Here is a 51,775-nt window from a genome sequence, read left to right as displayed (position 1 = left end):
TTGCAGATACGGAAAATCAACTGCCAAGTATAACATATTGGCTTATGGGGTCTTTAGCTTCTGTAAAAATGATAGATTTTAAATTTATATTTTTTTTGAGGCCTGGTTAAAAATTTAATTTTTCAAAATCCAAGATATTTTTGGCATCAAATTTAAATCTGCTTATTTTTATATGCCTAGTTTTTACCTTGAGTGTGTTTTGATCTTTTGGGTCTATGTTTGGCAAATTTGATGAAAATGCGTCTAGTTGCAGGCCATCGTCTAAAATTTATAAAACCCAAGTATAAACTTTGTAAAAATAAAGCCTTATTGGGATTTGGCGGCTTCATCGCTTGCCTTCTGGGGCCAAACCATGCAAAATCGTATATCAAAAAGTAGTTTAAAATGCCTTTTTAAGATGAGATCAGGACAATAAAAATTTGAATTACGCAAATAGGTGACCGGACAAAGCCTTTTAGAGCCCCCCATCTTAAGCTCTTTTTATTGTCGTATTTTCGTGCCAAAGAATTAAGCGTAGATCCATTGCGTGGCGCTACTATATTCATTGCATCACTTTAAATTTGCAGATAAGTTTTTATTGGATTATTGCTTTATAGCAAAAGCCAAAAAAGCAAAGGCTAAGATTTTAAGACTCTAAAAACCCTACTTAGGTCGTCATTTTTACTTAAGCTAAGTCTTACTATGCTATTTTCCAAAGCAGTCAAAGCATGCAAGACGTTTGGCTCGAGCGTAATCATATCAAGCGCATTCAATATAACATTTTCGTCACCAACGCTAAATTCTATCTTACCGCTTAGAACCTGCACCATGATAGCGCCCGGCGCCTTATGTTCCTTCATTTGGGCGCCTTTTTCTAGATTTATGCGTATTTCTTTACTGTGCGGCCCATCAAAAAGCTTAGCTATAGTAACGCCGTTAAATACGTTATGTTGCCATACGATTTTTTCCATTTATAACCTTTATTATAAAATAATCACGGCATTGTAACTATAATTTTGAATAAAAGAATTGATTTTAATTAAGCGATTTTTGAAATTTAAGAAAAAGAGATAGGAGCAAAAGCCTAAACTAGACTTTTGCAAGGAGTAAAATTATTTTTTAAGCTCTTTAATGCGAGCAGCTTTACCGCGTCTATCGCGTAGATAAAATAGCTTAGCGCGGCGAACGCGGCCTTGTCTCAGAACGGTTATACTCTCTAGGCTTTCGCTATAGATAGGAAAAATTCTCTCTACGCCTACGCTATTTGCGCCGATTTTTCTGATGATAAATGTTTCGCCAGTTCCGCTTCCGCGTCTTGCTATGCAGATACCTTCAAAATTTTGGATTCTAGTTTTATCACCCTCTTTGATGCGGATAGCTATACGCAAAGTATCTCCAGCACGAAAATCAGGCACAGACTTTTGGGCTATTTGAGTTTGCTCAAATGCCTCGATATACTTGTTTCTCATATTTTTTCCTTAGTCGGCGGCTCAAATTTTCGGTATAAATCCGGACGAAAAAACCTAGTTTTTAAGAACGCCATATTATTTTTCAAAGCTCTGATTCTAGCATGGTCTCCCTTTAAAAACGCTGAAACCACACCAGAGCTTTTGTAATCACTGGGTTTTGTAAAAGACGGGGCCTCAAGTAAATTCCCTTCAAAACTCTCAACTTCAAGACTTTCATTGTTTCCTAAAACGCCGTCAATATTGCGAGAAATCGCATCAGCAATACAAAGCGCCCCCAGCTCTCCACCCGTCATCACAAAGTCGCCGATACAAAAAATTTCATCCGCGTATTTCTCTGCTATGCGCTCATCTATGCCTTCATATCTACCGCAAACTAAGCAAATATACTCTTTTTTTGCCAAACGTCTAGCGTCGTTTTGAGTAAATTTTTTCCCGGCAGGCGCAAGAAAAACAATGTGAGTTTCTGGCCTGCTTTTTATTAAAAAATTTAAAGTATCGTCAAGAGGCTGACACGTCATAAGTAGCCCTGCGCCGCCGCCAACCATATAATCATCTACTTTTTTATGCTTATCGGTGCTAAAATCGCGAGGATTTAAAAAATCAATCGAAATAAGCTTCTCTTTTGTAGCGCGACCTAAAATACTGTCATCAAAGTAAGGCCGTACAAGGCTTTCAAAAAGCGTAACAAAGGTAAATTTCATCAGGAATTTTCTAAAATTAAGATAGCGTTTTTGGTGTAAATTTTTTTATTTTCTACATCTACTTTTTCTATATAAACGTCGATATACGGAATATAAAAACTTTTTTCCAATCCCTTAGCAATCAAATTTTCATCGGTTTTTACCAAAAACAGATGATTTGCGCCGACCTCGTCTACATCCTCTACTTCACCCAACCTTTGATTATTTTCGTAAATTTCGCAACCGATGACATCAAAATAGAAAAACTCGCCTTTTTTTAGTTTGCAGTTTTTTCTAGTTTCATCTTTTGTAGTGTAGATTGTTTTATTTGTGAGAGTTTTTGCGCTATCTATGTCTTCAAAACCATAAAAAGAGATTGTATCGTTTGCGTGATTATAGGTTTTTACGACAAGTTCTTTGCCGTCTTTATCGTAAAATATAGAGTCTTTTTTAAATTGATTAGGAAAGTCGCCCCTATTATGAAGCTTAACAAAACCCTTTAGTCCCACAGTTTTGCCAAGCAGTGCGACTTCTATAAGTTGTTCATTCAAGAGGCTTTACCGTAACGCGGTATGATGTCGCATCTTTTGCTTTATAGCCAACGATTACAGTCTTTATCGCGTTTATCATCCTGCCGTCTTTGCCGATAAGCTTGCCTGTATCGACTTTATCGGCGTAAATTATCAGCTCGGCAAAATTTTCGCCAAGCTCGACTCGCTCGAGTTTCACTTTTTCAGGAAAATCGGCGATGAGCTTAGCATATTCAAGTAAAAAATTTTCTACCATTTTTAATTATTTGCTAGTTATTTTTGCAACCCTATCGCTAAGTTTCGCACCGACGCCCTTCCAATAAGCCAAGCGCTCAGCGTCAAATTTTACCACCTCAGGCTCAACCATGGGGTTGTAGTAACCGATCGACTCTATCCAGCCGCCGTCTCTTCTTTTTCTGCTATCTGTTACGACTATACGATAAAAAGGTTTTTTCTTGCGTCCCATTCTCGTTAGTCTTACTACTGTTGCCATTATATTTCTCCTTCTGTTTTTTAAATAGGCTTAAATTTAGCCACGCTCGTAGCGAAATTTAAGCCCTTTAATTAGGGCGAGTATTTTTAGCTTGGTTTAGTAAATTTCCTAGCCCCTTTAAGCCTTCTTTGCCTGAAAATCTTTTTGCTATTTTCGATGCGTTTTCAAACTGCTTTAAAAAGCGATTTACCTCTACTTGAGACAGTCCCGATCCAGCAGCTAAACGTCTTTTTCGGCTGTTGTTTAACAGGTCCGGATTCTCGCGCTCTTTTTGCGTCATAGAATTTATCATAGCCTTGATATGTAAAATTTCCTTGGAGTTATCAAGGTCGATATCTTTTATCTGATTTGCCACGCTTGAGAGACCCGGTATCATCCCGATAAGGCTTTTCATATTTCCGAGTTTCTTAACGCTTTCCATTTGCGACAAAAAGTCGTTAAAGTTAAACTGTCCTTTTTTGATCTTTTTATTTATTCTTTTTGCTTCTTGCTCATCTATCACGGCGCTAGTTTTCTCGACCAGCGTCGCCAAGTCGCCCTCGCCCATTATACGGCTCACGATTCGCTCAGGGATAAAGCTCTCCATATCGCCGACTTTTTCGCCGATACCAACGAATCTAAGCGGTATATTTAGCTGCTTTGCTATGCCTATAGCCACGCCGCCTTTGCTATCCGAGTCAAATTTACTTAGCACCACGCCGCTTATTTTTAGCGCATCATTAAACGTGCTTGCCGTTTTTACGCCGTCTTGTCCGCTCATGGCGTCTGCTACGTAGAAAATTTCATGCGGCTCGAGCGCTGATTTGATGTCTTTTATCTGCTTCATCAAAGCTTCATCTATCGCTAGGCGTCCCGCCGTATCAACCAAAAGCACGTCGTAAAGCCCACTTTTTGCCTTAGCTAGCGCTTGTTTGGCTACGTTTAGCGGATCGGTTTCGTTTTCTATGCTAAAAAGCTCTATCTCGTTTGCTTCGCAAAGCTGACGAAGCTGCTCGACGGCCGCCAAGCGCTGTAAATCGCACGCCGCAACCAAAACTTTTTTCTTTCTAAGCTTTAGATAATTTGCTAGCTTTATCGTCGTAGTGGTTTTTCCGCTACCTTGCAATCCCGCCATAAGGACAATCGTAGGAGCCACGGGCGCAAAGACAAAGCCCTGGTTGCCCGGCGCGGTTAAAACCTTCGTCAAATTTGACTTTATAGCGTCTAAAAATTGCTTTTGACCTATTCCGCTTTGCTTTAGATCAGCCTCGATGAGAGCTAGCAACTCTTTGGTAACTTTGTGATGAACATCGGCTTTTAGTAGTGCTTTTTTAAGCACGTCAAGCGCGTTATTTAGCGCTTTTTCATCGTCTACGAAACGAATTTTACTAACGGCTAAACGAAACGACTCGCTGATTTGTTCAAACACATTCTACCTTTTATTTACATTTATAGTTAAAGCGCGTATTTTATTAAATTTAAGCTTTATCGCTCTTTAAATCTCAAAATTTCTTGAAATTTCAAAACCGAGCCTATTAAAATCACTGCTCAAATTTGACTTAAATTTATATCCTAAAAGCTCGATTTTATAGGCATGCAGATACATTCTCGCGGATTTATTTTTAGCGTATTTTTCATCGCCGACGATCCCGTATCCAGAGTGATTTAGGTGCACTCTGATTTGGTGAGTTCTGCCGGTTTTTATCTCGACTTTTACGAGACTTTTTTTGCCTGCAACCATCACTGGAGTTACGTGCGAAAAGGCCTCTTTACCGTTTGGCGAGATTTTAGAAAACGCGCCGCCCCTGTTTTTTAGCGTGATTATAGGTTCATTTACGCTAAATTCCTCACTCACGATGCCTTTTACAGCTGCGACGTACTCTTTTTTTACGCGGCAGTTTTTAAACTCCTCGATCGCTTTTTTTTGAAATTCCTCGTTTTTCACTAGCAAAAGTACGCCGCTCGTTTCCTTATCAAGCCTGTGAAGCAGCGGAAATTTATACATTTCGCTCACTTTTTCCGATGTTAAAAATGCCGGTTTATCAACCGCGATCAGGTTTTCATCCTCAAAAATCACGCTTGGACGCGGCAGCTTTTGCACGTTAAATTTAGTCGCAGCGCTCATCATTGCGCGCGCCACGGCGATTCTTTGCCCTTTGGCGCTAACTAGCCCCGCGTCGATCAACTCCTTTGCCTCGTTGTTTGAGATGTCCTCCTGGATCGCCAGTAGTTTATAGGCTTTTTCTTCTTTCATAAATTTTCCTCAATATCTTTTAAAATCTCGCTTGCATCGCCTTTGGCGACGATTTTTGCCTTTGGTAAATCTTGCTTTAAAAGCAAATTTATCTCGTCCGATTTTGCAAATTTTATACCGTCCACCGCACTATACAAGGCCTTTTGATTAAATATAAACTTCCCGCTTATCACCGCGTTTTCAAACTGCGCCGCCTCGATCGGATTGTGTCCGCCGACGTTTGGCACGAAGCTACCGCCGAGCACGACGACGTCGCTAAATTTATAAATATTTACCAGCTCGCCCATAGTATCGACCAGCACGCATTGTGCGTCGAAATTTTTCATTTCGCTAAATTTAGCAAAACTTAGTCCGTTTTTTGCGGCAAAATTAGCCAAAATCTCGCCTGCCTCGCCGAACCTCTCCGGATGACGCGGCACGAGGATTAGCTTATCGTTTGCGTCCAAATTTATCTCGCGTAAAATCAGCTCCTCTTCCCCTGCATGAGTACTAGCCAGCACGATCACGCGCTCTTTTGGTTTGGCGTAAATTTTACTCGGGTTTGGCAAAAAAGCTGATTTTATATTGCCGCTAACGACGATATTTTTAGCTCCGAGCCGCTCTAGACGCTGTTTATCTAGATCGCTTTGGGCGTAAATTTTATCTATAAATTTAAACAAATACCTGTAAAAAAAGCCAAATTTGAGATAACTTTTGTAGCTCCTATCAGAAATCCTAGCGTTTATCAAAATGACGCGCGAGCCCTTAAATTTAGCCCAAAAAACAAGCCCTAGCCAAAGCTCGGCCTCAAAAATAATCGTGATTTTAGCAGGCTTTAGCCAAAACGGTAAAAATATCTCAAACGGCAAAAAGCGCGTATTTGACGTGATCTTTTTCGCCTCGTCAAAGCCGGTTTTAGTTACGACCGAGACTGCGGCCGCGTCTTTAAATTTGCTAACTAGCGGCGCGATAGAGCGCACTTCGCCAAAACTGCACGCGTGAAAATGCACGTGCGAGGCGTCAAATTTGGGATTTTTAAACAAAAAAAATCTAGCGGGGATAGAGACTCTGTACTTTTTCTTAAAAGCTAAAATCGCAAGCGGTAAAGCCCCCAAGGCAAATGCCGCGAGGACTAAAACGTAATAAATTATTATCAAATTTAAAGGCTAGTTCGCCGCTTCTTTGTATAAAATTCGGCCGCAGTGAGGGCATGTCACGATATCTTCGCCCTTTATAACAGCAGAATAAGTCTTGTCGTTTATCTGCATAAAGCAGCCGTAGCAGGCCTGCTTTTTGACCGGCACGACAGCGGTATTGTGCGCCCATTTGCGGATTTTCTCGTAAAAGGTCAAGATTTTTTGATTCATCTCGCCGACTAGTTTATTTTTCTTAGCGTATATTTCATCTCTTTGCTGTTCGATAGCGCTGACTTCGGCCGAAATTTCGCTCTCGATTTTGGCTAAATTTTCGCTAAGCTCCGCAGCCTTCGCCTCAAGCTCGCTTTTTAGCGCATTTTTGCTATCTATGATTTTTTCTAGTCTTTCGACCTCTTCGTTTGCGGCCTCTAGCTGTTCTTTAGCTAGTTCATCTTCTAGTTGAAGCGCTTTTATCTCTTTTTCGGTTTTTGCCGCGCCGCTTTTTTTAGCGACGTCTTTTATTTTCGCGCTAAATTCGGCTATGTGCGCGTTGGTTTGAGATTTTTGATTTTTTAGCTCGGTCACGCTCGTAGCCGCTTCCTCGATCTGCGCCAAAATCGCTACCTGCTCATCCTTGGTCGCTTTTAAAACGCTTTGAACCTTCTCAAGGCGCGGCGTGAAATCGTCGATATCTTTATCAATGGCTGAAAGCTCGACTAGCTGTTCTAAATATTTATTCATCTTTTTCCTTTAACTGTATGAAAACGGGTTTTTTGAGTTAGATATTATAGTAGGAATCGGCAAAATTTGCAAATATTTTGCAAGCGACTCCCCAAAATACCGCTCGCTCTCAAAGTGTCCGATGTCTAGTATAGTAAGATTATTTTGCACGGCGCTCATGGCTTGGTGGTATTTTAGATCCCCGGTTAAAAACACGTCCGCTTTAACGATATCTATCAAATCTCCGCCGCTTCCCGTGCAAAATGCAAGGCGTTTTATAGGCGCATTATGATCAAATTTTCGCCCCTTGCAAACTCTTAAATGGCTTAATTTTAGCTTTGTTTTTACTCTCTCGCAAAGCTTGTCAAAGCTCAAATTTACATCCGCATAAAGCACGAATCCATCGCGCTCTTTTGGCGTAAAGCCCAAAATTTCACTTAGCACGTACTCATTTAGATGACTTAGATCATAGTTCGTGTGCATCGCGATCAGGCTTAAATTTTTAGCCACCATCTTTGCGATTAAGCTGCTTGGATATGTGTCAAAATTTAACGACTTTAGCCCCTTAAAAATGAGCGGATGATGCGTGATGATGAGCGAGTTTGGCTGTGCTTCGTCCAAAAGCTCTTCATCGACGTCGAGGCTAAGATAAACGCGCTCCGCACTCGTCTCAAACGAGCCCACGAGCAGTCCGCTGTTATCCCACTCCTCTTGACTTACAAATGGACTAATCTCGTCTAAAATTTTATAAATTTCGCCGATTTTCATCAAATTTTATTCGCCCTTCGCGTCGTTTGCGGCATCGATGCTAGCCTTGTACGTTAGCGCGCACTCTTTGGCTAGTTCGCGGATTTTTAGGATGTAGTCTTGCCTTTGCGTTACACTGATAGCTCCGCGCGCATCAAGGACGTTAAACGTATGCGCCGCTAGCATGCAGTAGTCATACGCCGGTAGCGAAATTTTAGCCTCCAAGCAGCGTTTGCACTCGCCGAATGCATTTTCAAACTGGCGAAACAGCATATCAACATCTGCGATTTCAAAGTTATATTTGCTCCACTCAAATTCGCCCTGCTTATGCACGTCGGCGTAGGTCACGATATTGCCGCCCCTATCGTCCCAAACGATATCATAGACGCTATTTACGTCCTGTAGATACATCGCAAGGCGCTCAAGGCCGTAGGTGATCTCAGCAGAAACCAGCTCGCACGCGATGCCGCCAACTTGCTGGAAATACGTAAACTGCGTCACCTCCATACCGTCTAGCCAGACCTCCCAGCCTAGCCCCCAAGCGCCCAGCGTCGGGCTCTCCCAGTTATCCTCGACGAAGCGGATGTCGTGATTTTTCAAATTTAAACCGAGCTTTTCAAGACTTTTTAGATAAAGCTCCTGTATATTTTCCGGGCTTGGTTTAATGAGCACCTGAAACTGATAATAAGCACCCAGGCGGTTTGGGTTTTCTCCATATCTGCCATCAGTCGGACGGCGAGAGGGCGCTACGTATGCAGTCGCCCACGGCTTTGGCCCGAGGCTCCTTAAAAATGTCGCCTGATGATAGGTACCCGCACCCGCCGGCATATCGTAGGGCTGTAGTATCACGCAGCCCTGCTCGCGCCAGTAGTTTTGCAACGTCAAAATAATCTCTGAAAACGTCATTTCTCTTCCTTTTTAAAATTTTATTTTAGATAATGTATAACCGCGCCCGGCCCCAAAGGTAGGTCAAAAGCATACCAAACCGACATCAACGCCGCCCACGAGAGTAAAAATGCGACCGTATAAGGCAGCATGATCGAGACTACCGAGCCGATTTTCAGCCCCTTGTCGTAGCGCTGCATAAACGCCACTATCAGCACAAAAAACGGCATCAAAGGCGTGATGATATTTGTCGTCGAGTCGCCTATCCTAAACGCAGCCTGCGTTAGCTCGGGAGAGAGGCCTAGATTCATAAACATAGGCACAAAAATAGGCGCCATCATCGCCCATTTGGCCGAATCCACGGCGATAAATAAATTTATAAACGCGATCACGACTATAAAAACGATAATGAGGCTAAGTCCCGTTAGTCCAATATCTTTTAAGAAAACCGAGCCCTTTATCGACAGCACCAGCCCGATGTTTGAGGCGTTAAAGAGATAGGTAAACTGAGCTGCGAAAAATATCAAAACCAAAAATCCAGATAACTCGGCGACGGCTTGTTCCATAAATTTGACCGCGTCGCCGCTGTTTTTTATCGTCCCCGCTCCTGCGCCGTATGCTGCGCCCGCTACTATAAAAAATAGCATCATAAAAATGATGATAGAGTGCATGAAAACGGACTTCGTAAAGCTCTCGCCCTCTTTTGCGCCAAAGAGCGAATTTGACGGTAAAAGCGCTACCAGCAAAAGGATCGCGAAAACAACCGTCGCGATGAGTGCAAATTTTAGCCCGCGTTTTTGCTCCGCGCTGATCTGGTCGCGCTCGCTTAAATTTAACACACCATCAAAGCTAAATTTACCCAGCCTAGGCTCGACGATCCTATCGGTTACAAACGAGCCCACGATCACGATCAAAAAGGTAGAAGCGATCATAAAGTACCAATTTGCCGTAGCCAAAACGACATAGTCGGGATTTAGCACGCTAGCCGCCTGGGGTAGAAAACGCCGCAAACATCGGATCGTTCGTGCCGATTAGCAGATTTGCCGACCAGCCACCGCTAACGCCCGCAAAAGCCGCCGCTAGCCCAGCGATAGGATGGCGTCCAAAGCCCGCAAACAAAATAGCCCCGAGCGGTATCAGTACGACGTAGCCGACTGAGGAGGCGACGTTAGACATCACGCCCAAAAAGATCACGATAGGCGTTACCCATTTTTTGGACGAATTTAGGGCGATTTTTTTAACTAGCGCCGATAAAAGCCCGGCCTTGTCCGCCACGCCGATACCCAAAATGATCGCAAAAACCACGCCAAGCGGATAAAAACCGGTGAAGTTTTTAAGCACGGATGAAACAAAGGTTCTGATACTATCAGCTGAGAGCAAATTTACGACGTTTGCGCTTAGCTGCGAGATCTGGCCGTCCTTGATAGCCTGATAGCTGACGCCCACGCCAAGCCTCTCTAGCACAAACGACAGCAAAATCGTAATAACCGAAAGATAGACGAAAAGCATGGTGGGATTAGGCAGCTTGTTGCCGAATTTTTCGATAAAGCCTAAGATCGATCCGTTATTTTTATTGTCCATTTTTTCCTAATCTAAAACCGAGATATAAATTTTTATCCCGTCGCTACCGTAAAGCTCAAAGTCCGTTTCATGGGCTCTTTTTAGTTTCGAGTTTTCAAAATATTTCCAAATTTCTCCCCAAAATTTCGCTACGTTTTGCGGCTCGTTTGGAAAGCCAAAAACAGCGTATTTGCCGCTTTTTATCTCTAAAATTTCGCCGCCAGGGCAAAGCGACTTCGTACCGATAAATAAATCGTAAAGCCCGTTTACGCCGTTTTCGTAGCTACAATAAACGCCGTAAATTTCGCCTTTACCGTCATAAAATTCTTTTGTAAATTTAGCCCACAAGGCCGGGATTTTACCGTCGCCGTTTATCTCGTCGGCATTTTTGGTGCGAGTTTTTAATCCGCAAATTTTAAAACCATCTACCGCTAAAATTTCCACGACTACTCCTTGTCGCTCTTGAAATTTTCAACCGCCTTATTCCACATGAGTTTGTATTTTCGTTTTAAAAACTCGACTTCTTCTTGCGAATTTTTTAGTTGCTTTGTGAGCGTCTCGACCGTACGGCGATCCTCGTCGTAGAGCTCTTGCATCGAGATTAGCGCCTCTTTTAAAAACTTATTTTCGTTGCGCAGGGTCTCTAGCGTCTCGTCTTTGGCGTCTAGCACCTTTTCGTGCAAATTCAGTATCGTGCCGATCGTCTTTTCTACGAAGCTAAAGCCATCCGCGCCGATCTGGGGCGCAGGTACGGCCACGACGCTAGGCACGACGCTCATCGTGCCTTGACTAGCTTCTATGAGGGTTTCGCCGCCTTCTTCTTTCGTATTTAGAACACCGCGGTTTATCATCCCCTCGATCACCTCGCGCTCTAGGTGCACGAGCTTGCAAAATTCGTCTATGCTTAAGTATGTCTGCATATTTGCTCCTTTAGGCGAGTAAAACTTCCACCTTCGCCGAGTCCTCTTCTACCTGCTTGGCTTTCGTTGCTCGGTCGGCTTTTAGCATTTCGTCTAGATTTTGGTCGTTTAGAGCCAAAATTTGCAGTGCCAGATAGGCTGCATTTACCGCGCCGGCCTTACCGATAGCCACGGTGCCCACAGGCATGCCGCCGGGCATCTGCACGGTCGAATAAAGCGCGTCCACGCCGCTAAGCGCCGAGCCTGCCATCGGTATGCCGATCACTGGGCGAGTGGTGTTTGCTGCGATAGCGCCTGCTAGATGCGCCGCCATGCCGGCCGCCGCGATAAAGACCTGCGCGCCCTTTTCCTCGGCCGCGGCGACGTATTCGCTCGTTCGCTTCGGGCTTCTGTGCGCCGAGCTGATGATTAGCTCGTAAGGGACATTAAATTTTTCAAGCACCTTTGCCGCCTCGCTAACTACGTCGTAGTCGCTCTTGCTTCCCATTATAATTGAAACAAATTTCATTTTATTTCCTCTCTTAAAAAGCTAAATTTAGGCAACCTCGCGCCCAAATTTACTTCGTTTTCGTTGCCGCTGTGGATCTCGGCGATCTCTTTGCCTTTTTTTGTTACTAGTTTTTTAAATTTGATAAATTTCTTGCCGTCACGAGCGAAAATTTGAGATATTTCGCTCTCGCACTCATCTATCTGCGAGCCCAGAGGCGCTACGATCTCATACTCGTTGCCGGGGAAAATTTTATATTTGCATTTAAAAAACTCGCCGTCTAAAGTCATAGCGTTTACCTGATGAGTGCCCTCCTCTAGGCTGCTAGCATGATTTTGCGTATCAGACTTTTCAAACGGGCGATTTACTAGGTAGCCGTCGGTAAAACCGCGATTTTTTAGCGTATTTAGCTCGCTCGCGTAAATTTGCGCGTCAAATTTGTCGTCCACGGCGTCATCAACGGCCATGCGGTAGGCTCTAGTCGCACAGGCTGCATAGTATTCGCTTTTCGTACGGCCTTCGATCTTTAGGCTATCGACCGCGCCGCTTTCGATGATATCTTTGATGTGCGCGGATAAATTTAAATCCTTCGAGTTCATCACGTGCGTGCCGCCTTCTTCGTCCTCTTCCAGGCGAAACAGCGTCCCGCTCTCGGGGTTTTTGGCGTAGAGTTCGTATTTAAACCTGCAGTCGTTGGCGCAGCTACCGCGGTTTGATTGGCGGCCGCTTTGAACCGCGCTAACCAAACAGCGCCCCGAGTAAGCAAAGCACATCGAGCCGTGCACGAAAATTTCGATATCCAGCGTCGGGATTTGCTCTTTTATCTTCACGACGTCTTTTAAACTCATTTCGCGCGCTACGACGATGCGTTTTGCGCCCATTTCGTGATAAATTTTAGCGTCAAGCGTATTCATGACATTTGCCTGCGTCGAGAGGTGGATCTCAATCTCGGGGGCTATTTCTTTTGCCAGGCTCATGACGCCGGGAGTCGCGATGATAAAGGCATCCGGCTTCATCGCCGATATCGTTTGCAAGTGGCGTTTTAGCGGCTCGATTTGCGAATTAAAAGGAAACGCGTTTACCGTCGCGTAAAATTTTTTGCCCTTTGCGTGCGTGTATTCGATGGCTTCTTTAAAGGTTTCAAGGTTAAATTCGCGCGCCGAACGGGTGCGAAGCGAAAAGCTCGCCACCGATGCGTAAACTGCGTCTGCGCCGTATTCTAGAGCTATTTTTAACTTGGTTAAATTTCCTGCTGGGGATAAAAGCTCGGGCTTTTTCACTTTTTGCCCAAACTTTCTATCAGAGCTTCGATGTCGTCGTTGCTGACGAGATTTTCGGTGTGCGTATCGCCGGCGATATGTACGGCCGAGGCCACGCGCTTCTCGTCGTCGATCTTGCCCTCAAATAGGCTACTCATATACTTGCTAAGCGCGCGCATGACGTTGATAACGCGCTCGATCTTTTGACGGTGGATGTCTTGATACTGCATCATATCCATCGCCATCATTATCTCGTCCTCGGCCATTCTGACGTTATCTAGCGTCGTTTCTGCAGAGCTTTTTAGGGCGTTATTTTTCTCTAGCGCTTCGGCAAAAGTAGCGATATTTGGGAATTTTTCGTGCAGTTTGGTAAAAATTTCGATATTGGCCTCGATACCGCCGATAATCTCGCTAAGTCCGTTCTCCGCGTCCATAGAGAAGTTATTGATCGCATCGAGCTTGTCAAACATCTGCGTGGCTTTTTCCTCGCTATCCTTTGTAACGTCGTCTAGCTGATGAACCATCTTGTGATCATCCGTCGGTGGAGGCGGAGGCCACGATATGTTCGAGGATGCTCTATAGTCGCCGTCAAATTTAACGTCATCATCTTTGCGCTCCGCTACTTCTTTTTTGTCGGCAGCATTTAGGTCTAAATTTTCATCTCCGCTAGCTTGCGCGTCGCTCTCGTCTGCAGCGACGACGTCATCCAGATCGCCCGCCATCAAGGCGTCAAGTTCTTCTTGCGTCATAAAATCTCCTATTTAAATTTGGGCTGATTATATAGAAAATTAACGAAATATAAGTTTAAAAACCCAAACTTTATCCTTAAATTTATTAAATTTTAGGTAGCATTTGCAAAATATTTAAGGATAAAAATGAGAGTCGATCTACACAACCACACGCCGCTTTGTAAACACGCCGTAGATGAGCCTAAGCAGTACGTTTTAAGCGCGATAAATTCGGGCTGTGAGTATTTTGGTTTTAGCGATCACGCGCCGATGAAATTTGACGAAGCGTACCGCATGGAGTTTTCGCAAATGCCCTCTTACGAGAGCGAGATTTTGCGCCTCAGAGACGAATTTGACGGACAGATCAAAATCCTGCTCGGCTACGAAGTCGATTTTTTAGAAGGCTTTATGGACGAGCGGGTTTTAGCGCGCAAGGTTGATTACCTAATCGGTTCGGTGCATTTTTTGGGCGGCTGGGGCTTTGATAATCCCGAATTTATCGGCGAATATAAAAAGCGCGACATAGATCAAATTTGGCGGGATTATTTTTACTGCGTCGAAAAGATGGCAAAGTCTGGCAAATTTGACATAGTCGGGCATTTGGATTTGCTAAAAGTATTTAAATTTATGCCAAAAACCGACGTTAGACTCCTGGCCAAAGACGCAATCGAGGCTATAAAAAAGGCAAATTTGACGGTGGAGATAAATGCGGCCGGCTTTAGAAAACCGATCGGCGAGCAGTATCCGAGCGTAAATTTGCTAGAAATGATCGCCGAAAAAGACATACCTATCACGTTTGGCTCGGACGCGCACGCAAAAGACCAAGTCGGTCTAAACGGCGAAAAATGCGAGCAAATCGCCGGAAATTTGGGCTTTAGCAAGTGTGCGGTATTTCAAAACCGCGATAGAGAATTTGTAAAATTTTAGATCGGGTAGAAAAAATTATTTAAATTAATCTTAAAAGTAAAATTTTATGATAAAATTACGAAATCAATAAACACAGGAGCGAAAAATGGGAAAATTCGTAAAAAGCGTCGATCATTTTTTTGATTTTTGCAAAGAACACGAGGTCAAATTCGTGGATTTTAGATTTACCGATATGAACGGCGCTTGGCACAGCATATCTTATAACATAAAATTCGTCGAAAAAGATCATTTCGTAAACGGCATACCGATGGACGCGAGTTCGCTAGGAGGATGGCAACCGATCGAAAGAAGCGATATGCTGATGTGCCCTGAGGCGACCAGCGCCTTTTTAGATCCATTCACCGCCGACGTTACGGTCGTGGTTTTTGCCGATATTTACGACATTTACAAGGGTCAAATTTATGAAAAATGCCCGCGCTCGATAGCCAAAAAAGCTATGGCCTACGTCAAAGAAAGCGGCATGGGCGATGTGGCGTATTTTGGACCGGAGAACGAGTTTTTTATATTTGATAATGTAAAAATAGTAGACAGCCCAAACTGCGCGATGTTTGAAGTAGACAGCGAAGAAGGCGAGTGGAACGACGCTAGAGACTTTAAAGACAGCTACAACACAGGCCACCGCCCAAGAAGAAAAGGCGGCTACCTGATGACGCAACCGACCGATAGCATGGTCGATCTGCGCGCCGAGATGATGCAGGTTTTAGAGCAAGTAGGCCTTGAAGTCATGCTAGGACACCACGAGGTCGCGCAAGGACAAGGCGAGCTGGGAGTTAAATTTGGAACACTTCTTGAGGCTGCCGACAACGTGCAAATTTACAAATACGTCGTCAAAATGGTCGCTCACCTAAACGGAAAAACGGCGACTTTTATGCCAAAACCGCTCTACGGCGACAACGGCAGCGGCATGCACGTGCATCAGTCGGTGTGGAAAGACGGCAAAAATTTATTCTACGGCGAAGGAAAGTACGCAAATTTAAGCGATTTTGCGCGCTGGTACATCGGCGGAATCCTAAAACACGCAAGGAGCGTTGCGGCGTTTACAAACCCGAGCACAAACAGCTACAAACGCCTAATCCCAGGCTTTGAAGCACCGTCTATCCTAACGTATTCTAGCCAAAACCGCTCCGCCTCGATCCGTATCCCGTACGGCTCCGGAGAAAAATCGGTCCGCGCCGAAATGCGTTTCCCTGACGGAACTGCAAACCCGTATTTGGCCTTTTCAGCGATGCTGATGGCTGGGCTTGACGGCGTAAAACACAAGATGGAGCCGGTCGGTCCGATGGACGAAAATTTATTTAAACTCACGCTTGACGAGATCCGCGAACGCGGTATCGAGCAGCTCCCTCATACGTTAAGAGGCAGCCTAGAAGCCCTAATTCGCGACAACGAATATCTGCGCCCGATCATGACCACGACGTTTATAAACGCGTATCAGCATTATAAATTCGAGAGTCAAGTGTGGCCGTACGAAGCGAGACCTACTCCATACGAGTTTAAAACCTGCTTTTCTTGCTAGATTTAAGGGATTGCAAAATCCCTTTTTAGTTTTTCGGTCAAATTTGACCTTTTTAAATCTGGGCCAAATTTGACTTTTTATGCGTTTTTGACGAACGCAAAATTTGTCAAAATAAATCAAATTTGAGGCCAAATTTGAAAAACAACGGCTTTTTGTCTTGACAAATCAGCCTTTTTTATATATAATCACGTTTCGTTTTTTGAAAAAATGTCTTGTTAGCTCAGTCGGTAGAGCATTTCACTTTTAATGAAGGGGTCGCTGGTTCGAGTCCAGCACAGGACACCATTTTTTACATAGACCCTTTCGTCTAGTGGCCCAGGACTCTACTCTCTCAGTGTAGCAACAGAGGTTCAAATCCTTTAAGGGTCGCCACGATTTAGTCTTTTTGGTCGCTTAGCTCAGTTGGTAGAGCGCCACCCTTACAAGGTGGATGTCATAAGTTCGAGTCTTATAGCGACCACCATTTTAGGTGCAGCGGTAGTTCAGATGGTTAGAATGCCGCCCTGTCACGGCGGAGGTCGCGGGTTCGAGCCCCGTCCGCTGCGCCATTTGCCTCGTTAGCTCAGTTGGTAGAGCATATCACTCTTAATGATGGGGTCGTAGGTTCGAGCCCTACACGGGGCACCACGATTTATTTTATCATTGTTGGCCCTTTCGTCTAGCGGTTAGGACACCAGCCTCTCACGTTGGTAACACGAGTTCGATTCTCGTAAGGGTCACCAATCTATCTCCTATATAGCACAATAAACTCTACTAATTTTTAATTTTTTTATTCAGTGTCAAATTTTAGTCGAGAAATTTTTTGCGTAACCTTACTTAAATATAGCTTATAAATAAATATGAATTCAACAGGCATCTAATCATCACATATGTAGCAATGAAGCGCGCTACGATTTCTTACGAGGCAAACCCTTCCATAGCATGTTAGATTTCGCACGATATCCGAAATAATTTAAAATTTCAGGAGATTATATAAAGAATTTTATGCTGAACGTCTTTGCCGGTGATAGCAGGATAGGGAAGGTTTGTGGTGCCTTTACGCCGCAAACGGCTTATGCATAAAAGTTTACAAGTAGGGCGTAAAAGTTTTTTTACCAAAGCCAGGTCAGAAATGCTAGAAGCAAGCATATCCTCATAAGAGAGTACATAGTGACGAATATTGGCAAGCCTCGCGAAAGCCATAAAACTCAATCACAGCATCGAATTTGGCAAATTTATTAATGCCCTTTTTGTTAGTAAAATAAAAAACTATCATATACTATTATTCGAATTCTAAAGATAGTATCCAACGCACTTACAATATTTACACCAATCATCTAGTTTAACAGATTTTTGCAAAACAGATGAAACAAAATAGTAGATATTTTAAATATATTATTAACATATACCATAGATTGGGGCAAAAACTTAATCCAAAAACGAGTCAATCAATCACTGTTTTAAACAAAAACACAAAATAAAACCATCAAACACCAAACGAGCTTTATTTTACAGCCTTAAAATACTCATATCTGCTAAACTCAATGACGTATAAATTCTGCAAGTGAAGCATATAAGCTATGATTCAAAAGCCTATACAATTTTACTCAAAAACCAAAATGAAGCCTACAAGAGAACACCTAAAAAGACTTTGACCACAAGCGGTCAAGAAAAATTCAAAGAAATTTGTATGGAAGAGCTAGAGAAAATAAAGGAATAGTCAAAATAAAGTCAAAAATCGTACCTGTATATTTCAACTTTGCACTTAATTAAAACTAAAATATAAATCTAAGTATGTCGGGCTATATCCGTAAGTCCATGATGAACAGCAAAACAGTAGAGCAAAAATTTCTCTTGTTCGGAAATATAGGAAGGCTATGTAAATTCCTTGGAAATTTTAATCAGGTAATTTTACCAGTACACCTTGTAGTCAAGCAAAATAAAGACAATAAATTTATTGACCAGATGATTAATAAATAAATTTATGTGAGAATATTAAGATTGCACGCTAGCATTTACCTACAAGGAGTGGTAGTGATTAAGCTTCAAGAAAGGCAAACTTCAAGAGGTAACTAGAGAGTATTTGTGCTGCAATTTTTCAAATCATCAGCTTGATGACTTTATTTATAGTGCGGAAGTTCACACCCCGAAGATACTTTACCGATCCCAAAATCAAATAGAGACAAGATGCACACCGCTAAATATATAAATATACTGTGGACAAACTGATAGGAAGGTGTCCAGGCATCCAAATAGGTATTGGCTGGCAGATTGCAATATTTACGGGCTAAGCCAAATGCTTGCCAATACACAAAGGTTGGATGATAAAAAGAAAGAGAGAATTATCGTAGACATTAATCTCAAGATTCAAGAGGAGAAGCATTCAAAGGTTCAAGCAAATATTAGAGTTTAAAGCCTAATTATGAAGGCAATAACGACAAAACCTTAAACATGACAGTTTTGTCAAACATTAATCGAGCAATAGACACGATAGATGCCGCAAAGCTTAGATACCCAAAGGCTCGCATTATATAAAGATCAAATACTCTACGCTGCCGACCAAGAGCAAAAGGCAACCGAAACCTTCTTGGCAAATTTAGAACATAAAATTTTCTTAAAATAAAAGAATAGAATATCTTATGATTTTGTGCTTGAGTATTTAGAGTTTTTAAATATACAGATTGTTGGATTTAATAACGACAATGCTTTAACTATAAATAAAAAGTTTAAAAATTTTATCAAATAGTCCGCTAGTGGTTGCAAAAAAAAGAAAAACTGCTAGGGTTCAAGCGTGTTGGTACTTCCGACAGCAATAACCATACTAAGGGTATAGCACATTTTTTTAAAGATCAATACCCCGAAATATGTTTATCCATTTTAAAGGAATCATTAAAAGTTTTACAAGGTGCACGAAAGACACTAACGATTGTGCCGGAGTGGAAAAATTTAAACAACATCACGACAAACAAAAAGTCGTAGACTTTACTAGTAGCAAAATAGGTTACCTTAATAATATTTATATAAAAGAGCTTAAGGCAAACGAATTACTAGGCGAATAAGCTAATACACTAATACCAAAACTTATCGAGAAGAAATTTAAGCTACCTTCTATTTCTTATAAGAAAATTTCAAACAATGAGATGAATTTTAAATTTACTCTTTTTGTTATAATAATATTATGTTAAAATAAGAAATTCTTATCTCTTGTTTTATTTAAAAAATTTCAACCAGAGGATCTTGCTAGCCTCCTTATTTCTGCCTGATAGCAGGCCTTATAAGTAAACTCCGCTTTGGCCTACAAAACTGAAACCTGAACAAGTTAAGAATCTTTTTAAAATTCCAAAACAGAAGATACTATTTTTAAAAAGACGGATAGGAATGAGTGGTAAATAAAGAATGTGCCTGAATTAAAGTGAGCGTGTATTACGGTTTTGCTTATAAGCCTTAGCGGGTTTTTTAAAATAATTTTTATCAAAAAGCGAATAAAATGAACAAATAACCCAAAAGATAGGCTTGCAGAATCGGGCAACTTTACTATCTTTGGTACCAGATTGAGCCATGTAAATCTCACAAAGCAAGGATATAAACAAAAGACTCCGCCCTATCTGAGGAGGGTGCATACACAAGAAATAGAGTTTGGATATAATAACAGTAAAAATACAAAAAACTTTCTATCATATTTTACTAAAAAAGATAGCAGGTCTTATAAGTGGCAAAACGTGTTGTAGCCAAAATCTACTCAAGTTCGATTTGGCTATACTTTATACTCATAGTTTTCTTGTGGCTCAAATTTATTTATTCCCATTTAATGATATCAAAGGCATTCTCGTTTATCAGACCTGAGAAAATTATTGATAAACCACGGTCATATTGCCGGTAGTTGGGGCTACGGTTATAGTGGCTTTTTTATTTCGTGTTTCAACCGTAATAGTACAAGGCACTTGATAAAAAGAGCTATTGATCGCATCGTTTCCATAGCCTCTTATTGCATTTCTTGCGTCTAAGATGCACCCGAACTCGTCAAAACCTATAAGATGAATAGGATCTGGTGCGTAAACAACAGGACAGTTGATGTCTGCAGCAGTTAGTTATTCCATATCTTCTGTCTAATACCCCAAATATTCTTTCTCCAGTGCTTCTATTTGTTATAGTATAGCGATCGCCGGCTATTTCGATAGTCCATCGTCCCGTATGCCACGTTGGACTACCTGAGTTCGTTGTCGGATCTACTTTACTGTCTTGCATCGCCAGCAGCTGAGTTCTTCTTACTGCATCCATGATATCGTCAACAGCCGAACCTATATGATCTTGCTCTAATCTAGGCAAAGCCGCCATAGCCAAAATACCTATGACAACGATAACAACGACCAGTTCTAACATAGTAAAAGCTCTTCTTGCCGAAACAGTCGCTTGTAGACGTATTTTTCATACTTAAAGGCTTTGCTAAATTTACTCATTTTTACTCTCTTTTAGTTTTTACTATGGGCGATTTTACAACCGCGATCATAAAATCAAGCTAAATTTTACATTTTATACAGACCAAGCCTATCCTTCGCCGCCTGCGTGATATCTTCTTCATACTCATAGTATTCAAACGTCGCACCGTGTTGAAACGCGCCATTTAGGATGTCGCCGCTTTGGCGATTTTTGAGATCTATCTCGGCGATCTTAAAGCCGTCCAGCGTCTCGCAAAACTCCCTCAGGCGCGACGGCGGATTTTTGAGCTTTGTGAACAAAAAGCAAAATCCGCTCCCGCCGTTTCGCCCTACTCGTCCGCGCAGCTGATGTAGACTCGCTAGTCCTAGCCTTTCTGCGCCAACGATTACGATCGTGCTAAGCCGTGGCAGCGAGATGCCGACCTCAACAACCGTCGTCGAGAGTAGCACGTCTCCGCGCTCGCGAAATTCGCGCAGCACCTGCTCTTTTTCTTTGTCCTTACCGTGCGTGATGTAGACATTTGCAAAATTTGCCCGCCAAAACCCCTGCGCTTCCTCTAGCCCCTGATAGTTCGAGTTTTCGCTACTCTCAACCAGCGGATATATCACGGCAACTTGCTTGCCTTTGGCGATTTGCGCTTTGATATGCGTCAGCAGCTCGCCAAAGTCCGCACTTTGTAAAATTTGCGTGTGGATGTGTTTTTCAAATGGCATCTGCCGCAGGAAACTAAATTCCGCGAAGCTGCTTTGTATCATGCTTAGCGTGCGCGGTATCGGCGTTGCGGAAAACTGCACGACGTGAGCCCTAGTTTCATCCGCCTTTTTTGCCTGCCGTTTTTGGGGTGAGATTTCAGTCAAATTTGACCGCTCACCGCCCTCAAATTTAACCTCAAATTCACCGTCCGCCCCGTCAAGCTGCAAGTCTCGCCCAAGCTCCACGCTAGCTAGAGCGTTGATCTTCTCGCGTTGATTCGACCCGAAACGGTGCTGCTCGTCTATCATAACAAGCGGTGCAGCCGGCAAGCTTTGATACAGCAAAACGTGCGTGCCGATGATGAGGTTTACGCCGTCAAATTCGGGCTTATCGCCGCTTTTAACAAGCAAAACTCGCATAAAATCCGGCAGCAAGCGCGCCGACTCGGCGTAAATTTGCTCGGCCAGTATCGATGTGGGCGCCATGATGAGCGCAGGCTGGGGATATACGCTAAGCGCGGCGGCTAGCATCACGAGAGTCTTGCCGCTGCCGACATCGCCCATCACGACGCGGCGCACCGCCTCCTCGCCGCTAAAGTCCGCACGCAGATCAGCGATAGCGTTTAGCTGGTCGGAAGTCGGCGCAAACGGCAAATTTTTAAGCCACTCCGAGATATCAAAAAGCTTGATTTTAGGCGCTTTAAAATGCGTTTTTTTGGCATTTAGCTTTTTTAGGTAGTTATAAATTTCTACGAATTTTAGCACATCTTCGCCCGTTTTTTCTCGTACGAGAGCCTCTAGTATCCGGGTGCTTTTTTCGTCACCTCGGTGCAGATCTAGCAAAAACTCGGCCTCTCTAGGCGTGAGTCCCGCCTCGATCAAATTTGGCAAATTTACGTATTTTTGGATCAAATTTTTAAACGAATCGTCTCTGAGAGAGAGTTTGTATTTGGGTATGATTTCGTTTATTTTCGTGACGATTTTTGGATTTGTTAACTGCCACGAGCCATAGGCGTAGGCGCATTTGCCGCTTACAAATACGCTTTTGCCGACCTTAAAAGCGCCGTGATGCCAAGGCTTGGCGTTAAAAATCACGATCTTCACGCTTTGCTCCCACGCCTCGCACCAGCACACGGCGTGCAGCATCCCACCCTGACGGTACGCGTTTTTTATCTCCACGGCGACGCTCACGTGCCCGTCTTTTGGTGCGGCGGCTAGGCTCGTATCCTCAAAGCTTTTAGGAAGCTTAAGCGCGAGGTCGAGCAGAGTGGTTACGCCGATTTTTTTTAGATTGATTCTATCTTTTTCATCAAATTTCATTGTAAAGCACGGCAAAACTGAGCTTTTCTATCTCCGCGTGTTCTGCAATAAACGCGTTTAGCTCGGCAAGCTTTAGCTTTGAGATTTTTTCTAGCTCGTCTTTAAAATTTCCTAGTTTAAAGCCGTTATAAAACTCGCTCTGAGCGATGTTTAAGCGGTTAAAAAGCGTCTCCTGGCGTAGAGGCTGAGAGCCAAGCAAAAATCTTTTAGCCTGCGCTAGTTCGCCTGCCTTCACGCCGTTTTTGACGAATTTCGCAAATTCGTCTTTCACGACCGCGACCGCCTCGCTCCTGCTCTCGTTTTTGGTTTGTAGATAGCCCCAAATTTGCGAGTAGCTGAGCGCAAATTCACTCCTAGCATACGCCGAATACGCTAGCCCCCGCTTCACGCGTATCTCCTCCATCAGCCTACTGCCAAAGCCGCCCTCGCCCAAAATAAACGTCGCGACCTTGGCTTTGTACCGCTCCTCGCGGGAAACGTCAAAAGGCGCGCCAAAGTAAATATAGGCTTGCTCGCTAGGTTTGATTATGGACTTTTGGCCGCATTTTTCATCGGTTTTTAGTAGCTTTAGTTCGCGCGCTTCGCCTTGCTTTAGCGAGCTTAAAATCTCATCCAAATTTAGCTCCCCCGGCGCCACTTCGCCGCCTAGCACTACAAATAAATTTGCCAGATCAAGCTTGCTAGAGATGAAGTTTTTAACGTCGTCTAGCGTGATACTCTCCACGCTTTGCTTCGTGCCGATACTAGGTCTTGCTAGATTCGTACCGGGATAGAGCAGTCCGTTTAGCGCGACTCTAGCCAGATAGTCGTAGTCGCTCTCGTTGCTAGATATCTCGCCCAGCGTCAAAGTTCGCACCTTTTCAAAGCTTTTTTCGCTTAAATTTGGCTCCTCTAAAAGCTCTTTTAGCTTGGCAAGCGCGAAAGAAAAGTGCTCCTTTAGGCAGTTTAGCTCAAACGCAAACGTCTCAAATCCCGCGCTCGCGTAAAGGCTGATCGCGCACGTTTCAAGCTCTTTGGCAAAACCAGCCGCGCCCTTACTTAGCGTGCCTTCGTCTAAAATTTTAGCGACGAATTTAGCTAGTCCCGCCTTATCCTCTACGCAAGCTCCGGCGACCTTGAAAATGAGCTTTAGGCTCACCGCGGGCAGGGTTTTGCTCGCCTCGTAGACGGCAGGGATTTGTAAATTTGCGGCTTTTAAATTTATGATTTTCATCAATAAAACCTTTCTAAAATATCGTAATTAGTATTGCGTTTGGCGGGTTTTTCGCCGATGTCTTTGATGAGGCGTATCATCTCGTCTTGATTCATGCGGTAGCTAGCGCCGGCGGCCTTGACGACGTTTTCCTCCATCATCGTGCTACCTAGGTCGTTTGCCCCAAACAGCAGCGCCAGCTGCCCGATGTAGCTGCCCTGCGTGACCCAGCTGCTTTGGATGTTCGGTACGTTGTCTAAAAACAGCCTAGAGACCGCAAGCAGGCGTAGATAACGGTTCGAGCTTTGCTTTTTGATCTCGGGATGCTCGGCGGCTAGGCGCGTGTTTAGCCCCTGAAAGCTCCACAATATAAACGCTCTAAAGCCGCCAGTCTCATCCTGCAAGCTCCTGATATGCTCCCAGTGTTCCACAATCTCGCGCGTGGTTTCTACCGTACCAAACATCATCGTAGCCGTCGTCTTTATCCCCTCCTCATGCGCCTCGCGGTGGATGCGCAGCCAAGTTTCTACGTCGCATTTTTTAGGCGCGATCACGTCGCGGACGCGGTCGCTGAGTATCTCGGCTCCGGCTCCGGGCATCGAGTAGAGCCCCTTTTCTCGCAACCTACGCAGCACCTCCCTCGTGCTGATACGTGAGATCCTCGCGATATAGTCGATCTCGACCGCAGAAAATCCGTGAATCGTGATGCTTGGATATTTTTTTGCTATAAACTCCACGAGATCCTCGTACCACTCGATTTTTAGCTTCGGGTGTACGCCGCCTTGAAACAAAATTTGCGTCCCGCCGATAGCGATGAGTTCCTCGATCTTTTGCCCGATTTCGTCAAGGCCGAGCACATATGCCTCCTCGTCCTTGTGATCGCGGTAAAACGCACAAAATTTACAGTCCACCCAGCACGCGTTCGTGTAGTTGATGTTTCTATCCACGATAAAGGTCGTGACGCCATCTGGATGCAGCTCGCGTTTGCGCGCCAGAGCCATCGCTCCAAGCTCGTTTAGCTCGGCGTTTTCTATCAAATTTACCGCCTCGTCTACGCTTAGTCTAGTCAAATTTTTCCTTTAAATTTTTTACGCGAGTTTAGCGAAAAACGCTTTTATCTTTGATAAATTCACGTCTTTAACGTCTTGCGGATATCATTTTACGGCATACGCAAAGAAAAAGAAATGATTTTAAAATCCGCAAAAGACGCTCTCGAGCTAAAATTTAGCCTTTTGGCGCTAGCTGCGACGCTCCGTACCGTCACAGATAGTTGGTCGCATAAAACCTAGAGTCAAATTTACCGCGACTTTTAAATTTAAATAGTTTCTGTCGCCAGCTCAAATTTGTCCCGATTTATAAAGCTTAAATTTGATAAAATCCCGAGACATTTTATCAAAGGAGAAAAGATGAAAAATTTAGTTTTGGCTACGATTGCGGCGCTATTTTTTGCAGGTTGCGCGGCAAACAAACCAGCTCCGGCCGAGCAAAACGCGCAGGAGTATCGCCACGCTACGCAGATAAAAGACGCTAGCTGCCCGCATCACGGCACAGCAAACGCTAGCTGCGCCCAGTCTCACGGTGCAATGAAAGAGTGTCCTCATCACGGAAATCACGGAGCGGACAAAAATCTCGGCTGTAGCGGTGACTGTGCCAAATCAAAGCCGTGCCCAAAATGCGACGCGAAAGCGCACGGATGTGCACAACATAAAGAGTGTGCTCATCACGACAAAAGCCGCGCAAGCGACAAAGCGCACGCCTGTCCTCATCACAAACACTAAAATTTAATGCGGTCAAGGTCAAATTTGATCGCATTTTCGTTCAAATTTACGCTCGCAAAAGTAGCGCGGAGAGTTAAATTTTAATTTATTTATAGTTAATTTAGATATTTAAAATTTGAGTTTATAATTCCTTTATTAATTCAAAGGAGAGAAAATGATCAAATACTGGGTTCTCCTAGGCATAAGCATCACTCTAGAGGTGGTAGCAACTTCGCTTTTAAAGCTAAGCGACGGCTTTGCAAAGCCCTTGTACGCCGTGGGTTCGCTAGTTTTATTCGGGATTTTATTCTACCTGCTTGCGATAGTTTTTAGGCATATTCCCATGGGCATCGCTTACGCGATATGGTCCGGAGCGGGCATAGTTCTCATCTCGGCGATAGCTTATTTTTTTATGGGACAAAAGCTTGATTTGCCCGCAATCATCGGCATAGGCATGATAGTAGCCGGAGTGGTTGTTATAAATCTATTTTCAAAGAGCGTTAGTCACTAAACGTATATTAAATTAAGCTAGCCGTTTCTTTAAATTTGGCTAGATTTTAAGTTTACGAAGAGAAACCAACTTTTTTGATTTTAAATTTTAAACGAGAATTTTATAAAAGTTGTAAAAACGGCGACCGTATTTTAAACTGCACCGTTAAAGGTTAATTTTATTGCAGGCAAACGCGCAAATCCAGTCGCAGTCGTTTGCCTTTTTGAATTTTATTAATAATTACCCAAGCCGGTTAACCTTAGCTTGCCCAGTCCATTTACTCGTCTAAAAGCCGCTCAAAACCAGGTACGAATTTCGTCGGCGAAAACTCGGTAATTTCATACTTTGCGATACCGTTTTTAAAAAACGGATCTTGTCCGATAATCTCATCAAGCTCCGAGCGATCCTTGGCGTTTGCCAAGATGATGCCGCCGCTACGCGGGATTTTACGCCCCGAGCAGATAAATTTATTTTCTGCGTAAAATTTATCCAAAAATGCATTGTGTTCGCTTATGAAGCTATCTACTTCGCTTAACTCTTTAATATAAGTTAAATTTACGATAAACATTTTGACTCTTTGAAAAATTTAAAAGCGTTTTTAAACCGCAATAATAAAAATTTAATCGCGCTGCAAAACGACTTTATTGCCTTTGGTGCCAAGCACGCGTACCTTCGATCCCTCGGCTAAATTTCCGTCGTAGCGCCACAAAGTACCTTTAAAATAAACCATGCCCTCTCTGATCTCGCCCTCGCCGCTCTCGTTTAAAAAGTCGTCTTTGACCTCGCTTTCGTGCTGGTTAAATTTGGCCTTAAGCGGCTTTCTAAGCGCAAAAAGTAGGACTAATGAGACGATAGCGATGAGTAAAATTTGATACTCCCAAGCGATATCGATAAAAAATCCAAGCACTCCGACCGCTAAAAATCCAAGCCCGAAAAATAGCACGAAAAAGCTACCGAGCATAAACTCGAGCATGACTAATCCGACGCCGGCCGCTAGCATCAAGTACGCGGGTATCATTTCGCCGCCCTAGCGCCTAAAAAGTCCTTCAAAACGCTTAAAGAGCCGATGAGCTCGGTTGCTTCGTAAGGGACTAAAATTTTATCTTTCGAGCCGTTTTTGGCTAGCTCGTTAAAGGCTCCTACGCGGTCGCGCGCGAGCAGGAACTCGGCAGCTTTTGCGTTTTGCGCCATGCTTTCGTTTATCATATCCATCGCCTCTTTTTGAGCCGTGGCTAGCGCGATTTGCTCGTATTTTTTCGCATCGGCCATACGCTCGATAGCTTCAGCTTGCAATACTTTTTCTTGTTTTAGCGCCTCGGCGTTGCGGATAAGCGCCTCTTTTTCGGCCTGCGCTTTTAGCTCGATCGCACGTTTTTCTCGCTCGGCTTTCATTTGTAGATTCATCGCTTCTTCGATGCCTTGAGGCACGGAGATCTCGGAGATCTCGACGCGCATGATCTTTACGCCCCAGTTATCGGCGGCGTCTCCGAGCGCTCTTTGTAGCGCGGAGTTTAGGCGGTCGCGCGAGCTAAGCGTGTCATCGAGATTCATCGCGCCTATCTCGCCTCTTAGCGTCGTCATGGCTAAATTTGCGATCGCACGCTTGTAGCTATCGACGTTATACAGAGCCATTTTGCCGTCCACGACCTTTAAAAACACGATGCCATCGACGCTTATGTTTACGTTATCTTTTGTGATGACTTGCTGTTTCGTGATATCTACTAGCTGTTCGCGCACAGTGATCACGGCGCGGATCTGATCGACAAATGGGATGATGATATGAAATCCGCCGTCAAGCACCTTGTGAAATTTACCCAAACGCTCGACGATGTAAATATCAGACTGTGAGATGATCTTAATACCGGCTTTTAAAAACAAGACCGCAAAAGCCAGCACGACCACGGCAAATACGATAAACGGGATGCTCTCTTCCATGACTACTCCTTAAAATATTTTTCATCATTTTAGCCGCTTTTTGCTAAAAAATCGCCATTTTAGCGGAAAATTTTTAGTATAATTAGCCAAAATTTTAAGGATAAATCATGAAAAATATTTTATTTTTAGCCGCTGCCGCGATGATATTTGCAGGCTGTGCGGCAAGCGGCGGCGCAAGCGCGGTAAATAACAAAAAATGCGGCAGCACGGAGGTTTTTGAGACGTGCGGCACCGAGATAGATAAGGAAAATTTGATCGGCGTTTACGAGGCCAAGGTGCTTTGCGACGGATGTAGCGAAAACTCAAAAAGCACGCTAACCCTAAATGCGGACAAAACGTTTAAAATCGACACCGTTTATCAAAAAAAGATCGCGCAAAGAGAGATGCAAAAGGGTATTTACGAGATATCAGGCAGCACCCTAAGCGTGACGAATCAATACCGTGAAAAGCTAAATTTCGAGATTAGCGGCGATACGCTTCGCCAGATCAGCAACCAAAACAGCTTTATCAAAGAAAATTTCGCCCAGGAGCGCATCTACAAAAAGCTAGAAGCAAACTAATCGGCAAATTTAGCGCTCAAATTTAACCCGAAACCCAAAATGAGTAAATTTATAACCCTACTAAAAACCCAGCCCGTTTTCGCGCGCCTCTCGCTCATACAGCTGATTTGTTATTTTGGCGTTTGGTTCTCGCACACGGGCATTTTCACGCTACTTATCGAGCTTGACGCGCCCGTTTGGGCGATCACGGCCGCAGCTGCGCTAGCTTTCGTGCCGGGCGTGCTACTATCGCCTTTTAGCGGTATCGTGGCGGATAAATTTAGCCCAAAACCGATGCTAATAGCGCTCACGGTCGTGGAGATGGCGACGGTTTTTATGCTCGTTTTTATCGACAAGCTTTCATTGATGTGGTTGCTTTTTGTGATCATATTTATCAGAGTCGGAGCCGGCGGAACGTATTTTCAGGTCGAGATGAGCCTTTTTCCTAAAATTTTAAACAAAGACGAGCTAAAAACCGCAAACGAGATCCACTCGCTCATCTGGGCGTTTTCATACACCGCAGGCATGGGGTTAGCTGGCATTTACATCCATTTTTTCGGGATAAAAAGCGCCTTTTTGCTAGACTGCGCTCTTTACGGCGTGGCGCTCATCGTCCTACTTAAAACGGACATCGCCGTGCGAGCCAAAAAAGGCGGCGAAAAAGTCCGCGAGATGCTAAAAAACGGCCTAAAATACGTAAAACAAAACCCTCTCATCGCACACCTCATCATGCTACACGCGGTTGTAGGCGTGACTAGCTACGACGCGCTCGTGGCGCTACTAGCGGACTATCCGTATGAGGGCCTGCTCTCGGCATCGCTCATCATCGGCTACATAAACGCCTGCCGCGCCGTCGCTCTCATCGTCGGTCCGCTCGTGCTTAGCAAATTCGTCTCAAACGCTAATCTCGTCTATATCTACGTCGGGCATGGCCTTGGCGTCATGGCGTGGAGCGCATTACAGTTTAACTTTTATATCGGATTTATCGGGATTTTTTGCGCGGGATTTTTTACCTCGACGCTTTGGAGCTATACCTACACACTCATCCAGCAAAAGTGCGATCCGGCGTACTACGGCCGTATCATCGCCTATAATGATATGGTTTATCTAGGCGTCGCGGCGGTGATTTCTAGCGGTATAGGGCTGCTTTTTGAGCTAGAGTTTAGCCTCTCGCTGATCACGGCTCTAATAGGCTGTATGTTTTTTGCGGGAGCGATTTATTGGATATTCGTGCGTAAAATTTACAGAGACGAGCTAGCATAAATTTGATTTTACGGCAGGGGTTTGGCAAGCGGCAAATTTAATCAAATTTGACCCAGCAAATTTACCGTCCGCGTCAAAAACGCAGCCATCCGCTCACGTCAAATTTAAACAAATTTGAGCCAAAATTTGATCTCAAATTTATCTCACTCAGGCCTTAGCGTAATAAGTCGTTCCGTTTGAAATATGCTTTTTATAAAGCGTCGTAAACGGCACCAGATCGGCGTGTCCGACGTAGAGCCTGCCGTGATCGCTCAAAATTTTATGAAAGCGCTCGACCGTTTTTAGCTTAAATTCCTCGTTAAAATAAATCATCATATTTCGCGAGAAAATGATGTCAAATTTACCAAGCTTAAAGATAGCGTCGTCAAAGATATTTGCCACGCTAAACTCGCATCTAGGCAGCATCTCGCGCCTGATTTCGTACTTGCCGTCGCGTTTTGTAAAGTAGATATTTTTTTGATTGTCGTTTAGGCGGTGCAGTGAGCGCTCGCTATAAACGCCCTTTTTACAGCTATCGATGGCCTCGGAGTTTATGTCGATACCCACGATGCTAACGCGATTTACGTCGAGTAAATTTGAGTGCGCTAGCATACCCAGCGAGTACGCCTCATCGCCCGTCGAGCACGGCGCGCACAGTATCCGCACGCTATCAAGCTCCTCTCTGGCGTAGTAGATCGCGGCTTGCAGCTGTGGCAACTCTCTGTAAAAATAAGTCTCATTCGTGGTGATCAAATTTACGATTTCTTGCCTCATAAAGCGGTCTACGACGACTTTTGAGCTTAGGGCTTCAAAGCTTGGGATGTGGTTTGCTTGGCAGAAATTTATTAGGCGTTGCTTTATCATGTCCTTTTTGGACTCTAGGTCTACGCCGCACATATTTTTGACGACTTCGACGAATTTATTTAGCCCCGCCGCATCGCTAGGAGCGGGCGTCAAATTTGCATTTTCAAGCATGTAAAAACCTTTCCAGTTCCGCTCTTATACCGCCGATGGGTAGCGACTTTAAATTTGCGTTGATTTCTTTCGCGCGCTTTGGCATGCCGTAGACGATCGCGCTCTCCTCGTTTTCGGCGACGCATTTAGCGCCGGCTTTGTATAGCTCGTTTAATCCGCGCGCGCCGTCGTCGCCGATGCCAGTTAACAGGATCGCCATAACGTCGGCAAATTTACAAGCCTGCACGCCCGAGCGAAAAAGCACGTCCACGTTTGGATTATACGTGGTCTCTTTCATGGGTGAACACATGCCGGCCATTAGGGGGCTAGCAGAGATTATCTCGGAGTTTTTCTCGCAGATATATATCGCGCTTTTTAGCTGCGCGGGCGCACCCAGCATCACCACCTCCACCGCACACTCCTTGTCAAACTGCGAGATAAAACTAGGGATGAAAGCTAAGCTCATATGCTGCGCGATAACGACGCTGGCACCGTTTAGATCAAGCCCCTTAAAAAGCCTTTTTAAATGTCCCGGACCACCCGTCGAGGCGCCGACTAAGACCAGTTTTTGTTTCAAATTTATTCCGTTTTTGAGTTAATTTTACGGCTATTTTATCTTTATTTATATTAAATTTAGCTATAAAGCAAAATACATAAAATAATGCAAATAATTTTATGATAACTAGAAAATTTGGATGAGATTTTAGCACTTGCGGCAACGGCGGAATAGTCGTCAAATTTTACTTTAAACTCGGCATTTGTACCTAATTTTATGCGTCATTTTTTGTATCTGTCTTCAAATTTACGGCTTTTTGCTACGAGATTTCCATCAAATTTTACTTGATAGCGGGCGGTTTTATTTTCTTTAGATGAGGCTCTTTTTTATCGTGCGTTACCGCTTTTTCTAGCGCGTATTTTGGGTAGTTTGCGCCTTTTGACGCATTACCGCTAGCAAAAACTAGAGCCGAAAATAAGATCAACAAAGGCAAGGCTAAAATCGCTATTATTCGACCGTCTTTTTCATTTAAATTTCCTAGTTCGCGCTCAAATTTGCACTTGCAATAAGCCTGCTCTCGCTTCTACTTTGCCGCAAGCGCCCTATTTTTTATTCGTCATTTGATACAAAAAGTTAAAGATTTCCGCGACTGCTTTATAGAGATTTGGCGGGACTTCCTCGTTTAGATCGACCTTGCTTAGAACCTCGATTAGATCGGCGTCCTCTTTGATCGGTATGTCGTGAGATTTAGCTAGATTTATGATGTTTTTCGCCACTTCGCCCGAACCCGTAGCTAGAACCTTAGGGGCATTATCTTTTTGGCGGTTGTAGCCAAGAGCTACGGCTTTTTTAGTTTTTTGCACTTTTGCCAAATTTACGCCTTTTTATCAAAGCCCATATCAAGCTTATCCAGACCGCCGTAAACGCCGCCAAGACGTAGTTTAGGCATAGTTTTTAGGCTAAAATTCGACACTATCAGCCTCTGTTCGCCGATAGCCCTTTTTAGCTCCTTCGCGCCGCTTAAAATCAGCTCCTTAAACTCCTCTTTTTGCGTCGCGATCGCAAGGTCGATGTATTTGTTTTCGCTGAGCGCCACCATGATGTTGATTTGGCCGAAATTTTGAAAATTTAGGTCAATTTGCGCGTAGTGTTTTTGCTTTTTGCCTTGCTTAAACCTGATATTTCCGCCCTCTACGCCCTCCCAGACGTATGGCAGATAGGTCTGCACGCCGCCCGCGACCGCGGAGGCTAGTTGATGCATCTCGATTTGAGCTAGTAGTTTTGAGGCAGCGTCTTTTACGGGGCTAGCGTCCGGAGACTTTGACTGCATGTTTAAAAGCGCGCTTTTTACGTCGTTTTGTAACACCTTTGCCGTCTCTTCGGCGCTTTTTGGAGTCACTGCGCTAAGCTCGCCGCGAGCGATATTTTGCTGCTTGATTAGCTTGCCGACTTCATCGAGGTTATTTTTTGCTTCAAAGCCCGCTTTATCTGCGATTTGCAGGGCGAAATTTAACTTTCTAGCCGCATTTTGCAGCTTATCTTGCAGCGTTGCACCCTCGCTTCCTTCCGCACCGTCTCGGACGATTTTTTGCGCAAAATCGTTAAATTTATCCTGCGAGCCCGCAAGCGCGCCAAGCTCGTCCGTTAGCTCTTTTAGCGCGCTTTTTAGCTCAGCGAAATTTAAAGCAAAGCCCCTATTTTGACTTAGCTTTTCGCTACTTAAATTTTGCATTTTTTCGCCCGCATTTGCCAGTAGCTGCGAGATTTTATTTAGCTCGTTGTTTAGCGTTTTTTCATTTAGGCTTAGTCCGCTACCACTCATCGCGTTTGCCTGTTTATCCATAAATTTAGCCGCGTTTTCTAATTTATCCGCGATCTCAAAAAGCTGTTTAAAAGGCGAGCTAGCCATAGTATCTTTGGCTGCGGTTTTAGCGTTTTGTAAAATTTGATCAAGCTTAGCAAAGCTTTCGTTCGTACTTAGGCTGTCATCCTTAGCTAGAGCTGAAATTTGCTCCAAAAGCTGCTGATTCGAGAGATTTTTTATATCGCCAAACAGCTTATTTATCGCGCTAGGTAGGTTAAATTTGCCGTTTAGCGCGTCTTTTAAATTTGCCTCTAGCATGATGCCCGAGCTTCTTATCTGTTCGTTTAGCGGCGCGTTTTTTAGATCAGCAACGGGTTTTAAAAACTCTTTTAATTTAAGCGCGAATTCCTTTAGATCGGGCTCGTTTTCGGCAAGCGCGACGAGGCTTTTCATATCTTTTGCGAGATTTGGCGAGAGTTGTAGATTTTTTGCCTGCGCGGCGAGCTCTTTGGCTTGCGTCGGGCTTGATTTTAGCTCGTTTAAAAGCTTATTTACGAGCTTATCGAGATCCTTTACGGCGTTATCCGCGGCCTCGGAACCTAAATTTTGCGAGGGCGCGGGCTGATTTTTAAAAAGATTTTTGGTTTCGCCCGCCTGCCCCGTCTGTCCGGCGCTTGGGCCGCCGGAGCCGCCCGTTTTAGGCAGAGCGCCGCTGACTGTGGCCTGGGTCGCGATTTGCGAACTTACTGAGTTACTTACTGATTCCATACGGCTATATCGTCAAATTTGAGATTTTCATTAGCTATTTGCCATCGTGCCGGGGCTGTGCTCAAAGTCGCTTCTGCTTTCAAGCGGAACGGTCTTTTGCGTGAGGCAAAACGCGATGAGAAACGCAAGCAGCGCCACGTAAACCCACATAAAGCCCTCAAAGCCTAAAATTTGCATACTAGCGCCCATTATCACGGACGAAAGAAGTGAGCCAAAAGAGTAGCTAAAAAGTACGGCGCGCCCTACTTCGATGCCTTGATTTTTGTGTTTTAAAACGTCGTTGGCACGAGCAAGCGATAACGCGTAGAGGCAAAAAGCGCCCGAGCCTAGAAAAAACGACAAAACGTACTGCGCGTAGATAGGGGGCTTAAGCGCCAAAAAACAAATAGCCGCAAATAGCGACACACCCGCGCAGCACATTATCGCGGGACGGCGGCCGAATTTATCCGAAAAGCCGCCTATGAGAGAGTGGGCGATAAAGCCACCCGCCATCGCTATCGTCATAAAAAACGAAACCTCTCTCGCACCGTATCCTTGCAGCAGGATATAAACGCTAGCCATCGAAAAAAAGCCGTTTATAAGGATACCGGCTACGATACTGGTAATGAGCGCCAAAGGCACGAGCGCAAATACTCTCGGGATCGAGACGCTCTTTTTTTCGGGGATCGGCGGCTCTTTGATGCGGATTAAATTTAAAGGAATACTCGAAAACAAAATAAACGCCGCGCTAAGCAAAAGTACGTGAGAAGTGGATAAATTTAGCGATAGCACGAGGATACCCAGCCCAAAACATACGTAAAACGTGATCTCGTAAAACGCTAGTACTCGCGAGCGAACTTCGTTTCTGGCGCGCGCGTTGAGCCAGCTTTCGATTATCATCAAAATCGAGTAGTAGCAAAAACCCAGACATCCGCGCAAAAAAGCCCAAAAATAAAGGTTTTGGCTAAGATCGTGAAACATCGCCGCGATACCAAAAAGCGATGCAAAGATCCCAAAGCTCCTGATGTGGCCGACTTTTGAGACGATTTTATGCGAAAATATCGTGGCCGCCATAGCTCCGACGAAAAACACCGCGATAACAAATCCCGTCTCCAGCTCGCCCGCGCCCATTTTTTTTAGCTCGACGCCCGCAGAGCTGATGATGAGGCCGTTTCCCACAAACAAAAACGCCATCCCGACAAATAGTGCAAACATCGATCTGATCGTTATTATCGAGCTATTTCTCATTGATTCTTACTCCATATATCAAAGCACCCGCAGGCATCGCCGCAAGCGCGATCAAAAACGCGGCGATATCGAGGTTGCCGTGCCTTTTTAACGCCAGAAATCCGACGACTAAAACCGCATACGCGATCAGCCGAAACGGCACGAATGCGGTAAAATAGTTGGGCGAATTTTGCTTTAAATTTTGCGCGAAAATTTGCTTTTTAGGCGGTTTAGCTTCGCTGTCTTTACTTGATTTGCTCAAATTTGACTCGCTTGTTTGGCTGAAATTTGACCCGTTATTTTGACCTGCGCCGTTTAAATTATGCTCGTCAAATTTGCCCTGCGCGGCTTCTTTTTGTTCTGTTGCCGCGTCAAATTTAACCTGCTCGTTTTCGTCTTTTAAATTTAACTCCACCGCTTGGTCAAATTCCGCGTCCGTTTTTACCGAGCCGTCCAAATTTGATGCATCCAAACGCCTAGCATCTTCGCGGTGCGGGTCATGCCAGTCAAATTTAGCGTCCCCTAGGCGATCCGGAAACTCCTCGTGATTTTCGCCCCACTCGTCTATGTCGTCATCTGCAGAGGCGTCATAGTCTCGCACGCCGTTTTCTACGCGCTTTTTATAGGCTCTAAAGGTCGCGGCCAGCACCAAAAGCGAGCCCGCAAACGCGACCTGCGAGCTGTAAAACCACGCGCGGCCAAATGCCGCCGAGCCTAGCAAAAGCAAAGCCTCAAACGCGCCGTAAACGGCAAGGAGCTTAAGATTCACTCATCGTCCTCGTCATCGTCGTCTTTTGCGGGTTTAAATTTATCTTTATCTTTTAGTTCATCTAGGCTTTTTATCTGCGCGTCGTAGGCCTTTTTGATGTTTAGGCCGGCTGCGGCGATACCGACTGCGATGCCTGCAAACAGCGTCCACGTCCAGCCGGTTTCCTTCATCATCCAGTAGCCAAACCCGGCCCCGATAGCAAGCGCCACGACGATAGAAACGCCCAGACTTAGCTGCTCGGCGCCCTTTACGACCTCGCCTAAATTTATCCTAGCCATCAGGCAAATCCCCAACTGTTTTTTATCTGCTCTTTTATCTTTTCTCGCTCTAGTTTTGCCTCTTTTAGCCGCTCCTCCAGCTCGGCGATCCTGGCTTTTACGCCTTGCATCCTCTCGTGCTCGTCGTGCATCTCGTCCGTGATCTCGTCAAAGCTCTCGTCGGCGGCCCTAACGGCAAAAACTATATCCTCGTCGCTCATCGCCTTGCAAACAAAGCCCGTCTCAAACTGGCTAGGCGCTAGATAAACGCCGCGTTTTAGCATATTTGCGTGAAATTTGGCGTATAAATTTACGTCGCTTTTTAGCGCGTCGTCGTAGTTTTTGACCTCGTTTTGATTAAAGAAAAACCCGAACATCGAGCCTCGCACCGTCGTTTGCAGCGCGATACCGTGCTTTTTAGCGGCCTCGGCAAAACCTCTCATTAGCAAATTAGCCTTTTTACTTAGCTCGGCGTATAAACCGTCGTCGGCAAAAATTTTACTTAGGCTCGCGATGCCCGCAGCCATGGCTACCGGATTGCCGCTTAGCGTGCCTGCCTGATAAACTGCGCCTTCGGGGCTTAGGCAGTCCATGATAGCAGCCTTTCCGCCAAACGCCGCCGCCGGGCAGCCTCCGCCGATAACCTTGCCAAACGTTACTAGATCGGCCTTTATACCGTTAAATTCAAACGATCCGCGCCTGCTCGCACGAAATCCGCTCATGACCTCGTCAAAAATTAACACCGCGCCGTTTTCGTCGCAAAGTCGCCTAAGCCCGCTTAAAAACTCGTTGCTAGCAGGCACTAGCCCCATATTTCCGGCGATAGGCTCGATGATAAGAGCGCCTATTTTGCCTCTATTTGCCTCAAATATCGCTCGCACGCTAGCTATATCGTTGTAGCGCGCTAGATACGTGTTTTTTACCACGTCCGCGGGTACTCCGCCGCTAGAAGCGTTGCCGTACGTCGTCGCGCCGCTACCGGCTTTTACCAAAAGCGCGTCGCTGTGCCCGTGATAGCAACCTTCAAATTTTATCAGTCCGTCCTTGCCGCTAAAACCGCGCGCCACGCGGATCGCGCTCATAGTGGCCTCCGTGCCCGAGCTTACGAAGCGCACCTTTTCGACGTTTTTAAACTCGTCGCAGATTAGTTTGGCTAGCTTCGTCTCTAAATTTGATGGAGCGCCAAAGCTTAGTCCCTTTTTAGCAGTCGCTATCACCGCGCTCTCGATATCGGGATCGCAGTGCCCAAAGATGAGCGGTCCCCAGCTCTGGATGAAGTCTAGATAGCGATTTCCCTCGATATCTACTAGATACGCGCCCTCGCCGCGGTCCACCACAAAAGGCTCGCCGCCTACGCTGCCAAACGCGCGAACGGGCGAATCTACGCCGCCTGGGATATATTTTTTAGCTAGCCCGAAAGCTTCTTTGTTCGTCATTTTTTATCCTTGTTGAAATTTATAACGTATTCGTAAAGCAAATTTATCTCTTCGTCGGTTAGAAAGTAGCTAGGCATCACGCTTTTTGCGCTTAGTACGCCCTCTTTAAAAGTCTCAAAATCAAGATTGTTTATCCTTGGCGCTCTTAGCTCGTCGTCGATGACCTGCTTCGTTTTTTTATCGAAATGTCTATATTTTGATATGAGCGAGCCCTCGCCGCCGCTACCGTGACACTTGTCGCAGCCGATGCCGCGCGGGTTTTGATAGAGCATCTTTGCGTATTCGTTTTTCGTGATAAAATCGCTCGCAAACGCCGCGCCGCAAAGTAGCCCTGAAATCAGCCAAATTTTCATAAATTCTTTCGCTTTTTCGTAAATTTAATCTAAAATTAGCTATCATACAATCTTTGCGATTAAAAAGTAATAAAGGACGAAAATGACGATATTAGACGGCAAAAACGTAAGCGCGCAAGTAAAAGAAAGAGTAAAAAACGAGGCGCTAAATTTGAAAAATCAAGGCATAGAGCCGGCGCTTGCCGTGATACTGGTCGGCGAGGATAAAGCCAGCCAAACCTATGTCGCGGCAAAAGAAAAAGCCTGCATAGCCTGCGAGATAAAAAGCGTAATGCACCGCTTGCCCGAGTCTACGACGCAAAGCGAGCTAATCGCGCTAATAGACGTGCTAAATTTAGACGACGGCATCGACGGCATCCTAGTTCAGCTGCCGCTACCAAAGCACATAGATACGAATAAAATTTTAGAAACCATAAGCCCCGAAAAAGACGTGGACGGCTTTGCCGCGATAAACGCCGGCAAGCTAGCTAGCGGACTTGACGGGTTCGTGCCGTGCACGCCGCTAGGCATAATGGAAATTTTTAAAGCCTACGATATAAATTTAGAGGGCAAAAACGCCGTCGTGATCGGGCGTAGCAACATCGTGGGCAAGCCGATGGCAAATCTACTGCTAAACGCCAACGCGACCGTAACCGTGACACATAGCAAAACGCGAAATTTAAAGGAAATTTGCGCGGACGCCGACATCCTCGTAGCCGCTATCGGTAGAGCCGATTTCGTAACGGCTGATATGGTAAAAGACGGCGCCGTCGTAATCGACGTAGGCATAAACCGCATGGACGACGGCAAGCTAAAAGGCGACGTCAAATTTGACGAAGTAGCGCCTAAATGCTCGTTTATAACGCCAGTTCCCGGGGGCGTAGGTCCGATGACTATCGCGATGCTACTGTCAAACACCATAAAATCGGCCAAAAACCGCGCGAAAAAGGCGTAAATTTTGAAAAAAGCGTTTAATAAATTTTTAGATTTTTCAAACAGCTGGACGGGCACGGTCGTCATCGTCCTGCTCGTGATTTTTTTTGTCGCGCAGGCCTTCGTGATACCATCAGGTTCGATGAAGGATACTCTTTTAGTCGGCGATCATCTTTTTGTTAAAAAATTTAGCTACGGCATCTCGACTCCCCGCATTCCGTGGATAGAGGTCAAGGTTTTGCCAGATTTTAACGGTAACGGCCACCTCATCGAGGGAGCCAAACCCGAGCGCGGCGATATCGTGGTTTTTCGCTATCCGCACGATGAAAAGATCCACTACGTCAAGCGAAATTTTGCAGTCGGCGGCGATGAAGTGATTTTCACCGAAAAGGCGCTATTTTTACACCCACACGAGGGCGAGGAGTTTATAAAGGCAAATTTTGACGAAAAAGATATAGTAAAATTTGACGGTAAGCTTTTCGTGCGCGAGCCATATAAATTCGGCGGTATCCACTACGACGAGAAGGTAAATTTATTTGAACTAGCCGTAAACTACCTAAACGCGAGCAAATTCGCCATGCAGCCCGTTATCGTAAACGAGCTACCCAGCGTAGGCAACTATCCGTTTAACGCATTTTATTTTCAGGTTCCTGAAGGCGAGTTTTTCATGATCGGCGATAACCGCGACCACTCAAACGACAGCCGCTTTTGGGGGCCTGTAGCCTACAAAAACATAGTCGGCAAGCCGTGGTTTGTATATTTTAGCTGGGATGATGAATACAAAATCAGATGGAACAGGGTCGGCAAGAGCGTGGACTTTATACAAAACTCGCCTGAGCTGCTAGACGCCGCCAAAGCCGAAGCTAAAAACGACGGAAACAAGATCGAATGAACCTTGATAGCATCGACTTCGCTCAGGTCGCGATCCTAGTCACCGTACTCGTTATCTCCGTCGTCGGACATGAGATCGCGCACGGATATGCGGCGTTTAAATTTGGCGACCTGACCGCCAAAAATTTGGAGCGGCTTAGCATAAACCCCATAAAACACGTTGATCCGCTGGGCACTATCGTCGTGCCGGCACTCATGTATCTTAGCACGGGAGTGACGTTTGGCTGGGCTAAACCCGTACCCATAAATTTACGCACGGTGCTTTATAACGGCGGCTACAAGGCCGCTATCATCGTCGCGCTTGCGGGTATCGCATACAACCTTGCTCTTTTTGCGCTAGCGTTTTGCTTATTTAAATTTATAGGCTTCGAGGGGTTTTTTGGCGGCGCGGTAGCGGAGTTTGTATTTATGCTAGCAGCCGTAAATTTAGTCCTAGCCCTCTTTAACCTCTACCCTATCCCGCCTCTTGACGGCTCCAAAGCGCTTGAGTATCTTTTACGCATTTTTGGGCTTCACGGCGCTGCAAACTGGCTAAACAGTATGCAAAGATACGGCTTTATCGCGCTAGTTATCATCGTGATCTCGCCGCTAAAAGATTATTTTTTCGAGCCGATACGATATGCCGTGGCGATCATGAGGATGTTTTTGTAAACGGTAAATTTTAAAATTTAGCCCAAATTCCGCTCCTAAAGGCTCGCCGCGAAATTTTACTTTAATGCTTTTTTGCTATAATTAAGCATTTTTTAGCTTATGGAAATTTCATGAAAATAGACAAAATTTTTATCGCGAGCGACCACGCAGGCTTTGATCTTAAGGCGCAAATTTGCGAGCTTTTAAAAAACGAAGGTTTTAGCGTATGCGACCTAGGAACGCATAGCAAAGATAGCGTCGATTATCCCGATTTTGCCGAGATTCTAGCGCAAAATTTACGAGGCGATAACGAATACGGCGTGCTAATCTGCGGCACGGGTATCGGCATCAGTATCGCGGCTAATCGCCATGCACACGTTCGTTGCGCGCTTTGTCACGACGTCACAACGGCAAAACTAGCACGCGAACATAACGACGCAAACGTACTAGCCATGGGTGCTAGAACTATCGGCGACGCGGTTGCGGCAGATATGATAAAAGCCTTTTTCGCTACCGAATTTGCCGGCGGCAGACACGAAAGGCGCGTGAAAAAACTAGGAGGCGAAAAATGATAGATTGGCTCGTACTTACCGTTTTGATCTGCATTTGTATCTACCTAACCGTTATGGTGTTTTACTTTAAAACCTTGCTTAAAAAAGAGCGTGCGACGCGCGATTTTATGAAAAACAATCTCCAAGATACCGAAGTCGTAATCCGCAAGCTGCAAGTCCAGCTACAGCGCGGTCTTGGCAACATCGACATCCTTACTGACGAACTCAATAAAGTCAAAAACGATGCCAACGCCCTTCGCACCAGAAACTCGCAGTACCGCCTGGAAAACGACAAGCTTCGCCAGCGCATCCGCGAGCTAGAAGGCAAAATCGAAGCGCTACTATAAATCAAATTTAAAGGCAAAAAATGAAAGAACTAGACAAAGCGGGGAAGGAGTTTTTATTAAATTCTATCCGCTGCATAAACGATTTTCCAAAACCGGGCATAGTATTTCGCGACATCACGACGCTGCTAAACAACAAAGAGGCGTTTAATTTTTTAATGGATCATCTAGTTGCCAGATACGAGGGTGCCGATATCGACTTTATCGCCGGCATCGAGTCGCGCGGATTTATATTCGCAGCAGCTTTGGCGGCTAGGCTGCGGCTACCTTTCGTGCCGATTAGAAAGCCTAAAAAACTGCCATATATCACGATCTCGCAAAAATACAGCCTAGAATACGGCGTGGACGAAGTGCAAATTCACGTCGATGCATTCGGCGAAAAAGCGGGCGCAAAAGTGCTTTTAATCGACGATCTAATCGCTACGGGAGGCACGGCTAAGGCTAGCGTCGAGCTAATCAATCAAACAAATGCCGTTTGCGTAGAGGCCTGCTTTTTGATCGATTTAAAGGATCTTGGCGGTAGCGCAAATTTACGCCCGCTAACTAAAATTTACAGCATTTTGGAGCTATGATGGAAGAATTTTTTACGAAACTACTCATCGAGTACGGCTACATCATACTTTTCGTCTGGTGCATAATGGAAGGCGAAATGGCGCTCATAATGGCGGGAATCCTCTCTCATCAAACGCATATGCATATCGCGCCGGCAATCTTTATCGCGGGTCTGGGCGGCTTTGTCGGGGATCAAATTTACTTTTATCTAGGCCGCTATAACAAAAAATACATCGCCAAAAAACTATACACGCAGCGCCGTAAATTCGCCATCGCACACATAATGCTGAAAAAATACGGCTGGCCAATTATCTTTATCCAGCGCTACATGTACGGCTTTCGCGTCATCATACCGTTGACCATAGGCTTAACAGGATACAGCGCGAAAAAATATGCGCTCATAAATCTAATAAGCGCTTGGTGCTGGGCCGCGATCACGATAATCCCCGCATGGGTTTTAGGCGAGCACATACTTGATATCCTGCACAAAGCAAAAGAGCACTGGTACGTCGCTGTGCCGGTAGTAGCGGTATTTTTGGGCGCTTTGCTCTGCGGCTTTAAGCGCATAGAAAATAAAATTTTAAACGATAGGAGACACAGAAGTGCAGTTTCAACTCACTAATAAAAAACTAAACGAAATCAAGGCTGATTTGGAGCTAATTTTCGTCGTAGATAAAAACCTAAAACATAAATTTATAAAAGACGAAAAGGCGTTTAAATTTGCCAACTACAAAGGCGAGAGCGTCTTGCTTTTGCTAGAAAGCAGCAGGATCTACGTCCCGCTAAATAAGCTTGGCTACGACGAGCTTCGCATAGCTGCGGCAAAGGCCTACAATGCGGTAAAATCGCTAAACGTCAAAAGCATTAAACTAGCCTCGTATCTCGCAGGCTGCCAGAAAATGAGCTTTCAAGCTCTAACCGAGGGCTTTTTGCTCGGAGCTTACGAATTTAACAAATACAAAGAAAAAAAAGAAAAATACGCGCTAAAAGATATTATTTTTAGCTCTGAGGAGTATAACGACAAGGAAGTCCGCGAAAACGACGCGCAGGACGGCTTTGCTCACGGCGAGATAATCGCCTCTGCGACAAATTTCACCAAAGATATCGTAAACGAAATACCTGAAATCTACACCCCGCAAAAAATGGCCGAAGAGGCGCAAAATTTAGCTAAGTCTAGTCCAAATTTAAGCTGCAAAATTTACGACGAGAAATTCCTCGAAAAAGAAAAGATGAACGCATTTTTGGCCGTAAACAGAGCCAGCGTCCATCCGCCTCGCCTCATCCACCTTATCTACAAGCCAAAAGATGCGAAAAAACGCGTAATCTTCGTCGGCAAGGGGCTTACGTACGATAGCGGCGGGCTTAGCTTAAAGCCGGCTGATTATATGCTAACGATGAAAGCCGATAAAAGCGGTGCGGCTGCTGCAATGGGTATAATTAAAGGCGCGGCCAAGCTAAATTTGCCGTTTGAAATTCACGCTATTTTAGGCGCGACTGAAAATATGATCGGCGGCAACGCCTATAAACCAGACGACGTGCTAATCTCTCGCAGCGGCGTTAGCATCGAGGTGCGAAACACCGACGCCGAGGGCCGTTTAGTACTAGCAGACTGCCTTAGCTACGCGCAGGATTTTAAACCAGACGTGCTAATCGACATGGCGACACTAACGGGCGCTTGCGTGGTGGGCCTTGGCGAATACACAAGCGGCATAATGGGCAACAACGAGGAGCTAAAGGCCGAATTTAAAGCAAAAGCTGCAAAGAGCGGCGAGCTAAATACGATTTTAGAGTTTAACCCTCATTTGCGCGAGCTAATCAAAAGCCAGATCGCAGACGTCAGCAACACAGGCTCTAGCCGTTACGGCGGCGCGATCACGGCAGGGCTTTTCCTCGATAAATTTATAAAAGACGAATTTAAAGACAAGTGGATACATCAAGATATCGCAGGCCCCGCATATACCGAAAAAGCCTGGGGATATAACCAAGCGGGCGCGACGGGAGCTGGCGTGCGAATGAATCTTTATTATCTATGCGCTATGGCAAAGGAGCTGTAATGGGACTAGCAGTAGGTATCGTAGGTTTGCCAAACGTCGGCAAATCAACCACGTTTAATGCACTAACGAAAGCGCAAAACGCCGAGAGCGCAAACTATCCGTTCTGCACGATCGAGCCGAATAAAGCCGTCGTGCCAGTGCCCGATAAGCGCCTAGGCGAGCTAGCCAAAATCGTAAATCCAAATAAAATCCAATACTCCACGATCGAATTCGTCGATATCGCGGGCCTCGTAAAGGGTGCGAGCGCGGGCGAAGGACTAGGAAATAAATTTCTCTCAAACATCCGCGAGACAGAGGTGATTTTGCACATCGTGCGCTGCTTTGAGGACGAAAACATCACTCACGTAGAGGGCGGCGTCGATCCCGTCAGGGACGTCGAGATCATCGAGACCGAGCTCATCCTCGCCGACATCGAGCAGCTAAACAAAAAAATCGAGCGCCTAGCCCGCGAAGCCAAAGCAAACGCAAAAGGCGCGAAAGAAGCGCTAGAGACGGCAAACTCGCTGCTAGCCCACCTAAATGAGGGCAAAAGCGCGAGCAGCTTCGGCGGCAAGGACGAGGAAGCGTTTATAAATTTAAACAAAGAGCTAAGGCTACTCAGCGCAAAAGAGGTCGTCTACGGCGCAAATGTGGGTGAAGACAGCATCGCGCAGGATAACAAATACGTGCAGGCGCTTCGCGAGTTTGCCGCGCGCTCGGGGCACGAGGTTATCAAGCTTTGCGCCAAGATCGAAGAGGAGCTAGTGGGGCTTAGCGACGAAGAGGCGCATGAGTTTTTAAGCTCGCTAGGCACGAACGAGAGCGGCCTAGAAAAGATCATCAAAACGGCATTTGCGAAGCTAAATTTAATCAGCTACTTTACCGCGGGCGTCGTCGAGGTGCGCGCATGGACGATCGTAAAAGGCTGGAAAGCGCCAAAAGCCGCCAGCGTCATCCACAACGACTTTGAGAGGGGATTTATCAGAGCCGAAGTAATCGGCTACGAGGACTACATCGCGTGCGGCGGCGAAAATCCGGCCAAAGAGGCGGGCAAAATGCGCCTAGAGGGCAAGGACTACGTCGTGCAAGACGGCGACGTGATGCATTTTAGATTTAACGTCTAAGTCGCAAAATCGGTCAAATTTGGCTTTATAGCCGAGCGGTTTTTGGCTAAATTTGACCGCCATCTGTTTTATGCCGCGCAGCTTACAAACCTAAGCACGGGCAAGATAAATTTTTGCATCGGCGTTTTGGCTACTCTAGTAACTGCACCATAAAATTTTAGTCTTTAAAAGCACGGTTAAATTCAGCTCGGAGCGGTTTTGGTGCTCAAATTTGGCTCGCGCTAAATTTAAGGAAAAATTTGAAAAAGATCATAGCCGCTTGTGTAACCGCGCCAAATTTACTCCACACCCAAATAATTTTCAAAGGGCACCAAGATTGCGTAGTTTTAGCACATCGTCGCACCGCTTAGGCAGTGCGCCCAGATGCTATAACCTATCGATAAAGTTGTATGCAAGCTCTACAAAGAGGCAAAATAGGTCAAATTTGAAAAACAAAATAAGTAAAATTTAACAAAGGAGCGCAATGATAAAACTGGTCTTACTGTTACTTTTTGCGCTAAATTTAGCTCTCGCAAATTTGACGGACGAAGGTCAAACAGCCTACGACGCGGGCGATGAGCAAAAAGCGGCTAAAATTTGGCTAAAAGCGTGCAAAGCAGGCGAAGCGCGCGGATGCGTAAGGCTTGGGTTTTTATATCAAAGCGGCAAAGGCGTAGAGCAAGATGACGTAAAAGCCGCCAAATTTTATGAAAAAGCCTGCGATGCGGGCGAATTAGCAGGCTGCGACAGCCTAGCCTCGCTCTATCAAAACAGCGGCGAATACGCCAAAGCCACCGCGATTTTTGAGCTAGCCTGCGAAAAAGGATTTGGTTTAAGCTGCTATAATCTAGCTCAAATTTACGAAGCGGGCGTCGGTGCCACAGCAGATGAAAGCAAGGCGCTAAGCCTCTACGTAAAAGCCTGCGAGTGCGGATACGCGGTAGTTTGCTACTATTTAGGCGGCATGTACGCGGACGGCGCAATGGGCAAAAACGACGAAGCCGCGAAAAACTCGAAAAACGCGCTCAAATTTTACTCGCTTGCCTGCGAAAGTAAAATTTACGAAGCGTGCGAGACTTTAGGCAGGCTTTACGAGGACGGCCGCGCTGGTTTTGCGCAGGATATCAAGGCTGCTAGATCCTACTACGACAAAGCCTGCACCACCGATGCCTACAAATGCGGCGGCAGCGAGCGTCTGGACGAGCTATACGGCGGCTGGGTGCAGTATCAAGGCGGGCAGTTTGAGGCAGCCTACGAACTGGGCAAAGAGTCGTGTGGCAGGGATGTAGCAAACGGTTGCGCAGCACTAGGAGAGCTCTACAAAAAGGGGCTTGGTGGAGCGCGGCAAGATAGCGAGCAGGCGGTCAAATTTCACGAAAAAGCCTGCGAGGGCGGCTTTGGCGCTTCTTGCGCCGAGTTTGGCGATATGTTATTTCATGGGCGCAGCGTAAAAAAGGACGTTTCTCGCGCACTGGAGCTTTTTGAAAAGGCCTGCCTACTTTGGCGACTAGATGCCTGCGAGAGCCTAGCGGACGCGTATTTTGATGGATCAGACGTGCCACAAGATATCCCAAAAGCCTTTAACTTTTACGGGATCGCCTGCTACAACGGGCTAAAACCGGCATGCACAAATCTAGGTGCGATCTACGAAAAGGGCATAGGTGAAGTGGTAAAAGCGGGCGCCAGCGAGGCTGCGAGCCTTTTTAGCGAGGCTTGCGAGGCGGACGATGCGCGCGGGTGCCTAAATCTAGCGCGCCATCTTGAGCGCAGCGACAAAAAACAAGCCGCCGCGCTACGCCAAAAGGCGCAAAAGCTGCACGAAAAAGAGTGCGAGGCGGGGCTAGCTAAAAAGTGCATGGAGCTTAAAAAATCAACTAATAAAGGAGAAAAACATGAGTTTTAAAAGAGTTTCGCTTGCCGCCGTTGCGGCCGTTTGTCTATTTTTAGGCGGCTGCACCCAACCTAGAACCACGCAGATAGAGCTACCAAAAAGTGCGCTAGATAGCGTAAATCTGCCAAACGAAGTAGCCATAGACGGCGAAAAATTCGTCTTAAAGCAAAAAAACGCAAGAACGGCTGAGTTTTATCTACCCAATGAAAAAGTGGGCTTTAAATGGACCAAACTAGTAAGCGTCACCGTCGATGAAAACGCCGATATCAACGAATACCAAAAGACCTTTGTAACCGCGCTAAAAAGCGGGCAGTTTGGCAAAGCGGAGTATGATTTCAAGTCTATAAACGATAAAGAGTATCAAGCTTACACGATCTACTATCCGATCACAGGCAACCCGGATTTTGACAACTACGAGATCAATCTAATCCACGTCAAGAGCCTTAACTGCGGGCTTAGAGTCACGCACTACGCGCTAAAGTTTCTAAATATCGCTGATAGAAGCAAATTCCACACGCTAATCAAGCAAAAAATGCCGATATTTTTAGCGCAACTGCCGCAAGTCGAGTGTAAATAATTTTACTTTCGGGCGTTATTTTTAGTTTTTGCTAAATTTATCGCCCTCTTTTTGGGTCAATATTTAAATTTGACCCAAAAAAACTGCGGTAAATTTGACGAGCGTAACGGCTGCAAATTTAATGCCGCCTGGTTTTAGGCGACAAATTTACGATTCATATCTGCTTAAAGACTAGATAAACCTACCCAAAGGGAAAACATGGAAAACGGCGGACTGGCTGCATATTTCGGAGAAAATTTAGTGCAAATTTTATCGCAAAAGATAAAGGCGGTTTACCCTAAATTTGACGCGCAAAGCTACTGCGGGCAAATTGCTGAAAGCACGCCAAATTTCGGCTATTCGCAAAGGATTTTGGCGCACGCAAACGCGCTAAATGAACTTTTGCCGCCGGATTTTAGGCGCGCGGCGGAGATTTTGGTCGTGATTTTAGGCGAAGAAAACCCGAACGAAACTGGCATGTTTAAGCATTTTTACTGGACTTTGCCGCTGGCAAAATACGTCGAAATTTGCGGCATAGACGACTTTGAAACCTCGATGAGCGCGATTAAAGAAATCACGAAGCGCGGCACTGGCGAGTACGCGGTGCGCGCCTTTATCAAAAAATATCCGCAAGACTCTCTAAAAACCATGACGCAGTGGGCATGCTCGTCAAATTTTCACCTGCGCAGGCTAGCATCCGAGGGCCTGCGACCAAAGCTTCCGTGGGCTAGTAAGCTGGAGCTTTTCATCAGCGATCCGCGCCCCGTTTTTGCGGTGCTGGAGATACTTAAAGAGGACGAGGTGCGCTTCGTACAGCGCTCGGTCGCAAACAACGTCGCGGACTATCTAAAGGTAAATTTTGCTGCCGCAAAAGAGCTGCTCATGCGCTGGCAAAGCTCGCAAAACAAAAACAAGCAGCAAATCATCCGTCATGTGACGAGGAAGATAAAAATTTAGCTTTTGCGTTCGGTATTAAATTTCAAATGCGGTGCGTAAATTTACGCTAAAATTTAACGAAAATCGGTGCGATCTGCCCGATAAATTCAGGAAAGGATAAAGATGATTTTAGCTTCAAACTACGATGAAATCGACTTTGACGCGCTTTATAAGGCGCAAAAGGCGAGAAGCTCGTTTGGCAAAAAATTTGCCGAGGACTGGGACAAAAAGGCGCCCAGCTTCAACGAGGGTGTGATGAAAAGCGCCTACGCGCGAGAATTTATAGATAAGGTTGATTTTACGGGCGTTTCTACGTTGCTTGACTTTGCGTGCGGAGCGGGCGCGTTAAGCGTGCTGGCAGCGAAAAAGGTGGATCAAATTTACGGCTATGACTTTTCGCCGAGGATGCTAGAATTTGCCCGCGAGAACGCTCAAATTTGCGGTGCAAAAAACGCTAAATTTGCGCAAAAAGCCTTTGAGGACGACTGGTCGGACGTGCCTGTATGCGACGTGGTTTTTGCTTCGCGCTGTCTTGAGGTGGACGATCTCAAGGCCTCGCTTAACAAGCTTCTTTCAAAAACTAAAAAATCGCTTTACATCACGTTTAAAGTGGGCGGCAGCTTCGTAGACGGGGACGTTTTGGACGCGATAGGGCGCAAGGTGGAGCCAAAGCCCGACTTCGTCTATCTTTTAAACATCTTGTTTCAAATGGGCTATCTGCCGAGCCTGAGCTACATCAAAGCCCGGTGTCATGCAGGTCCTGCTTCGAGTGCCGAGGAACTCGTCCAAAAGACGCGCTGGGGGCTTGGCGGCGAGCTAAGCGAAGCTGAGGAGGCGCGGCTGGCGGAGTATTTTAACAGCGGCAAATACGAGCCAAAGCGGGATTTATGCACTGGGCGTTTGTACGGGTGGATAAGGCAAATAGAGCCTAAATTTAAAGCATATGTCTAAACTTGCTCATAAATTTGAGCAAGTTTAGTACTCGCTATGCTCCTGCCACCTTCGCTCCTCAAGGTCGATGTGATACAAAAAGATCCTGATGATCTCTTCGTCGATTTTTGGGTCTTTGTTTAGCTCACGAAGCGCCTTTCGCTGCTCATTTAGGATCTCAAAATAGGTCTGCCTGACCTCGTCGCTGATCTCGAAATTTTCATTTGAAAGCTCGAAATTCCAAACTTCTTTGAGTTTTTGGAACAAGAAATTCTCCTCATTGCAAAATTTCTCGCTTTGAAATTTAAGCGAAGCCTCGGCAAGTGCCTTTTTTATCTTGATCTTTGCAAGCTCGATTGGCATGTGGTCGTTAAAGTCTGGAAATTTGACACTTTTTATAAGTAGCGGCAGAGTTAGTCCCTGAACTACGAGCGTTAGCAAGATAACGACAAAGGTGATAAACAAGATGAGGTCTCTATGCGGAAACGGCTCGCTACCAGCCATGGCGGGGATAGAGAGTGCCGTAGCTAGCGAGACTACGCCCCTCATGCCCGCCCAACCGACGATAAACGGCGTCGCTTTGCCTGGATTGCGATCATCCGCCACGCTGATAAAGCGCTTCATAAATATCGTGATATAAACGGCTCCGTATGATGCCAAAAGCCTAATGACGATGAGCACGGCAGTCACCAAAACGCCGTAAGATAGTGCCTCAAGCAGCGAGACACCGCTACGCTTTAGCCCTGCTAAAATTTCAGGCAGATCAAGGCCGATCATGGTAAAGGCAAGGCCGTTTAGCAAGAAAATAAGGTTGTACCAAACGGGGAAAGCGTGGATCCTTGTTGAAGCGGTGAGAATTTCGTTTCGTTTTGTCGAGAGGTAAAGTCCGCCGCAAACTACCGCCAAAACGCCGCTCGCGCCAAGCTCCTCAGCTAAAATATACATAGCATAAGGCGTCGTGATCGTCATGATCGTATCGCTGTTCTCATCGGTTGGCAAGGTCTTATGCAAAAAGTAGGCTACTAATGCCACCACAAGACCGACCAAAACACCGCCAGCCACCATCCAGACAAAGCTTGCAGCCGCCTTGTACCAGATAAACTGCCCAGTAGTCACTGCCACTGCGGCAAAGCGAAAGATGATGAGCGATGATGCGTCATTTAAAAGGCTCTCGCCTTCTAAAATAGCGCTGATCCTGCGCGGTGCTTTGACAAATTTAAGGATCGCAGCCGTACTCACCGCATCTGGTGGTGAGACGATAGCGCCAAGCATGAAGCCAAGGGCGAGCGAGAAGCCAGGGATCACTAAATTTGCTATCACGGCAACAGCTGCTGCGCTGATAAAAACGACGATAAATGCAAAACTTCCAATCACTCGGCGCCATTTATAGAGCTCTTTTATCGAGTTTGCCCATGCGGCCTCGTAAAGAAGCGGCGGTAAAAATATGATGAAAATAAGCTCTGGATCGATCCTGATGGTGGGTAAATTTGGCACAAAACTAATGGCAAGACCGCCCAAAACTAAAAGCACCGGATAGGCTACTTTTAGGCTGTTTGAGATCATCACTAAAGCGATAATGATAGCTAGCAAAGCCAAAAATAGCAGTAAGTGTTCAATCATCTTTTTCCTTTAAATTTCTTTTTTGTTGATGCCTAGTCTATCTTTTATGCCAAAGCTATCGATCAGGCATCTTTTGACCAAATTTGCGATAGATTTTCTTGAAATTTGGTCATTTTCGTTTTTAAATTTCTCCCTTTTTTGCCCAGCTCGTAACCTTGCAGTCTATCTCGTTGGCACAACTAAACCACTGCGGACGTATCAGCGTGTAGTCAAGAGCTTAGTTTTCTATAATCTTGGCTGAGTCTATGTAGGAGCTTAGAGCGCGCCTATAACCCTATAACGTAGCCGCCAAGGCTTTCGCTAGCGCCTAAGAGTAAAATTTTCATACCTATCCTCAACACTAAGTAAAATTTAATAGATTTAAAAAATGGCGGGGAGAGATTCTAACTCTCGGTGAGTTGCCCCGCACACGCATTTCGGGCGTGCTCCTTAAACCGCTCGGACATCTACCTAGGTTTGGGGCGAAATTATATCTTGACTTGCTTAATGTTAGCTTTTATAGCTTTAGCCCCAAGATAACGGCATATTTGTACTCATTATCCATCGGGCAATGCTAGGCGGCTCGCCCCATTTTTCAAAGCCAAATTTCAAAAATAGCCCAAGACTTGCTCTGCTTTGGCAAAAAAATTGCCGGGCATTGGGACAAAAAGGTGCCCAGCTTCAACGATGGCTTGTTAAAACTAGCTACGCGAATGAATTTATAATCAAGGTTGATTTTGGTGGCGGCAAATATAAACCGAGGCAAGGATTTATACACTGGGCGTTCGTGCGAGTGGATAAGAATAGCTAAATTTGGTTTTTAGTTAAGCAATATAAATTCGGATCAAATTTAAATGAAAGCAAAACAATTCAGCGAGCAGCCATAAACCGCTCGCTATTTAAAAGAATTAAGCACCAATGATGATGTGGCTAGCTTTGATGATAGCAGTTACTTCATCGCCCGCTTTTAGAG

56 protein-coding genes and 6 tRNA genes are annotated in these 51,775 nt (G+C 45.3%); 25 read left to right on the top strand and 37 right to left on the bottom strand.

Translation table 11 applies throughout. From position 1 onward, the window contains the following. Positions 1-617: 617 nt before the first annotated feature. From Q0386_RS06665 to Q0386_RS06575, 19 genes are all read right to left on the bottom strand, one after another. Positions 618-950 (bottom strand): cupin domain-containing protein, encoded by a 333-nt coding sequence (locus Q0386_RS06665; RefSeq protein WP_299028839.1) that lies wholly within the window; start codon positions 948-950, stop codon positions 618-620. Positions 951-1,091: 141 nt separating this feature from the next. Then, complete coding sequence (gene rplS, locus Q0386_RS06660; RefSeq protein WP_002951216.1) at positions 1,092-1,448, bottom strand: 50S ribosomal protein L19; 357 nt, start codon at positions 1,446-1,448, stop codon at positions 1,092-1,094. Further along, positions 1,445-2,149, bottom strand: coding sequence for a tRNA (guanosine(37)-N1)-methyltransferase TrmD (trmD, locus tag Q0386_RS06655; RefSeq protein WP_299028836.1), 705 nt, complete (start codon positions 2,147-2,149; stop codon positions 1,445-1,447). The genes rplS and trmD overlap by 4 nt, the downstream gene beginning before the upstream one ends. Further along, positions 2,149-2,679 (bottom strand): ribosome maturation factor RimM, encoded by a 531-nt coding sequence (rimM, locus tag Q0386_RS06650; RefSeq protein ID WP_299028831.1) that lies wholly within the window; start codon positions 2,677-2,679, stop codon positions 2,149-2,151. Before rimM ends, trmD begins: the two co-directional genes overlap by 1 nt. Beyond that, positions 2,672-2,914, bottom strand: a complete 243-nt coding sequence (locus Q0386_RS06645; RefSeq protein ID WP_004319043.1) for a KH domain-containing protein — start codon at positions 2,912-2,914, stop codon at positions 2,672-2,674. Before Q0386_RS06645 ends, rimM begins: the two co-directional genes overlap by 8 nt. Positions 2,915-2,920: 6 nt before the next feature. Then, entirely contained in the window at positions 2,921-3,151 is a 231-nt protein-coding gene (gene rpsP, locus Q0386_RS06640; RefSeq protein WP_002951203.1) for a 30S ribosomal protein S16, read from the bottom strand. Between the two features lie 67 nt (positions 3,152-3,218). Next, positions 3,219-4,559, bottom strand: a complete 1,341-nt coding sequence (ffh, locus tag Q0386_RS06635; RefSeq protein ID WP_299028827.1) for a signal recognition particle protein — start codon at positions 4,557-4,559, stop codon at positions 3,219-3,221. A gap of 66 nt (positions 4,560-4,625) precedes the next feature. Continuing rightward, positions 4,626-5,384 carry an RNA pseudouridine synthase gene (locus tag Q0386_RS06630; protein ID WP_299028822.1) on the bottom strand — a complete coding sequence of 253 codons (759 nt, stop codon included), beginning with the start codon at positions 5,382-5,384 and terminating at the stop codon, positions 4,626-4,628. Then, complete coding sequence (waaA, locus tag Q0386_RS06625) at positions 5,381-6,520, bottom strand: lipid IV(A) 3-deoxy-D-manno-octulosonic acid transferase (protein WP_299028819.1); 1,140 nt, start codon at positions 6,518-6,520, stop codon at positions 5,381-5,383. Before waaA ends, Q0386_RS06630 begins: the two co-directional genes overlap by 4 nt. Positions 6,521-6,529: 9 nt before the next feature. Continuing rightward, a complete protein-coding gene (locus tag Q0386_RS06620; RefSeq protein ID WP_299028816.1) occupies positions 6,530-7,240 on the bottom strand; it encodes a zinc ribbon domain-containing protein in 711 nt (236 codons plus the stop codon). Positions 7,241-7,249: 9 nt separating this feature from the next. Further along, positions 7,250-7,987, bottom strand: a complete 738-nt coding sequence (locus tag Q0386_RS06615) for a Nif3-like dinuclear metal center hexameric protein (RefSeq protein ID WP_299028813.1) — start codon at positions 7,985-7,987, stop codon at positions 7,250-7,252. Between the two features lie 6 nt (positions 7,988-7,993). Beyond that, positions 7,994-8,872 (bottom strand): glycine--tRNA ligase subunit alpha, encoded by an 879-nt coding sequence (glyQ, locus tag Q0386_RS06610; RefSeq protein ID WP_299028809.1) that lies wholly within the window; start codon positions 8,870-8,872, stop codon positions 7,994-7,996. A 20-nt stretch (positions 8,873-8,892) separates the two neighbouring features. Beyond that, positions 8,893-9,831: an AbgT family transporter gene (locus Q0386_RS06605; RefSeq protein WP_299028806.1), complete on the bottom strand. Its 939-nt coding sequence runs from the start codon at positions 9,829-9,831 to the stop codon at positions 8,893-8,895. 1 nt (position 9,832) lies between these two features. Further along, a complete protein-coding gene (locus Q0386_RS06600) occupies positions 9,833-10,432 on the bottom strand; it encodes an AbgT family transporter (protein WP_299028802.1) in 600 nt (199 codons plus the stop codon). 6 nt (positions 10,433-10,438) lie between these two features. After that, a complete protein-coding gene (locus tag Q0386_RS06595) occupies positions 10,439-10,855 on the bottom strand; it encodes an effector binding domain-containing protein (RefSeq protein WP_299028799.1) in 417 nt (138 codons plus the stop codon). A 2-nt stretch (positions 10,856-10,857) separates the two neighbouring features. Further along, positions 10,858-11,331 carry a DUF3972 domain-containing protein gene (locus Q0386_RS06590; RefSeq protein ID WP_299028795.1) on the bottom strand — a complete coding sequence of 158 codons (474 nt, stop codon included), beginning with the start codon at positions 11,329-11,331 and terminating at the stop codon, positions 10,858-10,860. A 10-nt stretch (positions 11,332-11,341) separates the two neighbouring features. Next, positions 11,342-11,839, bottom strand: a complete 498-nt coding sequence (purE, locus tag Q0386_RS06585) for a 5-(carboxyamino)imidazole ribonucleotide mutase (RefSeq protein WP_299028792.1) — start codon at positions 11,837-11,839, stop codon at positions 11,342-11,344. After that, entirely contained in the window at positions 11,836-13,098 is a 1,263-nt protein-coding gene (locus Q0386_RS06580; protein ID WP_299028790.1) for a peptidase U32 family protein, read from the bottom strand. Before Q0386_RS06580 ends, purE begins: the two co-directional genes overlap by 4 nt. Further along, a complete protein-coding gene (locus Q0386_RS06575; RefSeq protein ID WP_299028787.1) occupies positions 13,095-13,826 on the bottom strand; it encodes a chemotaxis protein in 732 nt (243 codons plus the stop codon). The genes Q0386_RS06580 and Q0386_RS06575 overlap by 4 nt, the downstream gene beginning before the upstream one ends. 126 nt (positions 13,827-13,952) lie before the next feature. Between Q0386_RS06575 and Q0386_RS06570 the strand changes: the two genes are divergently transcribed. The 8 genes from Q0386_RS06570 to Q0386_RS06535 all read left to right on the top strand — a co-directional run bounded on the left by Q0386_RS06570 (position 13,953) and on the right by Q0386_RS06535 (position 16,970). Then, a complete protein-coding gene (locus Q0386_RS06570) occupies positions 13,953-14,732 on the top strand; it encodes a histidinol-phosphatase (protein ID WP_299028784.1) in 780 nt (259 codons plus the stop codon). An 85-nt stretch (positions 14,733-14,817) separates the two neighbouring features. Next, the gene (gene glnA, locus Q0386_RS06565; protein WP_299028781.1) at positions 14,818-16,248 is read left to right on the top strand and encodes a type I glutamate--ammonia ligase; all 1,431 of its coding nucleotides are present in this window, start codon (positions 14,818-14,820) and stop codon (positions 16,246-16,248) included. Between the two features lie 209 nt (positions 16,249-16,457). Then, positions 16,458-16,533, top strand: a tRNA-Lys gene (locus tag Q0386_RS06560). An 11-nt stretch (positions 16,534-16,544) separates the two neighbouring features. Beyond that, positions 16,545-16,620 (top strand) — tRNA-Glu (locus Q0386_RS06555). Positions 16,621-16,635: 15 nt separating this feature from the next. Next, a tRNA-Val gene (locus Q0386_RS06550) sits at positions 16,636-16,711 on the top strand. Between the two features lie 8 nt (positions 16,712-16,719). Next, positions 16,720-16,796 (top strand) — tRNA-Asp (locus Q0386_RS06545). A 3-nt stretch (positions 16,797-16,799) separates the two neighbouring features. Next, positions 16,800-16,875: transfer RNA gene (locus Q0386_RS06540), tRNA-Lys, on the top strand. 20 nt (positions 16,876-16,895) lie between these two features. Next, a tRNA-Glu gene (locus Q0386_RS06535) sits at positions 16,896-16,970 on the top strand. Positions 16,971-20,247: 3,277 nt separating this feature from the next. Here Q0386_RS06535 and Q0386_RS06530 read toward each other — a convergent pair. The 4 genes from Q0386_RS06530 to Q0386_RS06515 form a co-directional block, all read right to left on the bottom strand. Next, the gene (locus tag Q0386_RS06530; protein ID WP_299028845.1) at positions 20,248-20,649 is read right to left on the bottom strand and encodes a prepilin-type N-terminal cleavage/methylation domain-containing protein; all 402 of its coding nucleotides are present in this window, start codon (positions 20,647-20,649) and stop codon (positions 20,248-20,250) included. Between the two features lie 101 nt (positions 20,650-20,750). Continuing rightward, the gene (locus Q0386_RS06525) at positions 20,751-22,676 is read right to left on the bottom strand and encodes a DEAD/DEAH box helicase (RefSeq protein ID WP_299028842.1); all 1,926 of its coding nucleotides are present in this window, start codon (positions 22,674-22,676) and stop codon (positions 20,751-20,753) included. Continuing rightward, positions 22,666-23,889, bottom strand: coding sequence for a pitrilysin family protein (locus tag Q0386_RS06520; protein WP_299028779.1), 1,224 nt, complete (start codon positions 23,887-23,889; stop codon positions 22,666-22,668). Before Q0386_RS06520 ends, Q0386_RS06525 begins: the two co-directional genes overlap by 11 nt. After that, the gene (locus Q0386_RS06515) at positions 23,889-24,938 is read right to left on the bottom strand and encodes a dehypoxanthine futalosine cyclase (RefSeq protein WP_299028777.1); all 1,050 of its coding nucleotides are present in this window, start codon (positions 24,936-24,938) and stop codon (positions 23,889-23,891) included. Before Q0386_RS06515 ends, Q0386_RS06520 begins: the two co-directional genes overlap by 1 nt. Before the next feature lie 336 nt (positions 24,939-25,274). On the opposite strand from Q0386_RS06515, the gene Q0386_RS06510 reads away from it, so the two are divergent. Further along, positions 25,275-25,646, top strand: coding sequence for a hypothetical protein (locus Q0386_RS06510; RefSeq protein ID WP_299028774.1), 372 nt, complete (start codon positions 25,275-25,277; stop codon positions 25,644-25,646). 157 nt (positions 25,647-25,803) lie between these two features. Next, complete coding sequence (locus Q0386_RS06505; protein WP_367272397.1) at positions 25,804-26,136, top strand: SMR family transporter; 333 nt, start codon at positions 25,804-25,806, stop codon at positions 26,134-26,136. 256 nt (positions 26,137-26,392) lie between these two features. On the opposite strand, the gene Q0386_RS06500 is transcribed toward Q0386_RS06505, so the two are convergent. From Q0386_RS06500 to Q0386_RS06490, 3 genes are read right to left on the bottom strand one after another with little or no spacing between them, the layout of a single operon-like run. Then, positions 26,393-26,683: a YciI family protein gene (locus Q0386_RS06500; protein ID WP_299028768.1), complete on the bottom strand. Its 291-nt coding sequence runs from the start codon at positions 26,681-26,683 to the stop codon at positions 26,393-26,395. Positions 26,684-26,734: 51 nt separating this feature from the next. Continuing rightward, positions 26,735-27,133, bottom strand: a complete 399-nt coding sequence (locus Q0386_RS06495) for an NfeD family protein (protein WP_299028765.1) — start codon at positions 27,131-27,133, stop codon at positions 26,735-26,737. Beyond that, positions 27,130-28,050, bottom strand: coding sequence for an SPFH domain-containing protein (locus Q0386_RS06490; RefSeq protein WP_298947356.1), 921 nt, complete (start codon positions 28,048-28,050; stop codon positions 27,130-27,132). Before Q0386_RS06490 ends, Q0386_RS06495 begins: the two co-directional genes overlap by 4 nt. Before the next feature lie 107 nt (positions 28,051-28,157). Here Q0386_RS06490 and Q0386_RS06485 point away from each other — a divergent pair, with 107 nt between their 5' ends. Together Q0386_RS06485 and Q0386_RS06480 are read left to right on the top strand one after the other, a co-directional pair. Then, the gene (locus Q0386_RS06485; protein ID WP_299028762.1) at positions 28,158-28,610 is read left to right on the top strand and encodes a copper resistance protein NlpE N-terminal domain-containing protein; all 453 of its coding nucleotides are present in this window, start codon (positions 28,158-28,160) and stop codon (positions 28,608-28,610) included. A 39-nt stretch (positions 28,611-28,649) separates the two neighbouring features. Further along, the gene (locus Q0386_RS06480; RefSeq protein WP_299028759.1) at positions 28,650-29,852 is read left to right on the top strand and encodes an MFS transporter; all 1,203 of its coding nucleotides are present in this window, start codon (positions 28,650-28,652) and stop codon (positions 29,850-29,852) included. A gap of 147 nt (positions 29,853-29,999) precedes the next feature. Here the strand turns inward: Q0386_RS06480 and Q0386_RS06475 are convergent, their stop codons facing one another. From Q0386_RS06475 to Q0386_RS06430, 10 genes are all read right to left on the bottom strand, one after another. Then, a complete protein-coding gene (locus tag Q0386_RS06475; RefSeq protein ID WP_299028756.1) occupies positions 30,000-30,806 on the bottom strand; it encodes a protein-glutamate O-methyltransferase CheR in 807 nt (268 codons plus the stop codon). Further along, a complete protein-coding gene (locus Q0386_RS06470) occupies positions 30,799-31,362 on the bottom strand; it encodes a CheB methylesterase domain-containing protein (protein WP_299028753.1) in 564 nt (187 codons plus the stop codon). The genes Q0386_RS06475 and Q0386_RS06470 overlap by 8 nt, the downstream gene beginning before the upstream one ends. Before the next feature lie 259 nt (positions 31,363-31,621). Then, positions 31,622-31,768: a hypothetical protein gene (locus Q0386_RS06465; protein WP_299028750.1), complete on the bottom strand. Its 147-nt coding sequence runs from the start codon at positions 31,766-31,768 to the stop codon at positions 31,622-31,624. A gap of 115 nt (positions 31,769-31,883) precedes the next feature. Further along, positions 31,884-32,153, bottom strand: coding sequence for a FlhB-like flagellar biosynthesis protein (locus Q0386_RS06460; RefSeq protein ID WP_002948585.1), 270 nt, complete (start codon positions 32,151-32,153; stop codon positions 31,884-31,886). A gap of 2 nt (positions 32,154-32,155) precedes the next feature. Beyond that, positions 32,156-33,853 (bottom strand): flagellar hook-length control protein FliK, encoded by a 1,698-nt coding sequence (locus Q0386_RS06455; RefSeq protein ID WP_299028747.1) that lies wholly within the window; start codon positions 33,851-33,853, stop codon positions 32,156-32,158. A 30-nt stretch (positions 33,854-33,883) separates the two neighbouring features. Next, positions 33,884-35,080, bottom strand: a complete 1,197-nt coding sequence (locus Q0386_RS06450; protein WP_299028744.1) for an MFS transporter — start codon at positions 35,078-35,080, stop codon at positions 33,884-33,886. Next, positions 35,070-35,828 carry a potassium transporter TrkA gene (locus tag Q0386_RS06445; RefSeq protein WP_299028739.1) on the bottom strand — a complete coding sequence of 253 codons (759 nt, stop codon included), beginning with the start codon at positions 35,826-35,828 and terminating at the stop codon, positions 35,070-35,072. The genes Q0386_RS06450 and Q0386_RS06445 overlap by 11 nt, the downstream gene beginning before the upstream one ends. After that, complete coding sequence (locus Q0386_RS06440) at positions 35,825-36,106, bottom strand: AtpZ/AtpI family protein (protein ID WP_299028737.1); 282 nt, start codon at positions 36,104-36,106, stop codon at positions 35,825-35,827. Before Q0386_RS06440 ends, Q0386_RS06445 begins: the two co-directional genes overlap by 4 nt. Then, on the bottom strand, positions 36,106-37,521 hold the full coding sequence (gene hemL / locus Q0386_RS06435; RefSeq protein ID WP_299028735.1) for a glutamate-1-semialdehyde 2,1-aminomutase: 1,416 nt from the start codon (positions 37,519-37,521) through the stop codon (positions 36,106-36,108). The genes Q0386_RS06440 and hemL overlap by 1 nt, the downstream gene beginning before the upstream one ends. After that, positions 37,518-37,874, bottom strand: a complete 357-nt coding sequence (locus tag Q0386_RS06430; RefSeq protein ID WP_299028731.1) for a c-type cytochrome — start codon at positions 37,872-37,874, stop codon at positions 37,518-37,520. The genes hemL and Q0386_RS06430 overlap by 4 nt, the downstream gene beginning before the upstream one ends. Before the next feature lie 82 nt (positions 37,875-37,956). Between Q0386_RS06430 and folD the strand changes: the two genes are divergently transcribed. From folD to Q0386_RS06365, 13 genes are all read left to right on the top strand, one after another. Further along, positions 37,957-38,808 carry a bifunctional methylenetetrahydrofolate dehydrogenase/methenyltetrahydrofolate cyclohydrolase FolD gene (gene folD / locus Q0386_RS06425; RefSeq protein ID WP_299028728.1) on the top strand — a complete coding sequence of 284 codons (852 nt, stop codon included), beginning with the start codon at positions 37,957-37,959 and terminating at the stop codon, positions 38,806-38,808. A gap of 3 nt (positions 38,809-38,811) precedes the next feature. Then, positions 38,812-39,678 carry a signal peptidase I gene (lepB, locus tag Q0386_RS06420; protein ID WP_299028725.1) on the top strand — a complete coding sequence of 289 codons (867 nt, stop codon included), beginning with the start codon at positions 38,812-38,814 and terminating at the stop codon, positions 39,676-39,678. Beyond that, the gene (locus Q0386_RS06415; protein ID WP_299028722.1) at positions 39,675-40,328 is read left to right on the top strand and encodes a site-2 protease family protein; all 654 of its coding nucleotides are present in this window, start codon (positions 39,675-39,677) and stop codon (positions 40,326-40,328) included. The genes lepB and Q0386_RS06415 overlap by 4 nt, the downstream gene beginning before the upstream one ends. Positions 40,329-40,438: 110 nt before the next feature. Next, complete coding sequence (rpiB, locus tag Q0386_RS06410; protein ID WP_299028719.1) at positions 40,439-40,879, top strand: ribose 5-phosphate isomerase B; 441 nt, start codon at positions 40,439-40,441, stop codon at positions 40,877-40,879. Then, positions 40,876-41,205: a hypothetical protein gene (locus Q0386_RS06405; RefSeq protein WP_299028716.1), complete on the top strand. Its 330-nt coding sequence runs from the start codon at positions 40,876-40,878 to the stop codon at positions 41,203-41,205. Before rpiB ends, Q0386_RS06405 begins: the two co-directional genes overlap by 4 nt. A 20-nt stretch (positions 41,206-41,225) precedes the next feature. Further along, positions 41,226-41,774 carry an adenine phosphoribosyltransferase gene (apt, locus tag Q0386_RS06400; RefSeq protein ID WP_122874170.1) on the top strand — a complete coding sequence of 183 codons (549 nt, stop codon included), beginning with the start codon at positions 41,226-41,228 and terminating at the stop codon, positions 41,772-41,774. After that, positions 41,774-42,376: a DedA family protein gene (locus tag Q0386_RS06395; RefSeq protein ID WP_299028713.1), complete on the top strand. Its 603-nt coding sequence runs from the start codon at positions 41,774-41,776 to the stop codon at positions 42,374-42,376. The genes apt and Q0386_RS06395 overlap by 1 nt, the downstream gene beginning before the upstream one ends. Then, the gene (locus Q0386_RS06390) at positions 42,357-43,808 is read left to right on the top strand and encodes a leucyl aminopeptidase (RefSeq protein WP_299028710.1); all 1,452 of its coding nucleotides are present in this window, start codon (positions 42,357-42,359) and stop codon (positions 43,806-43,808) included. Before Q0386_RS06395 ends, Q0386_RS06390 begins: the two co-directional genes overlap by 20 nt. Further along, positions 43,808-44,911 (top strand): redox-regulated ATPase YchF, encoded by a 1,104-nt coding sequence (ychF, locus tag Q0386_RS06385; protein ID WP_299028707.1) that lies wholly within the window; start codon positions 43,808-43,810, stop codon positions 44,909-44,911. The genes Q0386_RS06390 and ychF overlap by 1 nt, the downstream gene beginning before the upstream one ends. A 463-nt stretch (positions 44,912-45,374) precedes the next feature. After that, positions 45,375-46,793: a tetratricopeptide repeat protein gene (locus tag Q0386_RS06380; RefSeq protein ID WP_299028704.1), complete on the top strand. Its 1,419-nt coding sequence runs from the start codon at positions 45,375-45,377 to the stop codon at positions 46,791-46,793. Continuing rightward, a complete protein-coding gene (locus tag Q0386_RS06375; RefSeq protein ID WP_299028701.1) occupies positions 46,783-47,358 on the top strand; it encodes a hypothetical protein in 576 nt (191 codons plus the stop codon). Before Q0386_RS06380 ends, Q0386_RS06375 begins: the two co-directional genes overlap by 11 nt. A gap of 198 nt (positions 47,359-47,556) precedes the next feature. Continuing rightward, positions 47,557-48,294 (top strand): DNA alkylation repair protein, encoded by a 738-nt coding sequence (locus Q0386_RS06370; RefSeq protein ID WP_299028698.1) that lies wholly within the window; start codon positions 47,557-47,559, stop codon positions 48,292-48,294. A gap of 102 nt (positions 48,295-48,396) precedes the next feature. Next, complete coding sequence (locus Q0386_RS06365; RefSeq protein ID WP_299028695.1) at positions 48,397-49,224, top strand: class I SAM-dependent methyltransferase; 828 nt, start codon at positions 48,397-48,399, stop codon at positions 49,222-49,224. Positions 49,225-49,248: 24 nt separating this feature from the next. Here Q0386_RS06365 and Q0386_RS06360 read toward each other — a convergent pair whose 3' ends face one another. Continuing rightward, on the bottom strand, positions 49,249-50,823 hold the full coding sequence (locus tag Q0386_RS06360; RefSeq protein WP_299028692.1) for a Na+/H+ antiporter: 1,575 nt from the start codon (positions 50,821-50,823) through the stop codon (positions 49,249-49,251). Between the last annotated feature and the right edge of the window lie 952 nt (positions 50,824-51,775).

The sequence above is a fragment of the uncultured Campylobacter sp. genome, assembly GCF_938045625.1.
Classification (GTDB): domain Bacteria; phylum Campylobacterota; class Campylobacteria; order Campylobacterales; family Campylobacteraceae; genus Campylobacter_A.
Note: the sequence above shows the minus strand (reverse complement) of the source record. Positions and strands in the feature narration are given on the sequence as shown.

What these genes read in the sequence shown, in the direction of transcription:
- Q0386_RS06490 (WP_298947356.1), bottom strand. Translation starts at nt 28,050, where the DNA reads ATGGAAGAGAGCATCCCGTTTATCGTATTTGCCGTGGTCGTGCTGGCT.
- rpsP (WP_002951203.1), bottom strand. Translation starts at nt 3,151, where the DNA reads ATGGCAACAGTAGTAAGACTAACGAGAATGGGACGCAAGAAAAAACCT.
- rpiB (WP_299028719.1), top strand. Translation starts at nt 40,439, where the DNA reads ATGAAAATAGACAAAATTTTTATCGCGAGCGACCACGCAGGCTTTGAT.
- Q0386_RS06520 (WP_299028779.1), bottom strand. Translation starts at nt 23,889, where the DNA reads ATGAAAATCATAAATTTAAAAGCCGCAAATTTACAAATCCCTGCCGTC.
- glnA (WP_299028781.1), top strand. Translation starts at nt 14,818, where the DNA reads ATGGGAAAATTCGTAAAAAGCGTCGATCATTTTTTTGATTTTTGCAAA.
- Q0386_RS06495 (WP_299028765.1), bottom strand. Translation starts at nt 27,133, where the DNA reads ATGATACCCGCGTACTTGATGCTAGCGGCCGGCGTCGGATTAGTCATG.
- Q0386_RS06455 (WP_299028747.1), bottom strand. Translation starts at nt 33,853, where the DNA reads ATGGAATCAGTAAGTAACTCAGTAAGTTCGCAAATCGCGACCCAGGCC.
- apt (WP_122874170.1), top strand. Translation starts at nt 41,226, where the DNA reads ATGAAAGAACTAGACAAAGCGGGGAAGGAGTTTTTATTAAATTCTATC.
- Q0386_RS06500 (WP_299028768.1), bottom strand. Translation starts at nt 26,683, where the DNA reads ATGTTTATCGTAAATTTAACTTATATTAAAGAGTTAAGCGAAGTAGAT.
- Q0386_RS06480 (WP_299028759.1), top strand. Translation starts at nt 28,650, where the DNA reads ATGAGTAAATTTATAACCCTACTAAAAACCCAGCCCGTTTTCGCGCGC.
- Q0386_RS06570 (WP_299028784.1), top strand. Translation starts at nt 13,953, where the DNA reads ATGAGAGTCGATCTACACAACCACACGCCGCTTTGTAAACACGCCGTA.
- folD (WP_299028728.1), top strand. Translation starts at nt 37,957, where the DNA reads ATGACGATATTAGACGGCAAAAACGTAAGCGCGCAAGTAAAAGAAAGA.
- rplS (WP_002951216.1), bottom strand. Translation starts at nt 1,448, where the DNA reads ATGAGAAACAAGTATATCGAGGCATTTGAGCAAACTCAAATAGCCCAA.
- Q0386_RS06620 (WP_299028816.1), bottom strand. Translation starts at nt 7,240, where the DNA reads ATGAATAAATATTTAGAACAGCTAGTCGAGCTTTCAGCCATTGATAAA.
- Q0386_RS06450 (WP_299028744.1), bottom strand. Translation starts at nt 35,080, where the DNA reads ATGAGAAATAGCTCGATAATAACGATCAGATCGATGTTTGCACTATTT.
- glyQ (WP_299028809.1), bottom strand. Translation starts at nt 8,872, where the DNA reads ATGACGTTTTCAGAGATTATTTTGACGTTGCAAAACTACTGGCGCGAG.
- Q0386_RS06630 (WP_299028822.1), bottom strand. Translation starts at nt 5,384, where the DNA reads ATGAAAGAAGAAAAAGCCTATAAACTACTGGCGATCCAGGAGGACATC.
- ychF (WP_299028707.1), top strand. Translation starts at nt 43,808, where the DNA reads ATGGGACTAGCAGTAGGTATCGTAGGTTTGCCAAACGTCGGCAAATCA.
- Q0386_RS06395 (WP_299028713.1), top strand. Translation starts at nt 41,774, where the DNA reads ATGGAAGAATTTTTTACGAAACTACTCATCGAGTACGGCTACATCATA.
- Q0386_RS06510 (WP_299028774.1), top strand. Translation starts at nt 25,275, where the DNA reads ATGAAAAATTTAGTTTTGGCTACGATTGCGGCGCTATTTTTTGCAGGT.
- Q0386_RS06615 (WP_299028813.1), bottom strand. Translation starts at nt 7,987, where the DNA reads ATGAAAATCGGCGAAATTTATAAAATTTTAGACGAGATTAGTCCATTT.
- Q0386_RS06430 (WP_299028731.1), bottom strand. Translation starts at nt 37,874, where the DNA reads ATGAAAATTTGGCTGATTTCAGGGCTACTTTGCGGCGCGGCGTTTGCG.
- Q0386_RS06370 (WP_299028698.1), top strand. Translation starts at nt 47,557, where the DNA reads ATGGAAAACGGCGGACTGGCTGCATATTTCGGAGAAAATTTAGTGCAA.
- Q0386_RS06590 (WP_299028795.1), bottom strand. Translation starts at nt 11,331, where the DNA reads ATGCAGACATACTTAAGCATAGACGAATTTTGCAAGCTCGTGCACCTA.
- Q0386_RS06380 (WP_299028704.1), top strand. Translation starts at nt 45,375, where the DNA reads ATGATAAAACTGGTCTTACTGTTACTTTTTGCGCTAAATTTAGCTCTC.
- Q0386_RS06600 (WP_299028802.1), bottom strand. Translation starts at nt 10,432, where the DNA reads ATGGACAATAAAAATAACGGATCGATCTTAGGCTTTATCGAAAAATTC.
- Q0386_RS06665 (WP_299028839.1), bottom strand. Translation starts at nt 950, where the DNA reads ATGGAAAAAATCGTATGGCAACATAACGTATTTAACGGCGTTACTATA.
- Q0386_RS06645 (WP_004319043.1), bottom strand. Translation starts at nt 2,914, where the DNA reads ATGGTAGAAAATTTTTTACTTGAATATGCTAAGCTCATCGCCGATTTT.
- Q0386_RS06405 (WP_299028716.1), top strand. Translation starts at nt 40,876, where the DNA reads ATGATAGATTGGCTCGTACTTACCGTTTTGATCTGCATTTGTATCTAC.
- Q0386_RS06485 (WP_299028762.1), top strand. Translation starts at nt 28,158, where the DNA reads ATGAAAAATATTTTATTTTTAGCCGCTGCCGCGATGATATTTGCAGGC.
- purE (WP_299028792.1), bottom strand. Translation starts at nt 11,839, where the DNA reads ATGAAATTTGTTTCAATTATAATGGGAAGCAAGAGCGACTACGACGTA.
- Q0386_RS06575 (WP_299028787.1), bottom strand. Translation starts at nt 13,826, where the DNA reads ATGACGCAAGAAGAACTTGACGCCTTGATGGCGGGCGATCTGGATGAC.
- Q0386_RS06375 (WP_299028701.1), top strand. Translation starts at nt 46,783, where the DNA reads ATGAGTTTTAAAAGAGTTTCGCTTGCCGCCGTTGCGGCCGTTTGTCTA.
- Q0386_RS06475 (WP_299028756.1), bottom strand. Translation starts at nt 30,806, where the DNA reads ATGCTTGAAAATGCAAATTTGACGCCCGCTCCTAGCGATGCGGCGGGG.
- Q0386_RS06415 (WP_299028722.1), top strand. Translation starts at nt 39,675, where the DNA reads ATGAACCTTGATAGCATCGACTTCGCTCAGGTCGCGATCCTAGTCACC.
- Q0386_RS06440 (WP_299028737.1), bottom strand. Translation starts at nt 36,106, where the DNA reads ATGGCTAGGATAAATTTAGGCGAGGTCGTAAAGGGCGCCGAGCAGCTA.
- hemL (WP_299028735.1), bottom strand. Translation starts at nt 37,521, where the DNA reads ATGACGAACAAAGAAGCTTTCGGGCTAGCTAAAAAATATATCCCAGGC.
- Q0386_RS06360 (WP_299028692.1), bottom strand. Translation starts at nt 50,823, where the DNA reads ATGATTGAACACTTACTGCTATTTTTGGCTTTGCTAGCTATCATTATC.
- trmD (WP_299028836.1), bottom strand. Translation starts at nt 2,149, where the DNA reads ATGAAATTTACCTTTGTTACGCTTTTTGAAAGCCTTGTACGGCCTTAC.
- Q0386_RS06365 (WP_299028695.1), top strand. Translation starts at nt 48,397, where the DNA reads ATGATTTTAGCTTCAAACTACGATGAAATCGACTTTGACGCGCTTTAT.
- Q0386_RS06525 (WP_299028842.1), bottom strand. Translation starts at nt 22,676, where the DNA reads ATGAAATTTGATGAAAAAGATAGAATCAATCTAAAAAAAATCGGCGTA.